The organism is Propionicimonas paludicola, assembly GCF_002563675.1.
GTDB classification, from domain to species: domain Bacteria; phylum Actinomycetota; class Actinomycetes; order Propionibacteriales; family Propionibacteriaceae; genus Propionicimonas; species Propionicimonas paludicola.
In genome coordinates this window covers 803,743-861,413 of sequence record NZ_PDJC01000001.1, presented here as the reverse complement: position 1 = coordinate 861,413, position 57,671 = coordinate 803,743, and the positions used below count along the sequence as shown (strand labels likewise).

At 67.5% G+C, this 57,671-nt stretch carries 52 protein-coding genes (2 of these 52 only partly in view); 26 read left to right on the top strand and 26 right to left on the bottom strand.

The genetic code is table 11. The annotated features are described in order from the left end of the window. The 3 genes in view from ATK74_RS03815 to ATK74_RS03805 are tightly spaced (at most 35 nt apart) and all read left to right on the top strand, a layout consistent with a single transcriptional unit that may run on beyond the window. Positions 1-214 carry the final stretch of an ABC transporter ATP-binding protein gene (locus ATK74_RS03815; protein WP_245840675.1) on the top strand. It extends 473 nt beyond the left edge of the window, so 214 of the gene's 687 nt are visible here — the last part of the coding sequence; its start codon lies beyond the left edge, outside the window; it ends in the stop codon at positions 212-214. A 19-nt stretch (positions 215-233) separates the two neighbouring features. After that, on the top strand, positions 234-1,004 hold the full coding sequence (locus ATK74_RS03810) for an ABC transporter permease subunit (RefSeq protein WP_143483553.1): 771 nt from the start codon (positions 234-236) through the stop codon (positions 1,002-1,004). 35 nt (positions 1,005-1,039) lie between these two features. After that, complete coding sequence (locus tag ATK74_RS03805; protein ID WP_098459796.1) at positions 1,040-2,278, top strand: erythromycin esterase family protein; 1,239 nt, start codon at positions 1,040-1,042, stop codon at positions 2,276-2,278. On the opposite strand, the gene ATK74_RS15670 is transcribed toward ATK74_RS03805, so the two are convergent. After that, complete coding sequence (locus tag ATK74_RS15670; protein WP_281255357.1) at positions 2,262-2,396, bottom strand: hypothetical protein; 135 nt, start codon at positions 2,394-2,396, stop codon at positions 2,262-2,264. The genes ATK74_RS03805 and ATK74_RS15670 overlap by 17 nt on opposite strands. 128 nt (positions 2,397-2,524) lie before the next feature. Between ATK74_RS15670 and ATK74_RS03800 the strand changes: the two genes are divergently transcribed. The 7 genes from ATK74_RS03800 (at position 2,525) to ATK74_RS15280 (ending at position 11,483) form a co-directional block, all read left to right on the top strand. Continuing rightward, positions 2,525-4,075 carry a restriction endonuclease gene (locus tag ATK74_RS03800; protein ID WP_098459795.1) on the top strand — a complete coding sequence of 517 codons (1,551 nt, stop codon included), beginning with the start codon at positions 2,525-2,527 and terminating at the stop codon, positions 4,073-4,075. A gap of 715 nt (positions 4,076-4,790) precedes the next feature. After that, entirely contained in the window at positions 4,791-6,002 is a 1,212-nt protein-coding gene (locus ATK74_RS03795; protein WP_169923719.1) for a toll/interleukin-1 receptor domain-containing protein, read from the top strand. A gap of 1,724 nt (positions 6,003-7,726) precedes the next feature. Further along, the gene (locus tag ATK74_RS03785; RefSeq protein ID WP_211283276.1) at positions 7,727-7,885 is read left to right on the top strand and encodes a hypothetical protein; all 159 of its coding nucleotides are present in this window, start codon (positions 7,727-7,729) and stop codon (positions 7,883-7,885) included. Positions 7,886-8,265: 380 nt separating this feature from the next. Next, positions 8,266-9,612, top strand: coding sequence for an HNH endonuclease signature motif containing protein (locus ATK74_RS03780; RefSeq protein ID WP_098459792.1), 1,347 nt, complete (start codon positions 8,266-8,268; stop codon positions 9,610-9,612). A gap of 323 nt (positions 9,613-9,935) precedes the next feature. After that, the gene (locus ATK74_RS03775; RefSeq protein WP_098459791.1) at positions 9,936-10,802 is read left to right on the top strand and encodes an HhH-GPD family protein; all 867 of its coding nucleotides are present in this window, start codon (positions 9,936-9,938) and stop codon (positions 10,800-10,802) included. Between the two features lie 42 nt (positions 10,803-10,844). Then, positions 10,845-11,093, top strand: a complete 249-nt coding sequence (locus ATK74_RS03770) for a hypothetical protein (protein WP_098459790.1) — start codon at positions 10,845-10,847, stop codon at positions 11,091-11,093. 228 nt (positions 11,094-11,321) lie between these two features. Further along, entirely contained in the window at positions 11,322-11,483 is a 162-nt protein-coding gene (locus tag ATK74_RS15280; RefSeq protein WP_169923718.1) for a hypothetical protein, read from the top strand. A gap of 72 nt (positions 11,484-11,555) precedes the next feature. Here ATK74_RS15280 and ATK74_RS03765 read toward each other — a convergent pair whose 3' ends face one another. The 7 genes from ATK74_RS03765 to ATK74_RS03735 form a co-directional block, all read right to left on the bottom strand. Beyond that, positions 11,556-12,089: a YcxB family protein gene (locus tag ATK74_RS03765; protein WP_143483552.1), complete on the bottom strand. Its 534-nt coding sequence runs from the start codon at positions 12,087-12,089 to the stop codon at positions 11,556-11,558. A 48-nt stretch (positions 12,090-12,137) separates the two neighbouring features. Continuing rightward, entirely contained in the window at positions 12,138-13,004 is an 867-nt protein-coding gene (locus tag ATK74_RS03760) for a serine protein kinase RIO (protein WP_098459788.1), read from the bottom strand. Positions 13,005-13,276: 272 nt separating this feature from the next. Beyond that, positions 13,277-14,938 carry an alpha-glucosidase gene (locus ATK74_RS03755; RefSeq protein ID WP_098459787.1) on the bottom strand — a complete coding sequence of 554 codons (1,662 nt, stop codon included), beginning with the start codon at positions 14,936-14,938 and terminating at the stop codon, positions 13,277-13,279. Further along, positions 14,928-16,526 carry a glycoside hydrolase family 66 protein gene (locus tag ATK74_RS03750; RefSeq protein WP_211283274.1) on the bottom strand — a complete coding sequence of 533 codons (1,599 nt, stop codon included), beginning with the start codon at positions 16,524-16,526 and terminating at the stop codon, positions 14,928-14,930. The genes ATK74_RS03755 and ATK74_RS03750 overlap by 11 nt, the downstream gene beginning before the upstream one ends. After that, on the bottom strand, positions 16,523-17,368 hold the full coding sequence (locus tag ATK74_RS03745; protein WP_098459785.1) for a carbohydrate ABC transporter permease: 846 nt from the start codon (positions 17,366-17,368) through the stop codon (positions 16,523-16,525). Before ATK74_RS03745 ends, ATK74_RS03750 begins: the two co-directional genes overlap by 4 nt. Then, positions 17,365-18,273: a carbohydrate ABC transporter permease gene (locus tag ATK74_RS03740; RefSeq protein WP_098459784.1), complete on the bottom strand. Its 909-nt coding sequence runs from the start codon at positions 18,271-18,273 to the stop codon at positions 17,365-17,367. The genes ATK74_RS03745 and ATK74_RS03740 overlap by 4 nt, the downstream gene beginning before the upstream one ends. A 28-nt stretch (positions 18,274-18,301) precedes the next feature. Further along, on the bottom strand, positions 18,302-19,594 hold the full coding sequence (locus ATK74_RS03735) for an extracellular solute-binding protein (RefSeq protein ID WP_098459783.1): 1,293 nt from the start codon (positions 19,592-19,594) through the stop codon (positions 18,302-18,304). Positions 19,595-19,745: 151 nt separating this feature from the next. On the opposite strand from ATK74_RS03735, the gene ATK74_RS03730 reads away from it, so the two are divergent. Further along, complete coding sequence (locus ATK74_RS03730; RefSeq protein ID WP_169923717.1) at positions 19,746-20,894, top strand: ROK family transcriptional regulator; 1,149 nt, start codon at positions 19,746-19,748, stop codon at positions 20,892-20,894. Between the two features lie 2 nt (positions 20,895-20,896). Here ATK74_RS03730 and ATK74_RS03725 read toward each other — a convergent pair whose 3' ends face one another. The 4 genes from ATK74_RS03725 to ATK74_RS03710 all read right to left on the bottom strand — a co-directional run bounded on the left by ATK74_RS03725 (position 20,897) and on the right by ATK74_RS03710 (position 25,504). Next, positions 20,897-22,573 (bottom strand): ABC1 kinase family protein, encoded by a 1,677-nt coding sequence (locus ATK74_RS03725; protein WP_098459781.1) that lies wholly within the window; start codon positions 22,571-22,573, stop codon positions 20,897-20,899. Between the two features lie 7 nt (positions 22,574-22,580). After that, entirely contained in the window at positions 22,581-23,138 is a 558-nt protein-coding gene (locus tag ATK74_RS03720; RefSeq protein ID WP_098459780.1) for a PadR family transcriptional regulator, read from the bottom strand. A 92-nt stretch (positions 23,139-23,230) separates the two neighbouring features. Further along, a complete protein-coding gene (poxB, locus tag ATK74_RS03715; protein ID WP_098459779.1) occupies positions 23,231-24,952 on the bottom strand; it encodes a ubiquinone-dependent pyruvate dehydrogenase in 1,722 nt (573 codons plus the stop codon). A gap of 63 nt (positions 24,953-25,015) precedes the next feature. Further along, entirely contained in the window at positions 25,016-25,504 is a 489-nt protein-coding gene (locus ATK74_RS03710) for a MarR family winged helix-turn-helix transcriptional regulator (RefSeq protein WP_281255355.1), read from the bottom strand. A gap of 21 nt (positions 25,505-25,525) precedes the next feature. Here ATK74_RS03710 and ATK74_RS03705 point away from each other — a divergent pair, with 21 nt between their 5' ends. The 5 genes from ATK74_RS03705 (at position 25,526) to ATK74_RS03685 (ending at position 30,030) form a co-directional block, all read left to right on the top strand. Continuing rightward, positions 25,526-25,951: an organic hydroperoxide resistance protein gene (locus ATK74_RS03705; protein ID WP_211283273.1), complete on the top strand. Its 426-nt coding sequence runs from the start codon at positions 25,526-25,528 to the stop codon at positions 25,949-25,951. A 364-nt stretch (positions 25,952-26,315) separates the two neighbouring features. After that, the gene (locus ATK74_RS03700; RefSeq protein WP_211283272.1) at positions 26,316-27,422 is read left to right on the top strand and encodes a FecCD family ABC transporter permease; all 1,107 of its coding nucleotides are present in this window, start codon (positions 26,316-26,318) and stop codon (positions 27,420-27,422) included. A gap of 54 nt (positions 27,423-27,476) precedes the next feature. Next, positions 27,477-28,484 (top strand): ABC transporter substrate-binding protein, encoded by a 1,008-nt coding sequence (locus tag ATK74_RS03695; protein ID WP_169923716.1) that lies wholly within the window; start codon positions 27,477-27,479, stop codon positions 28,482-28,484. Continuing rightward, positions 28,481-29,278 (top strand): ABC transporter ATP-binding protein, encoded by a 798-nt coding sequence (locus ATK74_RS03690; protein WP_098459775.1) that lies wholly within the window; start codon positions 28,481-28,483, stop codon positions 29,276-29,278. Before ATK74_RS03695 ends, ATK74_RS03690 begins: the two co-directional genes overlap by 4 nt. Beyond that, positions 29,275-30,030, top strand: coding sequence for a class I SAM-dependent methyltransferase (locus ATK74_RS03685; protein WP_098459774.1), 756 nt, complete (start codon positions 29,275-29,277; stop codon positions 30,028-30,030). The genes ATK74_RS03690 and ATK74_RS03685 overlap by 4 nt, the downstream gene beginning before the upstream one ends. A gap of 93 nt (positions 30,031-30,123) precedes the next feature. Here the strand turns inward: ATK74_RS03685 and helR are convergent, their stop codons facing one another. The 5 genes from helR to ATK74_RS03660 form a co-directional block, all read right to left on the bottom strand. After that, positions 30,124-32,280: an RNA polymerase recycling motor ATPase HelR gene (gene helR / locus ATK74_RS03680; protein WP_098459773.1), complete on the bottom strand. Its 2,157-nt coding sequence runs from the start codon at positions 32,278-32,280 to the stop codon at positions 30,124-30,126. Positions 32,281-32,464: 184 nt separating this feature from the next. Then, entirely contained in the window at positions 32,465-32,815 is a 351-nt protein-coding gene (locus tag ATK74_RS03675) for a hypothetical protein (RefSeq protein WP_098459772.1), read from the bottom strand. After that, positions 32,815-33,873, bottom strand: a complete 1,059-nt coding sequence (locus ATK74_RS03670) for a serine hydrolase domain-containing protein (RefSeq protein ID WP_143483551.1) — start codon at positions 33,871-33,873, stop codon at positions 32,815-32,817. Before ATK74_RS03670 ends, ATK74_RS03675 begins: the two co-directional genes overlap by 1 nt. After that, on the bottom strand, positions 33,870-34,376 hold the full coding sequence (locus ATK74_RS03665; protein WP_098461959.1) for an ArsR/SmtB family transcription factor: 507 nt from the start codon (positions 34,374-34,376) through the stop codon (positions 33,870-33,872). Before ATK74_RS03665 ends, ATK74_RS03670 begins: the two co-directional genes overlap by 4 nt. A gap of 51 nt (positions 34,377-34,427) precedes the next feature. Further along, positions 34,428-35,405, bottom strand: coding sequence for a nucleoside hydrolase (locus tag ATK74_RS03660; RefSeq protein ID WP_098459770.1), 978 nt, complete (start codon positions 35,403-35,405; stop codon positions 34,428-34,430). A 196-nt stretch (positions 35,406-35,601) separates the two neighbouring features. On the opposite strand from ATK74_RS03660, the gene ATK74_RS03655 reads away from it, so the two are divergent. Continuing rightward, entirely contained in the window at positions 35,602-35,829 is a 228-nt protein-coding gene (locus ATK74_RS03655; protein WP_098459769.1) for a hypothetical protein, read from the top strand. 110 nt (positions 35,830-35,939) lie between these two features. On the opposite strand, the gene ATK74_RS03650 is transcribed toward ATK74_RS03655, so the two are convergent. Next, positions 35,940-36,884: an ice-binding family protein gene (locus ATK74_RS03650; protein WP_211283271.1), complete on the bottom strand. Its 945-nt coding sequence runs from the start codon at positions 36,882-36,884 to the stop codon at positions 35,940-35,942. Positions 36,885-37,716: 832 nt separating this feature from the next. Here ATK74_RS03650 and ATK74_RS03645 point away from each other — a divergent pair. Further along, positions 37,717-39,189: a sulfatase-like hydrolase/transferase gene (locus ATK74_RS03645; RefSeq protein ID WP_169923715.1), complete on the top strand. Its 1,473-nt coding sequence runs from the start codon at positions 37,717-37,719 to the stop codon at positions 39,187-39,189. A 13-nt stretch (positions 39,190-39,202) separates the two neighbouring features. Here ATK74_RS03645 and ATK74_RS03640 read toward each other — a convergent pair whose 3' ends face one another. After that, positions 39,203-39,940, bottom strand: coding sequence for a hypothetical protein (locus ATK74_RS03640; RefSeq protein ID WP_143483550.1), 738 nt, complete (start codon positions 39,938-39,940; stop codon positions 39,203-39,205). Between the two features lie 417 nt (positions 39,941-40,357). On the opposite strand from ATK74_RS03640, the gene ATK74_RS03635 reads away from it, so the two are divergent. The 3 genes from ATK74_RS03635 to ATK74_RS03625 are packed head-to-tail and all read left to right on the top strand — an operon-like array spanning position 40,358 to position 43,979. Then, a complete protein-coding gene (locus ATK74_RS03635) occupies positions 40,358-41,494 on the top strand; it encodes a glycosyltransferase (protein WP_211283270.1) in 1,137 nt (378 codons plus the stop codon). Next, on the top strand, positions 41,491-42,522 hold the full coding sequence (locus tag ATK74_RS03630) for a glycosyltransferase (RefSeq protein WP_098459764.1): 1,032 nt from the start codon (positions 41,491-41,493) through the stop codon (positions 42,520-42,522). Before ATK74_RS03635 ends, ATK74_RS03630 begins: the two co-directional genes overlap by 4 nt. Next, positions 42,519-43,979 carry a glycoside hydrolase family 130 protein gene (locus tag ATK74_RS03625; protein ID WP_098461956.1) on the top strand — a complete coding sequence of 487 codons (1,461 nt, stop codon included), beginning with the start codon at positions 42,519-42,521 and terminating at the stop codon, positions 43,977-43,979. The genes ATK74_RS03630 and ATK74_RS03625 overlap by 4 nt, the downstream gene beginning before the upstream one ends. Before the next feature lie 4 nt (positions 43,980-43,983). Here ATK74_RS03625 and ATK74_RS03620 read toward each other — a convergent pair whose 3' ends face one another. The 6 genes from ATK74_RS03620 to ATK74_RS03595 all read right to left on the bottom strand — a co-directional run bounded on the left by ATK74_RS03620 (position 43,984) and on the right by ATK74_RS03595 (position 50,637). Continuing rightward, positions 43,984-45,087, bottom strand: coding sequence for a fatty acid desaturase family protein (locus tag ATK74_RS03620; protein WP_245840673.1), 1,104 nt, complete (start codon positions 45,085-45,087; stop codon positions 43,984-43,986). Positions 45,088-45,214: 127 nt separating this feature from the next. Beyond that, positions 45,215-46,594 carry a M20/M25/M40 family metallo-hydrolase gene (locus tag ATK74_RS03615; protein WP_098459762.1) on the bottom strand — a complete coding sequence of 460 codons (1,380 nt, stop codon included), beginning with the start codon at positions 46,592-46,594 and terminating at the stop codon, positions 45,215-45,217. Positions 46,595-46,651: 57 nt separating this feature from the next. After that, entirely contained in the window at positions 46,652-47,053 is a 402-nt protein-coding gene (locus ATK74_RS03610; RefSeq protein WP_098459761.1) for an amino acid-binding protein, read from the bottom strand. Between the two features lie 12 nt (positions 47,054-47,065). Next, a complete protein-coding gene (locus ATK74_RS03605; protein ID WP_098459760.1) occupies positions 47,066-48,373 on the bottom strand; it encodes a phenylacetate--CoA ligase family protein in 1,308 nt (435 codons plus the stop codon). Beyond that, complete coding sequence (locus ATK74_RS03600) at positions 48,363-48,959, bottom strand: indolepyruvate oxidoreductase subunit beta (RefSeq protein WP_098459759.1); 597 nt, start codon at positions 48,957-48,959, stop codon at positions 48,363-48,365. Before ATK74_RS03600 ends, ATK74_RS03605 begins: the two co-directional genes overlap by 11 nt. Next, positions 48,952-50,637 (bottom strand): thiamine pyrophosphate-dependent enzyme, encoded by a 1,686-nt coding sequence (locus tag ATK74_RS03595; RefSeq protein ID WP_169923714.1) that lies wholly within the window; start codon positions 50,635-50,637, stop codon positions 48,952-48,954. Before ATK74_RS03595 ends, ATK74_RS03600 begins: the two co-directional genes overlap by 8 nt. A 465-nt stretch (positions 50,638-51,102) precedes the next feature. Between ATK74_RS03595 and ATK74_RS03590 the strand changes: the two genes are divergently transcribed. The 3 genes from ATK74_RS03590 to ATK74_RS03580 all read left to right on the top strand — a co-directional run bounded on the left by ATK74_RS03590 (position 51,103) and on the right by ATK74_RS03580 (position 55,099). After that, positions 51,103-52,044 carry a hypothetical protein gene (locus ATK74_RS03590; RefSeq protein ID WP_098459757.1) on the top strand — a complete coding sequence of 314 codons (942 nt, stop codon included), beginning with the start codon at positions 51,103-51,105 and terminating at the stop codon, positions 52,042-52,044. A gap of 123 nt (positions 52,045-52,167) precedes the next feature. Further along, positions 52,168-54,225, top strand: coding sequence for a S8 family serine peptidase (locus ATK74_RS03585; protein WP_143483549.1), 2,058 nt, complete (start codon positions 52,168-52,170; stop codon positions 54,223-54,225). 64 nt (positions 54,226-54,289) lie between these two features. Beyond that, positions 54,290-55,099 carry a sulfite exporter TauE/SafE family protein gene (locus ATK74_RS03580; RefSeq protein WP_098459755.1) on the top strand — a complete coding sequence of 270 codons (810 nt, stop codon included), beginning with the start codon at positions 54,290-54,292 and terminating at the stop codon, positions 55,097-55,099. A 1-nt stretch (position 55,100) separates the two neighbouring features. Here the strand turns inward: ATK74_RS03580 and ATK74_RS03575 are convergent, their stop codons facing one another. Continuing rightward, the gene (locus ATK74_RS03575; RefSeq protein WP_143483548.1) at positions 55,101-55,499 is read right to left on the bottom strand and encodes a hypothetical protein; all 399 of its coding nucleotides are present in this window, start codon (positions 55,497-55,499) and stop codon (positions 55,101-55,103) included. Positions 55,500-55,652: 153 nt separating this feature from the next. On the opposite strand from ATK74_RS03575, the gene ATK74_RS03570 reads away from it, so the two are divergent. Together ATK74_RS03570 and ATK74_RS03565 are read left to right on the top strand one after the other, a co-directional pair. After that, on the top strand, positions 55,653-56,417 hold the full coding sequence (locus ATK74_RS03570) for an ABC transporter ATP-binding protein (protein ID WP_098461953.1): 765 nt from the start codon (positions 55,653-55,655) through the stop codon (positions 56,415-56,417). Next, on the top strand, positions 56,393-57,671 hold the 5' portion of the coding sequence (locus ATK74_RS03565) for a hypothetical protein (protein WP_098459753.1). Its footprint extends 281 nt past the window's final position; 1,279 of the gene's 1,560 nt are visible here — the first part of the coding sequence; its start codon is at positions 56,393-56,395; the stop codon falls past the right edge of the window. Before ATK74_RS03570 ends, ATK74_RS03565 begins: the two co-directional genes overlap by 25 nt.

The following is a 57,671-nucleotide window of genomic DNA, read 5'->3' as shown; positions in this document are numbered from 1 at the left end:
ACGCTGGCTCGCGGAGTTGCTCCGCTCCCGCGCTGCCCGCGGTGGCACCGTCCTGCTCAGCAGCCATCTGCTCTCCGAGGTCAGCCGGCTGGCCGAGCGAGTTGTCGTGATCAGCGCCGGCCGCATCGCCGGGACCTTGGACAGCTGGTCCTCCGAGCGCGACCTCGAGGCGGCCTACTTCCACCTCACCTCCGACTCCGACCGCGCTGCCTGATCGTCCGAAAGAAGCCGACATGACCACACCCGCACTCGCCACCACTACGTCCAGAAGCGCCCAACTGCCGAGGATGCTGCGCACCTTCGCTGTGGAGTTCCGCAAGCTTGTGAACACCCGCGCGGCATTGGCGCTCCTCGCGTCCGCCGCCGTCCTGGCCGGAGTCTTCGGCGGCGGGGCCGCCCTGACCGCAGGCCCGCACACCGACTTCGGCCAGATCGCCCGGCTGGCCGGAACCCCCGGCGGAATCGTCTTGATGGTGATGGCCGTTTTGCTCATCACCTCGGAGTTCACCACCCGGACGGCCGCGGTCACCTTCACTCTGAACCCGAGGCGCGGCGAGGTGCTGGCTGCCAAGGTCGCTGTGATCCTGGTGATGACGCTGGCGCTGACCGTCCTGTCGGTGATCGCGGCCGCCCTGGTCATGCAGGTGGCGCCGCTGATGACCGGCCGCCACCTGCCTTGGACCATGGATCTGCCTCGGCTAGCGGTGTTCACGGCCACGAGCGCACTGATGGCCTGCGCGGGCCTCGCCTTCGGGTTGGCCGTCCGCAACGCGCCCGCTCCCCTGGTGATTCTGCTGGTCTGGCCGATGGTCTCGTCCATGGTGTCGACGGCCAGCCCGGCGTCCACCGCAGTACTCGACTACCTCGACCAGGGTGCCGCCGCCGCACTGCTGGTCGAACCGATGGGTCCGGCGATCGCCAAACTGGCTACCTCCGTGCTCGTCTGGGTGGTGGTGCCCGGCGTGATCGGGACGGTTCGGCTGCTCCGCGGTGACCTCAGTTGAACCCGTCCACCACACCGCCACAAGGGAGAACCGTCATGCGCAAGCCGCTCACTCATCGCCGCTGGTTCATTGCACTAGCCGCAGTCCTCTGTCTGGCTACCGCAGTCGTTGGCTGGTCTGCCTGGACGAGCCGTCCGGTCGGCGTGCCTCAGGCCGTCGAGTTCGCTCAGGCCACGCTGTCTGAGCGGATGACCTCGGCCACCGTCCTCGCCCTCGGGGAGGCAACGCACGGGACGCATGAGTTCCAGACCCTGCGCCTCGACCTCCTCCAGCGCACGGTCGGTGCCGGCTTCACCACCGTGGCCTTGGAAGAGGACTTCGGCTGCGTCGCGGCCGTCGATGCGTGGGTGCAAGGCGGCTCGGGCACCGTCGAGGAGGCCCTGCACCGCTTCGGCTACGCGATCAGCCGCACCCGCGAGATGGCCGAGCTGCTGAGCTGGGCTCGCAATTACAACGTCGGCCGCAACGAGGAGCAGCGGGTGCGTTTCGTCGGGGTGGACGTCCAGCGTCCCGATGCGGACAAGGCGCTGGCTCTCAACTGGCTGGCCACCCGCGAGCCCGAGAAGGCTCGCACCTTGGCCAAGCGCCTCAGCAGCTTGACCGACCAGACCAGGCTCGGCAACGAGGTCGCCGCCGAGGTACCTGCAGCCATCAACGAGCTGGCAGCGGCGATCACGGCCGCCGACGACGGCACCGAGGCGGCCAGCGACGCTCTGCATGCGACCCAGGTGCTGCTGCAGGATCGGACGCTGGCCGCAAACTGGAGCGGCCCGGCCCGAGACCGCCTCATGTTCGACAACCTGCGCTGGCTGGTCGACCGCGGAGCCCGAACCGGACGGTCCCACACTCTCCTGTTCGCCCACGACGGCCACGTAGACCGGGCCGGCCAGGCAACGGCTGCCGGTTCCCCGACGCTGGGCTTGTTGGCCGCAGCGGCCTATGGCGACAGCTACCGGGTGATCGGCACCGACGCCCACCACGTCCGCTTCCTCTCCGGTGACCGCGACCGCCGCGAGGAGTTCTCGTTCACCGTCGACTCCGCCTACCGCGGCATGTTCGCTGGCACGTCAGTCGGCTACCTGGAGTTGGCGGACGCTCGGGGTCCGAACGCCGACGTCGTCCAGAGCCCCACCCTGATGGCGAGCGCAGGCGAGCAGTTCGTCGGCTGGTACGCGTTCCTGCCGCCCCTGCACAGCGTCCAGGTTGTTCCCGCCCAGGCGTGGGACGCCGTCATCTACGTCGAAGACTCCACCCCGGTCACGATGGCCGGCTGAACCTGCGGGCACTGTTGTCGTGCGCTTCGACAAGTCCGATCTCGGGCTCAGCTTCGCCGAACACGAACGCTGCCAACAGCAGGGCTTCAACTCCAAGCTCGGCGGCGAAGTCGTACAAAACGCTCCCCTACGGGCGACTGCACAACCACTGCCCAAGCGGCAAGATGGAAGGGCCGACCCCAAGGAGATCATGAGTATCACCCGCCCCCGCGCTGGCTGTCGCACGGGTTCGATGGGCGGTGCCCCGTGACCGACCAAGAAGCTGGCGGCACCCGCAGTGCGCCCGTCTCGGGCGTGGGTGCCCCGACCACCGCCGGTCTGGACTTGCTGCGCCAGCTCGACTGGCGCCAGTTCGAAGAGCTCGTCGGTGCCGCGTACCGCGCCCAAGGCTTCACAGTTCTGCCGACATCACCTGGCGCGGACGGCGGCATTGATCTGATTCTCAGTCGTGGAGATGAACGCATCTTCGTGCAGTGCAAGCACTGGAAGGCGTGGCAGGTCGGCGCACCGATCGTTCGGGAGCTGTTCGGGCTCGTCGTCGCCAACCGTGCGACCCGGGGCATCGTCGTCACCTCAGGCACCTTCAGCCGAGAGGCTGTCGAGTTCGCCCGCCAAAGCGGCACCGAGCTGCTCGACGGCCCCGCAGTTCTGTCGCTCTTGGCAACCGGCAACGCCTGCCTCCAGACAGGGGCCACAGAGCCCGCGCCGTCCACACCGCCTCCAGCCGCGTCGTCCGGCGCACCAGCCTGCCCTGTGTGTCTGTCGCCGATGCTGTTGCGCCGGGCCCGGCGCGGCCCTCAGACCGGGGCACTCTTCTGGGGCTGCGTCCGCTTCCCAGGGTGCCGCGGCACCCGCGAAGCAGCGCTAGGGACGCAGCTGCCCCCTACCCATCGCCAGCGTGCTCGCCGGCGTCGCGGTCAACGCCAGGCCGCACTCGGCCTCGTCGCGGCAATGCTCGGCGTCCTCATGTTGTTGCCGATCGGTGTCATCGTGCTAGGCAGCATGGTCGGCGCCGCTACGACCTCACCCACGCGATCTGTGCTGCCCATCCTGGGGGCATCCCCGTCGACGAAGGCTGCGTTCGGCATCGCAGGCCTCGGCGAGCAGCCGCTAGATGTCGCTCTCGACTCCAGCAGCAAACGGCTCTACACAGCCAACTACGTCAGTGGCGATGTGTCAGTGATCGACATTGCGACGAGGTCTGTCGTGGACACGATCGACACCCCCGGAAAGCCGGTCAGCGTCGCCATCGGAGGGTCCACACTGTACGTCGCGGACCGGGATGGCAAGAAGGTCTACGCGATCAGCCTCAAGACCAAGGCAACGATCGCGACCTTCGCGGCCGGACACGAGGTGCTAGACATCGCCGTAGACAAATCGGCTGGACGGCTCTTCATCAGCCACGAAGACGGAACCATTCGCACCTACGCCATCGCTTCGGGTCGCCGGCTGTCCGACCTGAAGGCTTACGCGGGTGCGTTGATCACGGTCGACACGGACGAACATAAGATCTACGCCAACAACTCTGCGGGAGTCCTCTACAGCTTCGACTCGAGGTCTCTCAGGCAATCCGCCACCAAGTACGCCGGGCCAGGAGGCATCGCCGTGGACTCCAAGCGGCAGCGCCTCTATGTCGTCCAGGGCTCGCAGCTGCGCGAGCAGAACCTCATGACCGCGAAGTCACGCTCGATCGACCTCGCCATCGATGCGCAATCCGTGGCGGTCGATCCCGCGACCCGCACCGCCTTCGTTGTCGACGCCAACACCAACGCGGTACAGACAGTCAGCCTCGAATGACCCTGTGCCGGTCTTGGCCAGCCAGAAACTGGCCTCCCCACTGCCGCTGAGCTCGGCACACACGCCAGACACGGGCCCGTCGTGACCACTTCCCTCTCGGACTACAACGCCTCAAGGAGAGCCGTCCACATGGTGCACCCACGCAAGCGCCCGCCGACTTCTTGGTGCCGCGAAAGGCCTGGAGCGAGACCGCAGCGAGCAGCACACCCCCCATCTCCGCCGACAGATCCGGTCTCTGGCGGGTGACGAGCTGTGATGGCAGACCCAGCGCCGCCGAGCGCTTGCGCAAGCCCCCTGACTGCGCCTGCCGACGCCACCTGCCCACAGTGATCCTCGAAAACGCCACTTCCGCGGCTCGCGATACATGAGAGCCCCTGCGTCCTGCGCTCCCGACTCGAGGGACCCATCTCGAGATACCTCAACTCGACCGCGGCCTCCGTGGCGCGCGATCCCGTGCCACCTGGACCCGATCAACGCGGAACACTTCATCGCTCATGGCCAGGATGCCACGCTTCCTCGTCTCCAGCGTCGGCTGGGACGCCCCGCTGCCAGCAGCTGCACGCTCTGCCAGCCCACGTCGATAGGGCGGGATCAGATGACCACCGAGAGCTCCTCTCGCCAACCCCGGCCGAAGGATGGGAAACCGCCCAGCCCTCGAGATTGTCCGCCTTCATTGCGTAAGATTCCATCAACAGCGAGCGAGAGCAGGCGCGCATTGTCCAGCAGCCACAAGAAGGGGCGCGGAAACACCCGCCAATTGCCGGTGAGCCAGCAGACACGAAACGTGACCCCCCAACCCCTGCAGCCCGATCGAGTTGCAGCGCCCATCGCGATTGATGAGGGAATCAAGGTGTTCCTGAGTTACGCTCGTGCCGACGATGCCGCGTTCAACATGGTTCGACCATTCAAGGAACTTCTTTCCCACCTGGTTTACGCTAAGGTGGGGCGGCAAGTACGCGCATTCGTTGACCAGGACGACATACAGTGGGGCGATATCTGGAAAGAGCGCCTCACAAGCGAAATTCTGGGTGCAACAGTATTCATCCCCCTCCTCAGCGCCGCCTACCTCGACAGCCCCAATTGCCGAATGGAGTTTAACCGATTTTACTCGAACGCCCGGACGCTGGGGGTCACCGAACTCCTCCTACCCGTGTTGGTCTTGAAGGCGCCCGTCGTTTTTCACGATGACTCGCCGGATCAGATTGTGAGAGTCTCAGCCGAGCGCCAGTGGGAGAACATCGAGGAGGCGGTGCTCTCTGACCGAGGTTCGTCCGAGTGGAAGCGCACGATGGCTCGGTTGGCAGACCGCTTCGTTCAGTCCTACCAAGCTGCCGAAAGCCGGCTCGCCACACTGTCCCCGGATCAACTTGGCGGCGCAATGACCGACAGCGAGACGGCGGACGAGGATGAAGAGGACGACGAGTCGCTCGGGCTCTTCGAGATAATGGAACTCATGAACGCCGGCTTCGCCACTATGACCACGGCGGCGGAAGCGATGGCACCTGCCATAGAAGCACTGGGCAACGGTGCGAGAAGCGTCGGAGCGTTGCCCCCCACCGCTTCTGCGAAGGAGATTCAGCTGTGGTCCATGCGGGCGGCCCACGCGTTTGGAGGACCAGCCAAGGAAGTTGAAAGCGCGGGCCAGCAAATGTTCACAGCGACAGCAGAACTCGACTCTGCGATGCAAAGACTCCGTTACATTGTTGGATCAGCACCGGAGTCCACGGGGCTATCTAAGGCATACACTGACATGGTTGCGCCACTGTCAGACCTGACCGAGGTACGTGATCAGTTGATAGGGCTTTTGGATTCAATGAGACCCGCAGAGTTGTTCTCCGTTCCACTCCGCAAGTCACTCGTCCCCGCGCGACGAGGGTTGACGCGCGTAACTGATAGCATTCAGCTCATTCAGGCATGGGCGGCCTGACGAGACGACGTCCCCGGCGCAACCTTGCCTCCACGACGCGCAGCCCACCAAACACCCAAGTAGACACCCGGCACACTGGTTGATGCATCTTTGCGTTTACGCACCGCAACGGAATGGCCATCCGGCCTTTTGAGCCAGGCTAGCTGACAAGCGTCGCGTAACAGATGTGCTGGCGCAGTCGGAAGACACCTCACCTATGTGGGCGTCGCCTCACCGATGAGTTCATAGGTGTTACGCACCAAATCTTGACCAAACGGGTTGGAGGTGCCCGGCGATGGGGGAAGACTCATTCTTCGCACAGTCAGGAGCTGCCGCGCCACCAGTTCCTTCGTTCCACGCGCGCGGACATCCTTGCTCACTCCAAACCTTCGGGTGAATGTATCTACGCTCCACCACTGAGCCGTGCCGGCCTCACGCGACTCCTCCAGAAGTATCAGGAGCATAACGACGCCCGCAGCACTAAGGCCTTGCATATGGCCGCTCACCCATAGCGGCTGGGGCACCTTGAAGTACTGATGGCGCTCGCGCGTCCTCTGCGACCTGGCCTGCCGGTATGCATCGGAGGGCACCGTGTACGCACGGCCTCGCCCGTCCTCGCTCAGCAACGCCACGATGGTAGGCAGCCCCCGAACAGGCGTCAGCCCCACGAGCCCCAACTCATGGAGAGTGGCGAGAGCGTCCTTGACTCTGCGAGCCCCTCGACGGCTCGGGTCGGGGAGGTCAAGAAGCTGTGCCCAGGTTCGGTTTGGCGCCTGAGTGACGAATGGCTCCCGCGAGCACCTCCATATGAGCGCCAAATAGAGCTTCATTGCCACCGCAGACCCACCCTTACCCCCGCGAGAGGCAAGAGCTGCCAAGGGCGGCAGCTGGCCATCGACCGAACGAACGAACGAGTTACGAACCGGTGTATCGACTCGCTTTCCACTGCTCTCGGACAACGCCCGAACGACCTCCGCCGACCCTTCGGTTAGCGTCGGCTCGATGATCTTCAGCTCTCGGTACTGGACCGGCGCTTGAGGTCTCGAGGCGGGTCGCGCCCAACCCGCAAGCACGTCTTCAACCCTTGTCACGATGCCACCTCCTGCGTCCGCTTTGCCAGGTAATTGATGAGTCCTTCTTAGTTAGCGCATCTAGGGGCCGAGCAACATTGCAACAACCTCTCAGCTACATCGACTTAAGCATACTACTATGTTCGAGATAACCTCTCATTTCGACTCAACGCGAAGCAGATACCGTAGCCAGGCCTGGATACTGCTCTGGGTAAGGAGTAGCCTGTGCGGCAGAGAGGTCGCGGCCTCGTCTTCGAGTTAGGGGTAGGTGTCCTAGCTCGTCCGAAGCCTACAGCCTCATGCAGGCGGCACTGAGTCCGAGCCTGCCAGGTCGAGGACAGTCGCTCTGCACTGGCATCCGGGAAGAGTGTCCGGGTGGAGGTGAGTCCAGAGTGCGATGTCGCCGCGAGGGGGTCGGGGTGGAACCCGGCCCCCTCCCCACTTGCCCTGTCACCGCCTGCAATCAGCCCGGTCCTCAAGCTGGCGCGCATGGCAGCCAGACCACCAACATGCTCCGGACCTGGCGAACCGAGAGCGGCGGACTCCTGGCGATGAGTGTCTGCCCGCTGAAGGCGGCGCGTGACATCACTGACGCCGCCAACGCCGAACTCGCCGCGCTGGCATCGGGGTTGAGTAACAGGAGGCCGGGCCTCCCTCGCACCCTACACTCCACGAGTGATCCGTCTCACCCCGGCGCTCATCGAGTGTTACGCCGCCAATGCACGCATTCTCCCGTGGCGGCAGCACGGGTTCAGCGCGTGGGGCGTCCTGGTCAGCGAGTTCATGCTGCAGCAGACGCCGGTGAGCCGGGTGGTCACGCGATCTCGCGCGTGACTGGAGCGGTGGCCAACTCCGTCCGCGCCGGTTGATGAGCCTGAAGCCCGACTCGTTGGCTAAGCCTGTCGAAGCCGATCACATCGGCACGCAGCAGATCAGGCCAAGGGGTCCACCGCGCTCACGCCGGCGACCGCCTCGGAGCCGCGGACGTTGCGGGTGTCCAACCTGCGACCGCCGACGAGGCAGATCCCAGCAATCTGCGCATCGGTCGGTCCGTCTGCCCTGCTGCGAAAAGTACGCGTGCGGTCATCTCCGGAGCACGTATCTCCTTAATTCGGAATCGTCTCCCCAGTAACCATCTGTACGACTTTTCTGGAACTCCACTAACGGGCGGAGAGGCCGACAAAACTGTCAGTGGTGCGGTTTAGTGTGGGGTTATGGATGAGAGCTTCACTGAGCTGACTGATGGCCAGTTGTTTGCCGTTATTGGTGCTGCTCTCGATGCTCTCACCGATGATCGGCTGCGGCTGCCGTCCGATGCCGAACAGCTCGCCCAGCTGTTGGACGCGCTGCGGCTGGATGCCCGGCTCCAGGCTTGGCAGCAGCAACTCGCCGCCCGGATCGAAGCGACGGAGGCGGCCTGTCGGGAGTACTGCACCTCGACCACAACCTGGCTCACTGACGCGGCCCAACTCACCCCGCGCGAGGCCAGACGACTCGTCAAAGCCGGACAAGGACTCGCCCAGTTCCAGATTGTTGGAGCCGCGGCTGCCGCAGGGGCGGTGTTGCCTTCGCAGGCTGAGGCGATCACGTCGGTGCTCGCCGACCTGCCCCGAGAGTTCGACCAGGCCACCCTCGTCCAAGGCCAAGAAATGATGGTTGGCTTCGCGGCCAGCCACGACGCTGCCGCCCTGCGCCGGCTCACCACACACCTAGTCGAAGTACTCGCCCCCGACACCGCCGACACTCTCGAAGCTGCCAGGCTTGAGCGGCAGGAGCGGGCAGCTCGTGCCCGCCGCTATCTGGAGTTCTTCGGCGACGGACACGGCAACGTCCACATCCGTGGCAGCCTGCCAGTAGCCGATGCTGAACCGTTCATTCGGATCATCGACGCCTACGCCGCAGCCGACAAACGCGCCTCCCTCGAAGCCCGAGATCCACTCGCAGAGCTTGTCACCCCCACCATGCGCCGAGCCGACGCGCTGGTCACGATGGTCAACCGGCACTGCCAGGAGGCACTCGCTCCGACCAACGGCGGCGACCGGCCCCGCATCGTGATCGCCCTGTCCTACGACAAACTCGCCAAAACCGCCGCGGACAACGGGCTGCTCACCGGACACCTGATCGGCAGCAACGAGCCGGTGCCGGCCAGCGTCCTGCGGCGACTGCTATGCGACGCGGATGTGTTACCCGCAGTACTTGGCAGCCCATCCGAAATCCTCGACGTCGGACGCACCCAACGCCTCGTCACCACCCCGATCAGAGCAGCCCTCGAACTCCGCGACGGCGGATGCGTGTTCCCCGGCTGCGACAAGCCGCCTCAGGACTGCCACGCCCACCACATCACCCCCTGGTGGGCAGGCGGAAGTACGTCACTCGAAAACCTCGTCCTGGTCTGTGCGCACCACCACGGCATCATCGAACCGGGCCACGACCCGACCGCCGATCGCTGGCAGGTACGACTGCGAGCCGACGGCCGAGCGGAGATCATCCCGCCCCGGCGCGCCGACCCCACCCAGCGGCCACGCACCCACACCCGCTTCCTCACCCCGATGCGCGCATGAGTTGGCCAACGACAGGCAATTCGTGGACGTCCGGAGCGCATTTACGGATGAATGCGCGCGTCTTGCAACAGGTCGTGGACGGCCATAAAGGACGCCGCTCACATGAAAGGCCTTCCTGACGCAACTCCTTTCCGAAAATGCGAAACAGGCTGCGCCCCGAGAGCAGCCGACGGTTCGGGATTATGCGCTGCCGACAATTGAACCTCCAATCCACCAGGAACCTCCAGGGTCACCAGCATGGCGGTGTGCGCTCAGCCCCACGCCCCCAACCTGCGGCACCACCACCGACGCCGCCCCGCCGTACCGTTGCCTACACTTCCCCCGTGCCCAACCTCGCCCCGGCGCTCATCGAGTGGTACGCCGCCAATGCGCGCGAACTGCCGTGGCGGCAGGACGGGTTCAGCGCGTGGGGCGTGCTGGTCAGCGAGTTCATGCTGCAGCAGACCCCGGTGAACCGGGTGATCCCGCACCTTCAGGCGTGGCTGGAGCGGTGGCCAACCCCGTCCGCGCTGGCCGACGAGCCTGCGGCTGAGGCGCTCACTCAGTGGGCGAACCTGGGCTATCCGCGCCGGGCGCTGTGGCTGCACCGGGCCGCGGTCGAGATCCGGGATCGCTTCGGCGGACAGGTGCCGTCCGACGTGGACGAGCTGCTCAGCCTCACCGGCATCGGCGACTACACCGCGCGGGCCGTGGCGGTCTTCGCCTACGGGCAGCGGGAGCCGGTGGTCGACATCAACACGCGTCGGGTGATCGCCCGCGCCCAACACGGACGCAGCCAGCCCGGGCCAGCCTCGCCCCGCGACCTGGTCGAGATGGATGCCCTGCTGCCCGACGAACCGGACGATGCCGCCGCCTTCAACGCCGCCACCATGGAGCTCGGCGCGCTGATCTGCACCGCCCGCAACCCGCGCTGCGAGGCCTGTCCGATCGCAGACCAGTGCCAGTGGCTGGCCGCCGGAAGGCCCGACACCGGCGACACCCGCCGACGCCAAGCCACCTACGAAGGCAGCGACCGCCAGGCTCGTGGTGCCGTGATGCGGGCCCTGCGCCAGGCCGCCGACAACGCGCTGCCGCAGGCAAGCATCGTCCCCGATTGGCCGGACGCCGATCAACGCGAGCGAGCCATCGCCACCCTGCTGGCCGACGGCCTGGTCCGCGCACGCGGGGACGTCCTTGAGCTCCCCCGCTGAGCCAGCACACCGGCTGTCAGAGCCGACTCCTACCGTGAGGACATGGTCGGTCCTCAAACATGCGAACTGCTCGCGCAGATCGTCCCTGTCTTCCTGCTGGTCTTCGCCGTCCGAGGAAGTCTCACATCCCAGATGGTTGCGCGAATGGCCTCCACCCAACCGCGCCGTCCAGCGGGTCTGAACTGGCGCGACAATTGGAAGCTCGATTGGGCGGTGCTCGTGGTGATCTTCCTGCTCTTCGAGTTCGCCCTTGTGCTCGGAGCGGCGAGCATTCTGCCATGCCTCACGTGATCGTCTGGCCCTGGTTCTTCTTTGTCTTGGTGTACACGGCGATCGAAATGTGGGCGTCCGGACTGCCGGCAAAGCCTTCCGATCCGACGGACGCCCCACCAAGTTGATCGAACCCGCGCGATGGCGCAGACCTGGCGGGCAGGTCGAGCCGTGCCCGATACGGACGCCAAGGGCAAGCCTTAGCTCAGCCTCAGCCCGGTCACAGATGGCAGCCCGAGACTCGGGCTTATGAGGCAGAACGCGAACCCCGAGGTCCCGTGGGCCACACCAGCCCGACTACCGCGATTGCTCCGATCGGCGCGCCGCAGCCTGAACTACCAGCTGCTCGTCCTGATGATCCGTCTCGGCGTGATCCAGCCCGCACAGGTGCGGGTCCGCGCGCACCGCTGATCGCGGCCGTCCGTCCGCACCGTCGAGCGAGGCGCGCTGCTTCGACGCCCCGAGGAGCACCAGCGCGGCCCGTCACGCCGTGGCCAGGCCGGCCCTCACCGCGGCCAGGAAGTCGGCCACAGCCGAGCCCCCGATCCGCTTGGGAATGACGTAGGCCTGGATCGGCCCGACGAAGATGAAGGCGTGCGACGGAGTCTCCTCCACGCGGTCGATACCCCGCCACGAGACCGTCGAGGTGCCGTCCGGGGTAGCGTCGTGCACGCCGTACTGGTCGATCCAGATCCGACAGGGTCCGGGCTTCCCGAGACCGCCAGACTCAGCCAGGCGCATCACGTTTCGCTTGGTCGACCACGCCCACAACGGGGGCCAGATCAGCCAGAACACCGCGGCAGCGATCAGGCCGGCCACCAGCCCGTAGAGCCAGCCGTCCTGGAGACCAGCGGCCAGGCCGAGACCGACGAACATCGCCGCACTCGCTCCTATCCGAAGCCGCGCACTCCGCTTCTGCACCGCGGGCGCGCTGAGGGCGCCATAGATGCTGAAGGCCACGAAGTCTTCGGTCGTCAGCTCGAACTCCAGCACTGCGCTCCAATGATCAGCGGACAAGGTGGCCCGAGCCTAACAGCGACTCGGAACCACCTTTCGAGTCGATCCTCACCAGGCGTAACCCAGCAGGTCGGCGAGCAGCTCGTCGGCGTCCACCGGATAGCCCTTGGCACTGAACCAGGTCGCCATGTTCGTGCAGTCGCGCAGCAGGAACTCGACTGCGTGCGGGTTCGCGGCCAAATCGACCAGCTGCGGCACGTCGATGATCACCAACCGCGGCTCGGCGCTGTCGGCGTCGGCCACCAAGGTGTTGTACGGGCTCAGGTCACCGTGCACCAGACCGAGGCTGGCCATCGTCCGCAGCGCGTCGCGCAGTTGCTCGAACAGTCGGGCGAGGGCGGCCAAGCCGGGACGCACCTGGTGCAGCCGGGGAGCGGCAACCGTCGGCCCGGACGCCGAGTCGGCGATGAACTCCATCAGGATCTCGCGGCCGTCGACCTGCACCGGATACGGCACCGGCACTCCGGCCTCGTAGAGGCGGACGAGCCCCGACCACTCCGACCTCGCCCACAGATCGGCCTCGACGGACCGTCCGAAGTTGGTCTTGGTGGCCATGGCCCGCGCATCGCGGCTGTTTCGGACCCGGCGACCCTGGGTGTAGGCGTCGTCGCGGCGGAACAGCCGGTGCTCGGCCGACCGATAGCGCTTGGCGGCCAGCAGGCAGCGGGCGTCCGGATCACCAGGAACTGCCCGCTCCAGCAGGAACACGTCGGCCTCCTTGCCCGTCTTCAGGACGCCGAGATCGGTGTCGATCGCTGCCGAACTGGTGACGACCCACTGCGGCCATGGCTGCGGTCCCCGGCACAACCGTTCGACGGTGTCCCAGGTGGACCAACGTTGATGCTCGGCGAGGTCTTCACCGAGCGCGCGATAGGAAAGCTCATCCCACGAGATGGCTGGACTGATGTCTGACAAGGGGTTCTCCTGGAAGGAGGAGGCACCCGTAACAGGTAGAGGTCAGAGCGCGGGAGCCTCGAATGAATGGACGGACGCGAAGGGCCCATCGACAGTGGGTGACATTTCACGGCCTCCTTTCATGAGGCAGGTGCGGCTGACTACGTGATCGACGCTAGCAGCGGTACGGACGGACGGTCAATTCTTCACCTGGCGAGTGCGGCGGCCGTCGAAGGACAGCCACCGCTCGCCGGACGCCAACTGAACCGCCGGCCCGAGGCGTCGAACTGGGCTCAGCCGCCCAGGCGGCGCAGCACAACGGCCTGCCAGGGCGCCAGGCTGAGCCAGTCGGCGGAAACCGGCAGGTTCGAGAGCACGACCGTCCCGCCATCGGCGGCGACTTGCTGAGGGGTGCTCGACAGGTTGATCAGGGCCTCGATCGTCGAACCCTCCCCCACCCGCACCAGCCGGACGACGCTGTCGCCGACCAGTTCCAGGGTGTCCAGCCGGCCCAGCGAGATCGCCGGTTCAGCGTGCCGCAGAGCGATGAGCCGGCGGTAGTAGGCCAGCACCGAGTTCGGGTCGTCCGCCTCCGCGGCAGCGTTGAACAGCCCACGCTCGGGGTGCAGCGGCAGCCAGGCCGTCCCCGTGGTGAAGCCGCCGGACGGGCTGGCGTCCCAGGCGATCGGGATCCGGGCGTTGTCCCGGCTCACCGGAGCCACTCGGGCGATCGCCTCGGCCGGGGTCAGGCCCCGCGAAAGCAGCGCTGAGTAGGCGTTCAGCGCCTCGATGTCCTGGCACTGATCCGGGCTGGTGAAGCCGAAGTTGGTGGTGCCGAGCTCCTCGCCCTGGTAGACGAACGGGGTGCCGCGCAGCAGGTGCAGCAGGGTGGCCAGCGCGGTGGCCGACTCCCGCCAGTACGCCGGGTCGCCGAACCGCGAGACCACCCGCGGCTGGTCGTGGTTCGACCAGTACAGCGCGTTCCAGCCGTCCCCGATCTCGAGCTGCCAGCGGCGCAGATTCTCGACCAGCTCGGCCAGCTGCAGCGGACGCGGATCCCACTTGGTCTCGCCACTGTCCAGGCCCACGTGCTCGAACTGGAACAGCATGTCCACCTCGCCGCGGGCCGGATCGGTGTACAGCTCGCCGTCGCGGACGGTCACGCCGGGCGCCTCCGCGATCAGCAGGACGTCCGGGCCGACCGCGCCGCGCATCTCGGCCAGGAACTCGTGGATCCGCGGCCCGTTGGAGAAGTAGGGGTACCCGTCGCCCAGCCCGGACGAGCCGACCCGTCCGTCGGGGTAGCGCGGATCCTTGGAGACGAAGTTGATCACGTCCATCCGGAAACCATCGACGCCACGGCCCAGCCAGAACCGCAGCACCTCGGCCAACTCGGCCCTGACCAGGGGGTTCTCCCAGTTCAGGTCGGGCTGCTCGGGGGTGAACAGGTTCAGGTAGTACTGGCCGGTGGCCTCATGGAAGGTCCAAGCCGGGCCTCCGAAGATCGACTCCCAGTTGTTCGGCTCGGCCCCCGGCTGCCCGGCCACACAGCCCGGACGGGCGTCACGCCACAGATACCAATCCCGCTTGGCCGCGTCCCGGGAGGCACTCGCCTCGACGAACCACGGGTGCTCGATGGACGTGTGGTTGAACACCACGTCCATCACCAGCCGGATGCCGCGGGCATGCAGGCCGGCGATCAGTTCGTCGAAGTCGGACTCGGTCCCGAACAGCGGGTCGATGCCCCGGTAGTCGGCCACGTCGTAGCCGGCGTCCGCACCGGGCGAGGGGTACACCGGGGACAGCCAGACCGCGTCAATGCCCAAGTCAGCCAGGTAATCGAGCTTCCCGATGATGCCGCGCAGGTCACCGATGCCGTCGCCGTCGGAGTCGGCGAACGAGCGGGGGTAGATCTGGTAGATGACGGCCGAGCGCCACCATTGGTCAGTTCGCATTGTTCTCTTTCACCACAATCAGCTGCCAGCTGTGCAGGCTCGGCAGGTCCGCCTCGAGCAGGCCGTCCACGGCCCGCAGCGGCAGTTCGATCAGTCGTCCGGCGCCGTCCGGATCAGCGACCAGCACCCGGCAGCCCGCCGCCGAGATCGGACGCACCCGCAGCACTCCCTCGGCCACCTCCGTGGCCGGACGCTTGGGCGCATCCCATTCGGTGTCGTCCTGGCCGATCAGGTTGATCAGATGGACGATCAGGTCGTCGCCGCGCCGGGTGATCCGGCGCCAGATCTTCCCCGGCTCCGGGTTCCAGCCAATCTCGACACCGTCGAAGGCCACCTCGAGATCGCCGTTGTACGCATCGGCATAGGCCCCGGTCACCTCGACCAGCCCCGGGTCGGTCAGGTAGTCGCCGTGCTCGACCAGGAAGTCGTACCAGCGACGCAGCATGGCGCCGGTTTCGGGCCGCATCGGATGGTTGCGGACGTAGTACGGGTCGGTCAGGATCCGATCGGCCTCCCCGACCAGCAGATGGCTGCCGCCGTGGGAGAAGACCGTGGCCATGGTCAGCCGGGCCGCGGCATCGGCGGCGTCCTGATCGGGGAGCTCGTAGGGCTTGAGGTAGGCGCTGATCACCACCGGCTTGCCGTGGCGGCGGCTCGCCGTGGTCAACCGGGAAAGGTCGGCCAAGGTGGTGTGCGGCGGCCACACCTCGACGTAGACCGCATCTTGCGGGCTGCCGCCGGTCCGCCAGGTCGGGAAGTCGTTCACCTGGTTGAACACCAGCCGCGCCTCGGGCAGCGCCTGGCGCACGGCCGCGATCATGGTGGCGAAGGCCTCGGCCAGATCGACCAGGGCCCCGTCGCTGCGCCGGGCGCGCTTGGGGTAGCCGTACTGGTCCAGGTGGTAGCCGGTGAAGCCCAGCCGTGCGGTGGCCTCCTGCAGCTCGCTCGCGAAGTGCTCCAGCCAGGTCACATCGGACGGGTCGACGATGGTCAGGAAGTCGCCCAGGCCCCACGGCTGCCCGTCCGCCTGGCGCAACACCTGGTCGGCCCACACGTCGAGTTCGGCATCGCCGACTCCATAGACCGCCGCGTAGCCCAGGCTGCGGGCACCAGCGGCAGCCAGGCCGTCCACCAGAGCGCGGACGGTATCCAGGCTCACCGGCTGGCCCAGCGCGTCCGCGTAGAGCTCACCGCCGCCGTTGAGGTCGGCATGCCGATAGGCCCAGTCGTAGAACTGGACGTCGGTCAGGTGCAGCCGGCGCGCAAAGTCGACCACCTCGGCCACATCGCGTCCGGGCCGGTAGTCGACCACGAAGCCGTAGCGCATGTCCTGGGCCCCGACCGCGAACGCGGTCCGGGCCAGCACTCCGGAGGCGTCCCACACCTCGGCGCCGTAGCGTCCGCCCGGCAACCCGGCGAACCGCACCCAGCCGTCCGCGGCGATCGCCCGGGCGACCTGCTCACCACCGCTCCACACGGCAACAGACGCAGCCTCGGGCAGCCCGCGCAGTTCGAGCAGCACGTCCTCACCGGCGGCGAAGGCAGCCTTGGCCGGCAGGAGTTCGGGACCCCACATTGACGTACTCATCCCTTGATTGCTCCTGCCGTGAGGCCCTGCACAAAGTACCGCTGGAAGATCAGGAAGACCGCGATCACCGGAATGATGGCGATCAGCGAGGCCGCGAACACCAGCCCCCACTGGGTGGCATTGGCACCCTGGAACAGCCGGATCGCGATCGGCAGCGTGCGCAGCTCGGTGTCGCGGATGATCGTGGCCGCCCAAGCGAACTCGTCCCAGGTGGCCAGGAAGGTGAAGATCGTGGTGGTGGCCAGCGCCGGGGTCGACAGCGGCAGGATCAGCCGGACGAACCGGGTCCATGGGCCGGCACCGTCCACCTGCATGGCTTGGTCGAGCTCATTCGGGATCGAGACGAAGAAGCTGCGCAGCAGATAGGTGTTCAGCGACAGGTTGCCGGCCACGTAGAACACGATCAGGCCCAGGTAGGAGTCGAGCATCCCGAAGCCCTTGGCCAGGATGAACTGCGGAATGATCAGCATCATGGTCGGCACCATCAGGCCGAGCAGGACCACCCGGAACAGCAGCTTCTTGCCGCGGAACTCGAAGCGGGCGAAGGCGTAGGCCATCATGGCGCTGAGCAGCACCGACAAGAACGTGGACGTGACCGCCACCAGCAGCGAGTTGGCGAAGTAGCGTCCGAAGTTCTGGGTGTTCCAGACCTGGACGTAGTTGTCGAGGGTGGCCGGGTTCGGGATGAACTGCGGCGGCACGGTCAGCACATAGGCCTGCGACTTGAAGCTGGTCGAGATCATGTAGAGGAACGGCGTCACCATCACCGCGGCCGCCACGATCAGGAAGGCGTGACGGACGACGGCTGCCGCACCCTTGCGGACGGTCCGAGAGCTGCTCATTCGGACACCTCCTCGTCGGTGCGGTAGACCCGCAACTGGATCATGGCCAGCACGAACACCACCAAAGTCAGCAGCACGGCGATGGCCGAGCCGTAGCCGAAGTCGAGGTCACCGAAGGCGACCGAGTACAAATAGGTGAGCACCACCTCGGTGGCTTGAGCCGGCCCACCGCCGGTCATCAGCAGCACCGAGATGAAGACGTTGAAGCCGCCGATCACCAGCATCACCAGGACGAAGGCCATGGCCGGCCAGATCGCCGGGAGGCTGACCACCCGGAACCGCTGCCAGCGGTTGGCGCCGTCCATGGTGGCAGCCTCTTCGAGCGCGGCCGGAATACCTTGCAGGGCGGCCAGGAAGATCATCATCGACCAGCCGATGCCCTTCCAGATGCCCAGGGCGGCGATCGCGATCATGGCGGCCCAGCGGCTGGACAGCCACGAGATCGGCGAGGCCATCGACGGGTCCATCAGCCAGTTGATCAGGCCCTGATCGGCGAACAGGTACTTGAACAGCAGCGAGACCACCACCCAACTGGTCACCACCGGCAGGTAGAACAGCACCCGGTAGACCGGCTGAGCAGGGGACTTCGCCTTCAGCAGCAGGGCCAGCCCCAGCCCCAGAATGATCTGGGGCGGGACGGTGAGGACCATGTAGGCCCCCGAGTTGGCCAGCGCCGTCCAGAAGATCGGGTCGTGGAAGGCGCGGACGTAGTTGTCGAACCCGATGAACTTCGACGAGGCCGCCGACAGGACATTCCAGTCGTACAGCGACATCTGAGCCGCATTCAGGATCGGGTAGATGATCGCCACCAGGAACAACACCAGTCCCGGTGCCAGGAACAACCATGGGGTCAGGGCCTGGCGTGAGGCGCCCCCGGCGGCCGGGGCCGCCTCACGTCTGGTCATGTACTTTCCTCTCCGAATCGCTGTGGCCCTACTTGGCCAGCAGCGGGTCGATCTCCGCAGCGGCAGCCGTCAGTGCTGCCTGGACCGTCGCCGTCCCCTTGAACGCCTCGGTGAGGTGATTGTTCAAGATGGTGTCAACCTTGGCGGCCTCCGGGATATTCAGCCGGGACTTCGCGGTCTTCAGCTGCTCGGCGAACGGCGCCAGGTACGGGAACTGGGTGGCGGCCTTGGTGCCCGTGGCCTCGACCACCGGCATCTGTCCGGTGGCGGCCATGGCGAGCTGGAACTCCTCGCTCTGGGTGAACCGGATGAACTTCAGGGCAGCCTCGGCGTGCTTGGTCGAGGTGCTCATCACGATGCTCTCGCCGCCGATCACCGACACCGAGCCGCCGTCACCGGCCGGGACCGGGGAGTAGTTCGGCGCGAACTTCGGGTACTGCTGCTTCCAGATGTCGACCATCCACGGCCCGTCCAGGATGGACGCGTAGTTGCCGCCCGGCAGGCCGTCCGAGGTGCCGGTGGCGCCCTGGTTACCGGTGATCAGGTTGGGGATCTGTCCGGCCTTGTACAGGTCGACCAGCATCTGCACGGCCGCTACCGACTTCGGCGAGTCCAGGTAGCCGCTGGCCTTGGTGACCGCGTCGTCGGTGAGCGCACCGCCGCCGGACCAGATCCACGGCATGATGTTCCACTGCCCCAGACCACCGTCGGCGAAGGCCTTGATCTTGGTGCCCTTGAGCTTGTCGGCCATGGCCGTGAACTCGGCGAAGGTGGCCGGCGGCTTGCTCAGCCCGGCAGCCTTCAGCGCCTCGGGCGAGGTGACCAGGACGCGGGTGTTGGTGTCCAGCGGCAGGCCGTAGTAGTGGCCGTTCCAGGCATTGGCGGCCAGGGTGCCGGGGTACACGGCGTCGGCGAAGGTCTTGAAGTCCGGCATTGTCTGGTCCAGAGGCGCGAACGCGCCGAGCTTGCCGTACTGGGCGATCCAGCCGATGTCCGAGCGGAGCAGATCGGGCAGCTCGCCGCCGGCTGCGGCCGTGGTCAGGGTCTGCTTGAGCTGGTCATAAGGCATATCGACGTAGTTGATGGTGATGTCGGGGTTGGCCTTCTCGAACGAGTCGATCAGCGGCGCCAACGCCTTGGTCTGAGAGCTGTTGCCGCCGTTGCCGTAGGTGCCCCAGAAGGTCAAGCTGACCTTCTCCGCGGGAGCAGAGGCATTGGGAGCAGAGCCGGACGCGGACGGGGCAGCAGTGCCCGTCCCGCAGCCGGCCAAAGTCAGGGCCATCACAGCAGCAACCGCACCGAGTAGTCGAGCGTGCTTCATTGCGGTCTCCAATCGGTCAGGGCGCAACGCTCGGTCGCGCCGGTTTGATTCTGCGATGGAATCAACTATCCGTCAAGTGGGGCAAAGATCACAGCTTGGCAACGTTGTTGCTTCGACTATAGAATCATTCGCACCTCAGAAGGAGCAGGACATGCGCGTCGCACCCTCACCCTGGCCATTGGCCGGTGCGCCCCAGGCCGTCGCCCTGGAGATCCTGCGTTACGGTCCCCTGCCTCGCACCGACGTGGCCCGGCGGCTCGGATTGTCGGCAGGCACCTTGACCCGGCTGGCCTCCGAGCTGATCAGCGACGGCCTGATCGCCGACGGAGCCGAACAGCCCACCGGCAACCCCGGACGCGGCACCCGTCCGCTGCGGATCGTGGCGGAGTCGCATCACTTCATCGGCCTGAAGCTGACCGGCAGCGAGCTGTTCGGGGTGCGCACCAACCTGCGCTCGGACGCCGCCGCCTTCGCCTCCGAGCCGCTGCGCTCGACCCAAGCCGAAGAAGTCGCCGATCAGATCGGTGAGTTCGCCGAGCGGCTGGCCGGCGACGTCCCCATCTCCGGGATCGGGATCGGGCTGGGCGGACGGGTGGACGCCCAAGGCATCGTCGTCTCGGCCCCGTTCCTGCGCTGGCACGACGTCCCACTGGCCGACCTGGTGACCCGCCGACTGAACGTCCCCGTAGCGATCGACAACGACCTGACCTCCCTGACCGAGTTCGAGAACTGGTTCGGCGACGGCGCCGGGCTGGACCGGTTCGCCGTGGTCACCATCGGTGCCGGCGTCGGCTACGGCGCCGTGGCCAACCGTGAGGTGATCAACTCCGTCGACGCCGGGCTCGGCCTGATCGGCCACTGGCCGCTGGACCCGCTGGGCCCGCTGTGCCCCGAGGGTCACCGCGGCTGCGCCCACGCCATGCTGGCCATGCCGAGCATCGCCACGGCCGCCTCGCAGACCATGAACTCCGAGATCGACTACGCCAAGGCGCTCGAACTCGCCGCCACCGGCACCCCCGGACCTCGCCGCGTGGTGGACGCCGCAGGCCGCTCACTAGGGCTGTTGATCGCCGACATCGCGAACCTGATCCTCCCCCAGCTGGTCATCATCGGCGGCGAGGGCGCCCTGCTGGCCGAGGTGGCCGCCGAGGCGCTGCAGGCCGGGATCACCGAACGTCGCCACCCCAAAGCGACCCCGCTGAACATCGTGATCAGCAAGGCCGATGACGAACTGTGGTGCCGCGGCGCGGCCGTCCGAGCCATCGAACGGTTCGTGTTGGGACTGGCCCCCACCGCCTGAACTCAGGCCGGCGGGTGCCGGCGTCCGCCGAGCAACACCGCTAGCAGCGGCAGGATCGAACCCCACATCAGCACCTGGGCCAGCACCGGCGCGGGCGTCCACAACAGGGCACCGGCCAGCAGCAGCGCGGCAAACACGACCGCGTAGGTCATCTTGTTCATGGTCCGATCGAGCCGGCGGATGCGCAGGTCGAGGATCGGCGTGCGAACCGCCAGCTCACCGCGCTCGACAGTGGTCAGCACGCGATCGGCCCGAGCCGGCAGCGCCACCAAGGTCTGCAGGATCTTGCCGCCCTCGCTGGTGATGGTCTGCCAGGAGAAGCCACCACCCTCGTCGCCGACCAGCTTGGCGGTGTAGGGCGCCAACGTGGCCCACAGGTTGAAGGACGGGTCCAGGCCGGTGCACATTCCCGAAAGGATGGCCAGGCTGCGGCCCAGCATCAACAGGTTCTCCGGCAGCTGGAACGGCATGCTGACCATCAGTTCGCGGAACTGCAGGCCGAAGCTCATCATCTCTTCATGGCTGATCTCCCGCAGGTCACCCATGCTCATTCCGCCGAAGCGGTCGAAGACCTGCGCGGCGGCCAGCTCGAGCAGCTTGGTGTCGGCGGTCGGCAGCAGAACGTCCAGCGAGCTGAAGGCGGCGACCAGGCGCGGGGCATCCTGAGTGGCCACGGCGATCAGCGCCTCGCGCAGCGCGTCCCGCAGACCCTCGGGCACCCGTCCGACCATGCCGAAGTCGATGAAGGTGAGCTGGAACTCCCCCGGCTCGGGCAGCGGCGTGACGAACAAGTTCCCCGGGTGCGGGTCGGCGTGGAACACGCCGTCGTCGAAGATCTGCTGCAGATAGCTGGCCACCAGCTTCTCGGCCACCTTGCCCCGGTCGATGCCGGCCGCGGTGATGGCGTCGTAGTCGCCGATCCGGATGGCCGAGACGTCCTCCAAGGTGAGCACCCGCTTGGTGGTCCGCTCCCAGGCGACCTCGGGAACCAGAATCAGCTCGTCCTCGGCAAATGCCTCACGGAAGTGTTCGGCATTGCGGGCCTCACCCAGGTAGTCGATCTCCTCCAGCGACGTGGTGGCGAACTCCTCCACCAGCGCCGGAACGTCCACCCGACTGCTGACCGGCTTGTACCGGGTGAGCCACTGCCCCACCCGGCGCAGTGCGGCCAGGTCGGTCTCGACGATCTTGTCGATCGAGGGACGCTGCACCTTCACCACCACGTCGGCGAAGCCGGTCTCGGCCGCGTCGTCGGCCTTGAGCACGGCCCGGTGAGCCTGGCCCAGGGACGCGGCCGCCAACGGCTCGGCCTCGAAGCTGGCGAACACCTCACTGAGTGGACGCCCGAACTCGGCCTCGGCCAGAGCCTTGATCTGGTCGTAGGGCGCCGGCGGCACTTCATCCTGAAGCCCGGAAAGCTCGCTGGTGATCTCGGCGGGCAGGACGTCCAGCCGCGCCGAGAGGAACTGCCCGCTCTTGATCAGCAGGCCGCCCATGCCGATGGCCAGGGTCCGAAAGCGCGCTGCGGCCCGCCGGTTCCGCTCGGCCCGGGTGCGGTTCGACAAGGAGCCCAGCCCGAGCTTGGGCAGGATCAACTCCCAGTAGATGAACCCGGCCGTGAGGACGCCGAAGAAGGTGACGATTCGGCGGTAGCGGGCTCGCAGCTGCGCGGTGGTCATCGGACGATCAGTCCTCGGCCAACAAGGCGTAGACCTGCTTGCGGGCAGCGTTCAGGATCTCGGCGGCTTCGTCGATCTTGGTCCGATCACCGGAGCGTCCGACCTGCATCACCGCGGACGCCAACCGTCCGCCGGCCTCCCGTAGGCCGAGCAGACCGTTGCAGTCACCGACGGCAGCGGCCACGTCCCACGGAGCCGGCTCTTCGGCCAGCTCGTCCACCGCGGCCCGACCGGCGTCGGTGAGCGAGAAGACCTTCTTGCCGCCGGACTCCTCGGCGCTGACCAGGCCCTCGTCGGAGAGCAGCTGCAGGGTCGGGTAGATCGAGCCGGCACTGGGCGTCCAGACGCCACCGCTGCGCTGCTTGAGCTCCTGGATGATCTGGTAGCCGTGCATCGGGCTCTCGGCGAGCACCTTCAGGATCGCGGCCCGGGTGTCGCCGCGGCGAGCCCGGCCGTGCGGGCCGAAGTGGGCGCCCATCGAGCCGGCATGACGGCCCCAATCGGCCAGCCCACGCAGGAACGCGGACGGGTCCGCGCCGAACGGATTGCTGTGCGGATGCGACATAGCAGACCTCCTTGAGTCATATTGCGATATGTCGTTAACTATCGTAGCGCCGGCACTCAAGGGGAGTCTCGCCGAGATCGTCCGGCCATCGCCTAGAACACCTGACGCAGATTCACCTTCGTCAGATCGAGCAACTCGTCTCCCCGGCCGGACAGCAGAGTGCGCATCGCGTACAGCGCGAAGCCCTTGGCCTGATCGAGCTTGATCGACGGCGGAATGGTGAGCTCCTGACGTTCGGTGACCACATCGATCAGGGCCGGCCCGTCATAGGCGAAGGCCTGAGCCAGTGCGCCCGGCAGATCCTTCGAGCGGGTGACCGTGATCCCCAGCATCCCGACGGCGGTAGCGATCGCCGCAAGATCGGGGTTGCTCAGTTCAGTGGTGTCGCTGACGAAGCCCGAGGCCTTCATCTCCAACTCCACGAAGTTGAGCGAGGAGTTGTTGAAGACCACCAGCTTCACCGGCAGCTTGTTCTGGGTGAGGGTGAGCAACTCCCCCAGCAGCATCTCCACACCACCATCCCCGGACAGTGCCACCACCTGACGTCCCGGGAAGGCTGAGGCCACCCCGACCGCTTGCGGCAGGGCATTGGCCATCGAGCCATGCAGGAAGGAGCCGATCAGCCGCCGCTTGCCGTTCATCTTCAGATAGCGGGCCGCCCAGATCACCGGCGAGCCGACATCGGGGATGAACACGGCATCGTCGCTGGCCAGGTCGTCGATCACCTTCGCGATGTACTGCGGGTGCAGCGCTGCCGCAGCCTTCCGCGGCGTGGCGAGGTCGTCCAGCTTGGTCCGGGTCTTGCGGTAGTGGGCCAGCGAGTCGTCCAGGTGGGCGCGGTCGGCCTTGCGCTCCAGGAGCGGCAGCAGCGCGGTCAGCGTCTCACCGACGTCGCCGACCATGCCGAGCCTCAGCGGCACGCGCCGCCCGAGGCGCTCACCACGCAGGTCGACCTGGATCACCGTGGCCTGCTCGGGCAGGAATGGACGGTAGGGAAAGTCGGTGCCGAGCATCAGCAGGGTGTCGCAGTTGGCCAGCGCCCGGTAGCCGGACGCGAAGCCCAGCAACCCGGTCATTCCCACGTCGAAGGGGTTGTCGTACTCGACGAACTGCTTGCTGCGCAGCGTGTGGACGATCGGCGCCCCGAGCCTGTCGGCCAGTTCGATCAGCTGGGAGTGGGCACCCTCGACGCCGGCCCCGGCCAAGATGGTCACCTTCTTGGCCGCGCCCAGCAGGTCCGCAGCCTCCTTCAGCTCGGACTCAGCCGGCACGACCCGCGGACGGCTGGCCCGCACGGTGGTGACGGTGGTGTCCACCGCGTCGGCCAGGGCTACGTCACCGGGAATCACCAGCACGCCGACTCCGCGCTGCTCGACGGCGGCCTGCATGGCCGTCCGCAGCATTCGGGGCATCTGGATCGGCGAGGCCGCATACTCGCAGTAGACCGAGCACTCCCGGAACAGTTCCTGGGGATGGGTCTCCTGGAAGTAGTCGCTGCCGATCTCCGAAGTGGGGATGTGCGCAGCGATGGCCAGCACCGGCACTCGGGAGCGCTGCGCATCGAACAAGCCATTGATCAGATGCAGGTTACCCGGCCCGCAACTGCCGACACAGACCGCCAGCTCGCCGGTCAGGGCCGCTTCAGCACTGGCCGCGAAGGCCGCTGCCTCTTCGTGCCGAACGTGAACCCATTCGATTCCCGAACCGCGCAGCGCGTCGGTGAAGCCGTTGAGCGAGTCTCCGGGGATTCCGTAGACGCGCTTCACGCCGCTGGCGACGAGGGTGTCGACGATGTTCTTGGCAACTGTGGTCATGATCCTTCTCTCGGACTGTGCGTACCTCAGTCCTAGCCCCCACAGCCGCGGGTTTATGCCCATCTACGAAATAGGGGCACCCTGCGACTCATTGGCCGGGGCAAGGCGACACAGCAACTCGGATAGCTGCGCCTGCAGCTGGACGTAACTGTCCTCGTCCAGGCCGAGTGCCGCAGCGATCGCCGCCGGAACGTGGCGAGCCCGTTCTCGGAGGCTCACACCGGCCGGGGTGAGCGCGACCAGCACGCGCCGCTCGTCCTCGACATCACGGCGCCGATCCACCAGACCGGCCGCCTGCAGCCGCTTCAGCAGCGGACTGAGCGTCCCGGAGTCCAGCCGAAGGCGCTCGCCCAGCTCACCGACGCTCACCGGCGACTGCTCCCACAGCACCAGCATCACCAGGTACTGCGGGTAGGTCAGGCCAAGCTCGGACAGCAGCGGCCCGTATCGGGCAGTGACCGCGCGGCTGGCCGCATACAGCGGAAAGCACAGCTGCCGGTCAAGCAGAAGCCGATCAGAGTCGGCCGACTCCTTCGAGTTTATCTTTTGCACAACTTGATTGTGCCACATACAGTGGCAGACATGAAGCCTCTGTACACCGCATCAGCCCTCGCCACCGGCGACGGGCGCAATGGCCACGTCTCCACCCAGGACGGACTCGTCGACTTCGACGTCCGGATGCCGCCCGAACTCGGCGGCCCCGGTGGCGCGCCGAACCCCGAACTGCTCTTCGCCGCCGGCTATGCGGCCTGCTTCCACTCCGCACTGCGCAGCGTCGCTCGCGGCACCAACGCCGATGTGACCGACTCCGAGGTGGTCGCGGACGTATCGATCGGCTCCCTGGACAACGGCGGCTTCGGCCTTGCCGTCGCCCTCGAGGTGAACCTGCCGAACGTCGAGCCGACCCTGGCCCAGGAACTGCTCGAGAAGGCCCACCAGGTCTGCCCGTACTCCAATGCCACTCGCGGCAACATCGAGGTCACCCTCTCCCTGGCCTGAACACGTCCCACCGGACGATGCCGTGCCGAACCTTGGTGAAATGAGAATCATTTTCATGTAGTGTCCGGGTGTGCCCCGCTCCCTGAGACCCCGGCCGTCGGTCACCGACCGGCGGCCGGGCCCTTCACTCTCAGCTCTTGATCAGCCGAAGGACCACCCGGCTGATCGCGCTACATTCGCCTGGTTAGGCAATTCGCACTGGAAGCAAGAAGCCGGTCAGAACCCGGCACTGTCGCGCAACCGTAGATCGACAATCGTCGATGAGTCGGACCGAACTTCTAGTGATTCGCACGTCACTACACGCTGTCGCGAACACAGGGTGGTGGGTTCCCCCTCCCCTGGTTGCAGCGGGGAGGGTCCGCTCGTGGTCACCGCTGAGCACGTCCGCTCTGATCGTCATCACCTGAGCACCGGAGACCACCTCCGGCACCGCCATCGGCGGGCGGCACTGCCGCTGATCGCCCTGGCCGGACTCACCCTCGCCCTCACTGTGGTCAGCGTGGGCACCGGCCCCGCCATGATCGACTTCGCCACAGTGGCGCAGATCCTCGGCCAACACCTGATCGGCGTCCCCGCGGACGCCACCTGGAGCCACACCAGCGACACCATTGTCTGGATCACTCGGCTGCCCAGAGTCGTGATGGCTGTCGGCGCCGGCGCCACCTTGGCGATGGCCGGCGCCGCCCTGCAGGCCCTGGTCCGCAACCCGCTGGCCGACCCCTACCTGCTCGGCATCAACTCCGGTGCCTCCACCGGTGCCGCGACCGCGATCGTCCTGTTCGCCGGCTCCGGGGCCGGCATTGGCCTGCTGTCCGGCTCGGCCTTCGCCGGTGCGGCCCTCGCCACCCTCATGGTGCTGGCGATCGGCGGCGGGTCGGGAGCGTCCGGGCCATTACGCCTGGTGATGGCCGGCATGGCCGTCGGCTATGCATTCTCCGCGGCAACCAGCTTCCTGACCTTCGCCGCCGACTCCGCCGAAGCCAGCCGCTCGATCATGTTCTGGATGCTCGGCTCGCTGGCCACCATTCATTGGCCGGTAGCCCTGCTCGGCCTGTTCACCGCCGTCCTGGCCGGCGCCGCCCTGACCGCGCTCGGTCCGCAGCTGGACGCCATCTCGGCCGGCGATGACGTCGCTCTCGCCGTCGGCGTACGACCCGACCGGGCTCGGCTGGCGATCATGCTGGTGGTCTCGCTGGCCGTGGGCATCATCGTGGCCAATGCGGGCAGCATCGGCTTCGTAGGCCTCGTGGTGCCGCACTTCGCCCGCTATCTGGTGGGTGCCCGGCACCGCCTGTTGATCCCGGCCAGCGGACTGCTCGGCGCCGGCTTCCTGATCGCCACCGATATCGCCGCACGGATGCTGTTCGTCCCCCAAGAGCTCCCGATCGGCGTCGTCACCGGCGTGATCGGAGCTCCCTTCCTGCTCGTCCTGGCCCGCCAGCGAGAGAACCGCCCACACACCGTCCGCTGAGCCACCCGGCCCCCATCGACATTGCCAACCGAACAAGAAAGAAGGAAACCACCCGTGAAGAACCCGACTCTCCGGCTCCTGGCGAGCCTCGCGGCAGGAGGCCTGTTGCTGGCCGGCTGCGCCAGCCAGCCGGTCAGCCCCGCCACCAGCGCCGCACCGGCGGCCAGCACCGCGGCCGCCGCATTCCCGGTCACCGTCAAGAACTGCGGGCGCGACGTCGTCCTGAAGGCCGCCCCGAAGCGGATCTTCCTGGTGAACAACGACGATGTGGCCCTGCTCGACTCCCTGGACGCCGTCGACCTGGTCGTGGCCCGAACCGCCGACCTCACCGCCGGGGTCTACTCCGACAAGGTCACCACCGCCCTGGCCAAGATCCCGCTCACCAAGACCGAGACCAATGCGACCGGCGGATCGGTGATCTCCACCGAGGCGATCCAGGCCGCTGCTCCCGACCTCGTCCTGGCCCCGCAGGGTGCCGTGGACGCGGAGGCGCTGGCCGCCTCCGGGATCGCCGCCTACTCCCCGCCGGCTTACTGCGCGGACTCGGCCAACTCTCCGCAGGGGACGGCCTCCTTCGACTGGGTCTACGACCAGCTGACCGCCTTCGGCGCCCTGCTCGGCAAGTCCGAGCTGGCCGGCCAGCGGATCAGCGAGTTGAAGGCCCAGGTCGCCACTCCGTCCGCCAGCCAGGGCAGCGCGGTCGCCCTGTACGTCCCGACCGGCGGCGGAGCCCTGTACCCCTACGGCGCCCCGAGCATGGTGACCCCGATCTTCGCCGCTGCCGGCCTGGAGAACGTGTACGCCGGCTCCAAGGAGCGGGTGTTCGAGGTGAACCTGGAGGATCTGCTGCAGAAGGACCCGAAGACGGTCGTCCTGCTCTACTCCGACGGCAGCCCTGAGACGGCTGTGAAGAACTTCGAGGGCGTCAACGGGGTGAAGGCGCTCAGCGCGGTGAAGAACCACCGGGTGATCGCCCTGCAGTTCCCGTTCACCGATCCGCCGACCCCGCTGTCGATCCAGGGCGTGAGCAAGCTGGCTGAGTTGCTCGCCACCCTGCAGTGATCCAGGTCGAGGGGCTGGCCTTCTCCAGGCAAGGCAGGCGGATCATCGAACCGCTCTCCTTCACCGTGCCCGACGGCTCAGTGTGGGGCGTCGTCGGGCCGAACGGGAGCGGCAAGACCACTCTGCTCCGGCTGCTCTACGGAGCCCTCAGCCCTCAGGCCGGCGTGGTGCGGATCAATGGCCAGCCCCTCGACTCCTTGGCCCGACGAGTGATCGCCCGTCAGGTTGCGGTGGTCACCCAGGGCGAGAACTCGGAGTCCGGGCTCAGCATCGCCGACAGCGTGATGCTGGGCCGGATTCCACACCGGCGGATGCTCCAGTGCCCGTCGGCGCGGGACTACCAGGCCTGCGCGGACGCACTGGGGCGCGTCGGCGTCGCCGAGCTGGCCGAACGTCCGGCCAGCCAGGTCTCCGGCGGCGAGGCACAGCGGGCCCTGATCGCCCGGGCCGTGGCCCAGGAGGCCGAGCACATCCTGCTCGATGAGCCGACCAACCACCTGGACATCCGCCATCAACACGAGGTGCTGACCACCGTCCGCGAACTCGGCTCAACCGTCGTGATCGTGCTGCACGACCTGAACCTGGCCGCCACCTACTGCGACACCGTCCTGCTGCTGGACGGCGGACGGTCGGTGGCCTGCGGGACGCCGTCCGAGGTGCTCACGGCCGCCCATCTGGAGCCGGTGTACCGGGTGTCGGTCGACGTCCTGATCCGGGCCAACGGGCGTCCCCACCTCGTCCTCAGCGAAAGACCACTACCCCATCTATCCGACTCCGAAAGGAAGACCGCATGACCACCGATATCCGCCCAGAGGAACTGCTGGAGCGTTGGGACCGGCAACAGTCGGCCTACATCCGCCATCGCAACCAGCGTTTCGATGCCATCGCAAACGTGGTGGAGGAACTCGTCGGGCCGAACCCGCGGGTACTCGACCTGGCCTGTGGGCCGGGGTCGCTGACCGCGCGGATCCGGCTCCGGCTGCCCGGCTCGACCGTGGTCTCGGTGGACAAGGATCCGTTGCTGATCGCGATCGGGACCGACGTCTTCGCCTCCGACCCGCAGGCGCAGTTCCAGCTCGCCGACCTGGACGATCCGGCGTGGCTGGACCACCTGGGAACCTTCGACGCCGTCGTCTCGAGCACCGCGCTGCACTGGCTGGCCCCGGGCGTGCTGGCTCGGGTCTACTTCGAGCTGGCCGGACTGATCCGCCCGGGCGGAGTGTTCCTGAACGGCGATCACCTGCAGTACGACGCCGCCACCCTGCCGCTGCTCAGCCAGCTGGCCGAACGCGACGACCAGCAGCAACAGGAGCAGGCCTTCGCCACCGGTGCCGACAGTTGGGACGCCTGGTGGGCGCTGGCGGCCGGGCGTCCCGGCTACGTCGAGGCCGCCGCCCAGCGCGAGCTGTGCTGGCAGGGGCACGACGCCCCGCCCCCGAAGGTCACCCTGGGCTACCACCTGGAGGCACTGCGCAGCGCCGGCTTCGGTGAGGTCGGCACCGTGTGGCAGTACCTCGACGACTACGTGGTGGCCGCGATCCGCTAGGCGGAACCCTCGCTGCGCTCAGTCGGCCATGGTTCGGCCGACTGAGCGTGACAGAGGGACCGGGCTCGCGGTCACCGGCCGGGTTACCGAGCCCTACCGTGACGGTTCAGGGAGATCCAGGATCACCAGTTCGCTGGTGGCCCTCGTCATGGAGACGTAGCGGTCGACAGCCTCGGTCACGGACGCGGCCGGGTCGTGAGCCCCGATCAGAACCACCAGATCGAACTCCAGGCCCTTCGCCGTGGCCGGGGTGAGCACCCGGACGCGTTCGGACTCGACAACGTCGGTTTGGCCGATGACGCAGACGATGCCCTCGTCATGGGTCTCGAGCCATTCCGTCACGATCCCGGCCGCCTCACTCGGGCGTCCGCGGCGGACTGCGGCCCCGGTGCGCCGAATCGAGATCGGCACGTTGGCATCGGGCAGCACGGCACGGATCACCGGCTCGGCCAGCCCCATCACCTCGGCCGGCGTCCGGTAGTTGATGTGCAACTCCGCGTGGTGCAGCTCGGTGAAGCCCAGCCCGGTGAGCCGGTCGGTCCAGGTCCCGGAGAAGCCACGCCGCGCCTGGGCTCGGTCCCCGACGATCGTGAAGCTGCGGGACGGGCAGCGGTCGATCAGCATCAGCCATTCGGCATCAGTCAGTTCCTGCGCCTCATCGACGATGATGTGGGCGAACGGCCCGGCAAGCTGGTCGGAGCCCGCCGACGGCGCGGCGTCCTCATCGATCAGGGCATCCCGCAGGCTGTCTCGCCGCAGCAGCTGCAGCGGACTCTCCGGGTCGTCGTCGTTGGCCAGCAGATACTCCACCAGGTCGTCGCGGTACTGGCTCTGCTCAGCCAGGATCCGCTCCCGGCGCCGGGCCCGGGCCGATTCCTGCGGATCTCCGACCCGCCGCCGGGCCAGATCCAGCAGCGGCAGGTCGGAGCTCGTCCACTGATCGGGCTGCCGGCGCTGAAGCAGCTGGACCTCAGCCTCCGACAGCCAGGGCGCGCAGCGACGCAGGTAGGCCTTCACCGACCACAGATCGCCGACCAGCTCGGCGCCATCCAGGATCGGCCAGGCCCGCCCGAACGCCTCGCGAAGCTCGGCATCCCCGCGCAGAATGCGCTGCACGGCCTCGGGCTCCAGATCGTCCACCTCGACCTTGTCGGCCAGGACCTCGATCAGCGCGGCCCACACCTCATCGCGGGCCTGGTTGTGGGACGTCCCCGGCTCGGCGCTCTCGAACGCCTCGGCCCAGTCGTCCGCCGACACCCGGACGTCGAACCAGTCGGTCTCGACCAGCATGGCGCCGGTCGGCGGCTCCTCGTAGAGCCGGACGGCCGGCTCGATAGCGGCCAGCATCCGCGGATCGCCCTTCAGCTCCGCAACGCGCGCGTCGGCCTCATCGGCGGCCGTCGCACCTTCGGCCACCAGGTCGCTGATGGTGCAGGTCCGGACGCCATCCTCACCGAGGCTGGGCAGGACGTCGGCGACGTAGCCCAGATACGGCTGGTGCGGGCCGACCACCAGAACGCCGCCGCGGTGACCCTGCAGCCGGGGGTCGGCGTAGAGCAGGTAGGCCGCCCGGTGCAGGGCAACCACGGTCTTGCCGGTGCCCGGGCCACCCTCGACCACCAACGCACCCGAAGATCCGGCCCGGATGATCGCATCCTGGTCGGCCTGGATCGTGCTGAGGACGTCGCGCATCCGCGCAGAGCGGCCGGCGGCCAGACTGGCGATGAAGGCAGAGTCCTGGTCCAGCGCCAGTTGCCCGTGCCCACCCGCGCCGAGCAACTCGTCCCAGTAGTCGCGGATGCGTCCATTCGTCCAGCGGTAGCGGCGACGGCTGACCAAGCCCATCGGCTGGGCTGCAGTGGCAGCGAAGAACGGCTCGGCGGCCGGTACCCGCCAGTCGACCAGGAGAACCTGGTCGTCGGCATCGAGAAGCCCCAGCCGTCCGATGTAGGTGACGGTGCCGTCGCTGTCGACCATCCGGCCCAGACAGATGTCCAGGCCGTAGCGACGCATGGTGCGCAGCTGAGCGCTCAGCCGATGGATCTCCAGATCGCGATCCATCGCGCCTCGCCCGCGCCTGCTGGCTTCGGCCAGCAGTTCGGCCAGTCGAGCCGACGTCTGGGCGATCCGCCGATCGATGCAGGCCGCCACGGCGGCGAAGTGCCTCCGATCGTCCCCGATCAGCCGCTCGTCGGCCTTCTCGGCTCGTCGCGGCGGGAGATCGAACACATCTGCGGTTGCCTCAACCATCGCCACCCCACCTTCACGGCAGCGGCCACCTAGTCGGGGTTGACTAGGAACAACGCTGCCTCAGGCGGACCATTGTGCGGCCAATGGGGGGCCTTGCGGCAAGACCGGGGGTGAGCTATAGATTGGAAGTGCCAGGACGGCGCGTGCCGCCGGGCGATCCCCCGCCGGAAGAGCCACTGGCCGCTCAGCCGAAGGCCAGCAGGGCCACACCGGCGGCCACGGACACGGAGATCACCGTTCCGCCGACACCACGCCAACGCGGGCGATCCGGACGCAGCCAGGGCACTCTCGTCCACCGCAAGACTGCGGCGGCCACGCCAACGGCAAGCCCCCCGACCAGCACCAGCCACCACAGCGGACCGATCGAGGCCCACGGCGTGAGCAACCAGGCCACGGTCATCACCACGATGCTGTTCAGCCCATCGTTGATCAGTTCGAGCCGACTGGCGCCCGCCCAGCGCGGGCTGCGCGAGCCAGCCCGAACGATGAAGAGGGCCACCACTCCGACAGCCACCAGCCCGGTGAAGTACTCCATCACTTCACCTCCATCAAGGCCCAGCCGAGCTCATCGACCGATGCCGCCGTGTTGCTCAGCACGACCACGGCTCGTCCGGTGGTGCGGTTGAAGCCCAGCCAGCTGGAGAAGCCTCCGGTGCCTCCGTTGTGCCAGCAGACCTCGCCGGTGGTGATCCAGGCGAAGCCGATCTGCTGCCCTTCGGCGATCGGCGTTCGTGGGTCGGCGGCTGAGGTGAACGGCAGCGTTCGGTCACGATGAGCCACTGCGTAGCGGACCAGGTCGTCCAGGGTGGAACGGATGCTGCCGGCCGGCGCCGAGGCGCCCAGCGTCCACGGGCTGGCCGGACGACCGGAGGCGGTGTACCCGGTGAGCGCACCCTCTTTCAGCTCGGTCGGCGAGGTCGGAGTGGAGCTGTCCCGCATCCCCAGCGGCGTGAACACCCGCTCGGTGACCAGCGAGGGGTAGTCGGTCTTGGCCGCCACTGCCAGCGCCTGCCCGAGCAGCGCGAAGCCGAAGTTGGAGTACTCGAACTCCCGAGCGCCGACTTCGGCATGCCGCGCCTCGTCCCGGAGTTCGTCGACGCTCCCGCCGTACGGATCTGTGGCACGGATGCTCGCGATGATGGCCTTCCACCACTGCCGCGCCGAGGGTGCCAGCCGGGGCAACCCGCTGGAGTGAGTGGCCAGCTCCACCAGCGGCACCGAGGCGGCCGGCGAGTCACCCAGGTCGAGCAGTTCCCCCAGCTGTGTGGCCTCGGTGACCTCGCCACGCTCGATGGCCTGCGCCAGGAGCGCGCCAGTCACGGTCTTGGTGATCGATCCGATCTCGTAGGCCGTGGTCGCGGACGAGCCGAAGCTCACCTTCTTCACCTCGGCGCCGTCGATCACAGCCACACTGAGCTGATCCCTGGCCCCGGGAAGCCGCGCCAGCTGCGCCCGCACCGCCTCGGCCAACTCCGGGTCACCGGTCACCGAGGTCGACAGCTGCGGCGGCCGTGGAATCGTCAGTACCCCCGCCAGCGCCGTCGCCGCCGCAGCGACCGCGGCGACCAGCTCCACGCGTCCGAACCGGCTCACGACGCACCCCTGGTGGCGGCAAGGATCACCAGCAGCGGCACCACCCGCTCGGCCGGGATGCCGTAGTGGCCCCGCCCCGAGGCCTGTAGCCAGCCGTGGGCCACGAGTTGGTTGAGGTGGTGATAGAGCTGGCCGGTCGTGCCCATCCCTTCCGCACTGGAGAGATCGGCGACCGCATTGGCGCCGGCCAGCACTGCTTGCAGGATCCGCAGCCGGGAGCGGTTGCCCAGCGCGGATAGGGAGGCGGCGGCCTGCCCCCAGTCGCGATCCATCAGCTGCTCGAAACCCAGCCCGATCTGCCACTCCACTGGCCCGGCCGCGGTCTCAACCGCGCCGGCGTAGACGACGCCGGACTCAGTGCGCTGCTTGAGCCCTTCGAGGACCCAGAACCTTCCGGCGTCGCCGGCACCCGGAGAGTCCGGCGAGGTGCGCCCTGCCTCGAGAGCCTCGATTCGCCGGGTCAGTTCCGCCAGCTGGAGAGCAACAGACCTGTCTTCATCCATTGCTCCATTATTACGTATTTTTGGAGGCAATCCAGAGATCGGGCCTGGAAGTCAGCTCGACAAGCCCGAGACCGGCAGGTTCGGCGTTGTCGGCGTCGCCAGGATCCCACCCAGATACTCATAGAACGCCGCACCGTCGACGGCCTCGATCACCTGCGCGTTCACCGGCAGGTCGAACTTCTCCCAGGCCATCACCGACATCCCTCGGTTCAGTTCGGAGGCGGTCTCGACGTCCACCCGATAGCCGGACTCGGCAGTGACCAGTTCGGGGTGCAACAGGACGGCGACCGAGAGCGAGTCTGGGTGGGTGGAGCCGTCGATCCCGACCGACTCGTCGTAGTCAATGGTGGCCGCGCACATCCGGTGATAGAAGCCGGCCAGCGGCGTCCCCAGCGCTCCGAGCCGGTCGTAATCGGCGCGCGGGAAGGTGGCGTCGCTCAACGTCAACGGCGCCCAGGGGACGATCCGCAGGTCGCCGAAGCCTGCCTGCAGGACGACCTGCGCAGCCTCGGGATCGACGTAGAAGTTGAACTCTGCACTCGCGGTGATGTTGCCGCGGGCGTTGTTCGAGCCACCCATGATCACCAGCGTCTTCACCCGTGAGGCGAAGCCCCGGTCGAGCACGATGGCCGCGGCCAGATTGGTGAGCGGGCCGATCGCCACGATGCTGAGCTCACCGGGCGCCTCGGCGGTCAGCCGCAGCAGGGCCTGCACGGCGTGCTCGTCGGCCTCCACCAGCGAGTCGGACGGGATCGAGAGCCCGCCGGAGCCGTCACCGTGGACGTCCTCGGCCGACTCCCAGTGCCGCAGCAGCGGCTGGGTGCAGCCGCGATGGATGGGCACCGTGCCCAGGCGTCCAGCAACGTTCAAGGTGAGGTGCGCATTGGCCACCTGCTGCTCGAAGCCAACGTTGCCGGCCACCATGGTGATGGCTCGCAGGTCGGCCACCGGGTCCAGCAAGCCGGCCAAGATGGCAATGCAGTCATCCTGCGCAGTGTCGGTATCGATGATCAGCGGGATCGTGGGCATGCATTCTCCTGACTCGGCGGCCACCGCAAGGTAACCGCGTGCCGCACCCCGCTGGCGAGCCGCCTAGGCAGAACTCGGCAAGCACCGTACTGCCGCTCCGGTGGCCAATTTGCGGCCAGTTCCCCGTCTCGACAAGGGCACGGACGCCGCCCGACCCGACAATGGTCTGACCACCCATTGATGAGGAGTTGCTTCGATGAAGAAGCTGATCGCGTCCGTTATCACCGGCGCTGTGCTGTCCCTCGGCCTGGTCGGAGCCGCCCCGGCTCCGGTGGCTCAGGCTGCCCAGGTGAGCAAGCCCTCCGCCAAGCCCGGTCAGTTCTGCGCGAAGAAGCACCACGGTGACTGGACCAAGACCAAGAAGTTCGGGAAGCTCAAGTGCGTGCGCTACCCCAGCGGCAAGTGGCACTGGAAGCGCGCCTGACCAGCAGCCACCACTGGTGAAGTGAGTTCTGGCCACCGGGGGCGTACCCCGATGGCCAGATCTCTGCGTAGTCGGTCTTCAGGCAGGCGCACCCACTGACCGACTCACGATCAGCTGACTCGACGCCTACGTGCGGCGACCACGAGGGCCACACCCAACAGGCTGGCGGCCAACCCAACCACGATCAGTGGTCCGGAGGGGCCACCACCGGTGAAGGCCAGGTCACCCACTGCTGCAGCCTCTGATGTCTCGACTGGGACGACCGCCGTCGGCGAACTGGCGGACGACGTCGGGCTGGCCGAGTCGGAGGTCGTGGGTGAGGCGGTCGAGGTGTCGCTCTGCGTCGGTGACGCCGTCGGGGATCCGGTGGACGTCGGTGATGAGGTCGGCGATGAGGTCGCGGTGTCCGTCGGGGTCGGGCTGGAGGTTGATGTCGTCGCGCAGGTCACGTTGGTGAACCGGTTGTTGTCCAAGGTGACGGCTCCATTGCGAGCAAGCGCACGACCCTGGACGTCAGCACCGCTGTCTACGGTGATCGAGGTGAGCGCCATGATCGTCCCGACGAAGTCGGCAGAGGTTCCGATGGTGGCCGAGCGGCTGACCTGCCAGAACACATGACAGCTCTGCGCGTCATTGAGCAGGAGAACCTGGCTGTTGGAGGCGGCAGTGAGGTCCGAGCCGACCTGGAAGATGAACACCGCACCGGGATCGCCTTGGGCGTCCAGGGTCAGGGTGCCGGTGATCTGGGTGGCGCTGGACGCGGTGTAGACCCCCGGAGTCAACGTGCGCCCGCCGAGCTCGGCACCAACAGACTCGTCGGATGCCTGCCCAGCGGCGTTGTTGTACGCCGTAGTGAGGTCGGACTTCGCCTGACCCGCCTCGGCATCGCCGGCATGGGTCGCCCCGCCCACGTCGCCCGGCGGGAACCCGACGATCTCGGTGCCGGGAGCCACACCCAGGTCCCCACTCAACTCGGTGGGACCGGTGTTGGTCACTGTCTCACCACCCAGCACCGAGTAGGACCCTGCGGTCCCCAGACCGACGGTGGTACCCACCGCAGACGCCGGTGGAAGTGCCCCGAAGTCCGTCAGCGCAGCAAGCAGGAGGCCGGACAGTAGCAGTCGGCGCCGAACCCAGAGCCGTGGACGTGGTGGTGAGTTGCGGTCGGTATAGCGGCGCATGGGTGCTCCCGTGAATTTCCTCTGAATTCCGCGGGGGGTGCGGCCTCAGAGGGATCTCTCGATCATTTTCAGAGTAGCCCATCTGTTCGAATCTACCTATTCTCGGACTCCGCCACTATTTTCGCGCCTCAAAATCACGCCAGCAACGCCCTTATCGGGCCGCCAAAAGCCGCGCAAGATCCCGATTCGGCGCCACGTCAGCCCACCCCGCATCCAGTGCGTCGCCATCTCCCCTTGTCATAGCCGCAAGGGAGCGGGCACTCGCTCCCTCACTCCGGGAGCAGCTGACCCGGCGAAGACCCAATGCTGAGAGTCTGCGAACACTAAGCGTTTTTGCTCGGAAATGAGCGTGAGATCATCAACCGCATGCGATAATTTCGACGCGAGTGTCGATTTTCGCCTGAACTGGGTGTATGGTGGATTTTGAGGTCGGCGGTGCAACGTCGATAATCTGGGCCGGTATCCGGTCAGTGATCGCACCCCCCGAGGCGAGCCTGACAACCCACCCAGCTGGCGCACGAGTTTTCCTACCCACCGACCCCGCGGTTAGCTGCACCCCCTTGGCTGATCGCCGCGCCTGTCCCGGTCGATTCCCTCGGTCGGGGCAGGAAGCCAGTCCGTCCCTACGCGCCGCGCAACGGCCGGCCGCGCTCCGGCGGGCGCAGGCAAGATGCCTGGTCAGAGCTTGATAGCCTAGATGGCCGAAATGGGAACCAGCGAACACAAGCGAGGATCCCAGTGGGTGCGAGCCACCCGCTGGGCACTGTTTGGTGCCGCCTCGGTACTGCTCGCACTGGCCGGCTGGATCCGCTACCGCTTCGGCGAAATCACTTTCGATCAGACCCTGCTGAACCTTCGTGGCGAGCGGGCCGGCAACTCCACCCTGTTCAGCGAAGCCGTCCTGGTCTGTGTGGTGGCTCCACTGTCGGTGCTGGCGGTAATGGCTGCGCTCGTCAGCTGGAGAAGGCCCGCCGCGCAGTCTCAACCGTCCCGCCGATTCCGACGGCATCCGGTTCTGCCCGGCGCGCTGAGCCTCGGCGTGGCCCTGGCCATCCTGTTCACCGTGACTGGCCTGCCGCAGTATGCGTCCGCCCTGCTCGGTGACGCCAGCTTCTCCTCCTACTACGTGGTCCCGCAGGCCCAGCGGACGCAACCGCACCCGCGCAACCTGGTGACGATCTACCTGGAGTCCGGCGAGAACACCTACGCCGACGCCCACCTGTTCGGCAAGAACCTGCTCGCCGATCTCGACCAGGCCACAGTTGGCTGGTCGGCGTACCAGGGACTGCAGCAGTTCCCCGGCGGCGGCTGGACGATGGCTGGCCTGATCGGCACCCAGTGCGGCGTCCCGGTGAAGAGCGAGCTGCTCACCCCGGAGGTGAACCACAACGTCTTCGGCGAGGAGGTCGAGCACTACCTTCCGGGCGCCCGCTGCCTGGGAGACGTCCTGCACGACTCCGGCTACACCAGCGTCTTCGTGGGCGGCGCGAACACCGCCTTCGCCGGCAAGGGCACCTTCCTGCACGACCACGGCTACGACTTCGTCTATGGCTTGGAGCACTGGGAGGCGGCCGACGAGCCTCGCGAGAACATCTCGGTGTGGGGGCTGTCGGATCACCAGCTCGCCGGCTACACCATCGACCAGCTGCGCCGGTTGCGCGAGGCCGGACGCCCGTTCAACCTGACAATGCTCACCCTCGACACCCACGAGCCGGGCGGTGTCTATCCGACCTGCACCACCGGTGATGAGCTTGCCATGGCTACCGCGATCCAGTGCTCGATGCGGGCCGTCGGCCGGGTCATCGACTACCTGCGGGACAACCACTTCCTCGACGACACCGTGGTCGTGGTGACCGGTGATCATCTCAAGGCCACCGCTGAGGGCGGCTTCTTCAAGGCCGAACTCGACGCCCAGCAGGACCGCACGGTGATCCTCCGGGTGTGGAGCCCGGACGGGACGGTCAGCTTCAACCGGGAACGAGCCGACCAGCTCAGCCTGCTGCCCACGACCCTCGATCTCCTCGGGCTGGGCAGCCCGGACGGGCGCGCCGGCCTGGGCGTCTCGCTGATCGGCGATCGCCCGCTGGACGACACCATGCTGCAGCTGTCGGCGTCCGACTACGCCAACCTGCTCAATGCCCCGTCCAAGGATCTGTACCAGCAGCTCTGGAAGAAGTAGCCGAGCCTGTCGATCAGTACGGGATCGAGGTCGTGGAGGCCGTCCGGGTCAGCGTCGGGCTGTTCGGGGCGCTGGCACTGAACGAGACCTGAACCGACTGGCGAGTAGCCGGCTTGACCAAGAGGATCTCCGGCTCCGGCTGGAAGCCGCTGGTATCGAAGCTGCCGGTGCGGGTCAGCCGCATCTTGCCGGGCTCGATCAGGGTGTAGGTCCAGGTGCCGTCCGAGCCGGCGATCACCTTGTCCACGGCCAAGGCCGGGCTCCAGGTCACGTCCATGGTCATGGTGGTCGGATAGCTGACCTGGTTCCAGTCACTCGGGAACCAACCCAGGTTGAACCGGACCGAGAGGTCGGACAGGATCGCGTCCTGGTCGATGACTGCGGTGTTGTAGGTCATCGATCCGGGCGAGTTCGTCGGGGTCGGGGTCGGTGTAGCCGCCGCTCCACCGGTACCGCCACCGGCACCGCCGCCGGTGCCGCTGCTTGAGGTGGACGTTGCGGTGGGCTCACTCGAGCCGCCGGACCCCGAGCCACCCGTCCCCGAGCCGCCGGTCCCGCCGCCGATGTCGACCGGGGTCGAGGTCGGGGACGCCGAAGGTACCGCCGCCGGCTTCACGCACTGCGCGGACGAACCGAGCGACTTGCCGGCCTCACACAGGTTGGACGACACCCCAAGCCCGACCCGCCCCGCCCCCAGCACGGCGATCATCGAAATTCCGGCCACGATGACCAGATACTCCACTGTTGTCACGCCGCGTTGCGAGCGCACCCCAAAGCCGAACATACGTTGTTGTCCTCCCCCTGGACCGTTGAACAGCCGGTCCGGAGACGGTCACTGGCGTGGCCATCAACATCGGATCGGCTTTCCTGCTAGCCACGATATCCAGTGACAACGAGGAATTCTGTCCCCCATCCGGATACTGTCGTGACGGTCATGCCCAGGGGTGACGCCCGGACGAGTGACCCCGGCGCCACCGGTCCGGCCGGCCGGGTGGACCCCGCCAGCTAGACTGGGCACAAGGACGCCGACCGAGCCCTGCCCCTGCAGGAGCGCAGCAGCGTCCACCGGATCGCCGATTGCGGTCTCCCGGGAGGTGCCAGCCGGCAGACGTCCCGACTCTGACCGATGCGCTGCAGAGTCATCGATCCGGATGGACGGACCAGGCCCGTGACAACCTATGGATTTCTGAGCACCTACCCTCCGACCAGATGTGGCCTGGCCACCTTCACCGCTGCCCTCGTCAACGCGATCTCCGCCAACGGCTCCGACACCTGCGTGGTGGTCCGAGTCGATGATCTGGTCCCGGCTGGGCCTTCGCTGCCCGGACCGCGGATTCGGCTGGCCGGCACCCTGCATCCGGACAACCCACAGAGCACGGCACAGGCCGCAGCCCAGCTCAACCGGTGCGATGTCGCCATCGTCCAGCATGAGTACGGCATCTATGGCGGACCCGACGGTGATCAGGTGCTCGACCTGCTGGCCAGACTGCGCACACCGAGCATCATCGTGCTGCACACCGTGTTGGCCGAGCCGACCCAGCATCAGCGCGAGGTGCTGATGCTGGCCTGCAACTTCGTGGACACCGTGGTGGTGATGACCCACCGAGCCCAGGCCCTCCTCGTTTCCGACTACGCGATCCCGGCTGAACGGATCCAGCTGATCCCACACGGCGTCGACCCCTGGCTGGCCGGCCCGGAGGCAGTGGACTGCGATCGTCCGACCGTCCTGACCTGGGGCCTCCTCGGCCCGGGCAAGGGCATCGAGTGGGGCATCCGGGCGCTGGCCGAGCTGCGCGACCTGAGCCCCCACGTCCGCTACCGGGTGCTCGGCCAAACCCACCCCAAGGTGCTGCGCGAACAGGGCGACCGCTATCGGTCGGGTCTGCTCGACCTGGCCGCAATGCTGGGAGTGAGCGACGATGTCGAAATCGACGGACGCTACCAGGCCAGCGAGGAGCTGGCGGACGCCGTCGCAAGCGCCGACCTGGTCCTGCTGCCGTACGACTCGATCGACCAGTCGACCTCAGGAGTGCTGACCGAAGCCGTCGCCGCCGGCAAGGTGGTGATTGCCACCCGGTTCCCGCACGCGGTCGAGTTGTTGTCCGATGGACGTGGGCTCCTCGTCGAGCACCAGAACCCCAGCGAGATCGCCGCCACCATCCGAGAGGTGCTGAGCAACCCGAGCTACGCCGCAGCGGCGCAGACCCGGGCCAGCACCGAGGCCGAGCGAAACAGCTGGGCCAACGTCGCCGATCGGTACCGGGCACTGGTGGCCGGTCCGGCCCGAACCAGCATCTCCGCATGAGCGGCCCGGCCCATCGGCTTCCGGTCCCCTGCTTCGACCATGTGCTGGCACTGTCGGATCGGCACGGCATCTTCGAACACGCCCGCGGCAAGGTCCCGCGGGTCGAGCTCGGCTACTGCACCGACGACGTCAGTCGGGCGCTCTCGGTGGTGATCCCACATGCCTCCGGCAACCCGCAGCTCGACCGGCTGAGCGGGACCTACCTGGCTTTCCTCGACCACGCCGTGGTCAGCGACGGACTGGTCCACAATCGGATGTCCAGCGAGGGGAAATGGACCGACGAACCCGGCCTGGGCGACTGGTGGGGACGCGCCCTGGGCGGCCTGGGATCGGCAGCTCGCTTCGCCCGAACGGCCGGCTCCCAGACCCGGGCCATCCGCGCTTTCACCCGGGCGGCCAAGACTCGCTCGCCGCACGTCCGCTCGGCCGCCTTCGCCGCCATCGGCGCCTGTGACCTCCTGCGGGTCAACCCGGAGAACGACTCGGTGCGAGTGCTCCTCGCCGACTGCCTGGACCTGATCCCCCGCCGGCCCGGCACCGAATGGGACTGGCCCGAACCTCGGCTGCGCTACGCCAATGGCGCACTGTGCGATGCCCTGATCCTCGGCGGGATCCGGCTACGGCAGCCGGTCACCGTGCGCCACGGCCTGACCATGCTGCGAACCCTGCTCCGGCTCGAGACCGGGGTCGGTGGCCGACTCTCGCTGGCCGGCACCGGCGGTCGCGGCCCCGAGGACCGTCGCCCCTTGTGGGACCAGCAGCCGATCGAGGCCGCGGCCATCGCCAATGCCTGCCTGCATGCCTTCGAAGTGACCGGTGATCTGTCCTGGGTACACGGCGTGCGACTGGCCTGGGGATGGTTCATCGGCGAGAACGACTCACACTCGGTGATGTACGAGCCCGGGGACGGCGCCGGCCACGACGGCCTGGAGCAGTTCGGCCACAACAGCAACTGTGGCGCCGAGTCCACGCTGGCCGCCTTGAGCACCCTGCAGTGCGCGATCGCCATCACCGCGGTCCGCCGATGAGGACGCTGGCTCACGACTCCGGCGCCCAGTTGGATCCCGATCCGTCCCGCGTGGTGGCTCGGCTGTTCCTTCCCGGCGGCAGCACTCCTGGGGGCAGCTCGCGCACCGAAGCGGTTCTCGAACGGGTACTGGCTACCCCAGAGACCGAGGTGGCCGCTGCGGCCGCCGCGGTGATCGAGCGCTTCGGCAACCGCCACGACGACCTCCCGGCAATCCTGGGACGCAACGCCGCCATGGTCCGCTCACTCACCGCGATCGAGCTGAGCCCCGAGTTGGCCATCCTGGTGGGCTCGGTGTTCACCGCAGAGTTCGGGGTCGAGGGAACCGCCTTGTGCAACCCCAGCGCGGTGCCGCATCCCGACCAGAGCGGCCTGGAACCCGGCCAGCTGCGGGTGCTCCTTTCCCTGCGCTCGATCGGAGAGTTCCACCTGTCGTCCATCCAGTTCGCCGAAGCCGTGATCGGCCCCGGGCACAGCTGGGAGTTCGCCCCGCGGATCCGTCCGCTGGAGTTGGCGACCATCGGCGATGGCCAGTGGACAAAGGACCACTTCCTGCGGGCCGTCGAGCACTCGGGTCACACCGACGAACTTGCCCGAGCGATCGCCCAGTCGTTGCCGGACACCTTCGGCAGCTCGGCCATCGAGGAGGCCGTCCAGCAGCTGCGCGAGCCGCTACTGCGCCAGCCGGACGCCCGCGCCCAGCTGGAACTGATCCGGCTCATTGCCGGCTCCAGCTACCAGGCCGTCTTCGACGAGGACAGCCGGCTCAGCCAGCGAGTGCTGCTGCCGGTCGCCGACGAGGAGAGCCGCGGCGTCGAGGACGCCCGCTTCGTCCGGTTCACCGACGCGGACGGACGATCCCAGTACCTCGGCACCTACACCGCCTACAACGGCCACGCCATCGCCAACCGGTTGCTCGTCACCGAGGACTTCCGGACCTTCGGAGTCCACCGGCTGACCGGACCGGCCAGCCAGGCCAAGGGGATGGCGATGTTCCCGCGTCCGGTCGGCGGGCGACTGCTCGCCCTGGGTCGCGGCGACGGGGAGTCGATCGGCCTGACCAGCTCTCCCGATGGGCTGGACTGGTCGGCCGAGGAGCCGGTGTACCGGCCGGAGTATCTCTGGGACGCCGTGCAGAGCGGCAACTGCGGCCCCCCGATCGAAGTCGAGGCCGGTTGGCTGGTCCTGACCCACGGTGTGGGGCCGATGCGCAACTACTGCATCGGAGCCATCCTGCTCGACCTGGACGACCCCAGCCGGGTGCTGGCGACCCTGCCCCAGCCACTGCTGGAGACCGAAGGCGAGCGGCGCAACGGCTACGTGCCGAATGTGGCCTACAGCTGCGGCGGCATCGTTCACGAGGGCACCCTGTGGCTGCCGTACGGGATCGCCGACGACCGGATCCGAGTCGCCCGGGTCGAACTGGACGCCCTGCTCGGCGCCATGCGCGGGCGCTGAGCCGTTACCGGCGCAGTGCGTGCATCGGGCACTCGAACGGGTCTCGGGCAGCCAGCCCGACCCGGTTCAAGTAGCCGATCACGATCGCATACGAGCGCCACAAGCTGGTCTCGGTGTAGGGGACGTCGAGGCGCTCGCACTGGGCCTTGACGATCACCCGGGCCCGGGCCAAATGCGGCCGGGGCATGTTCGGGAACAGGTGATGTTCGATCTGGTAGTTCAACCCACCCATCAGCCAGGTGGCCCACCAGCCGCCGGCGATGTTGCGTGAGGTGCGCACCTGCTTGGTGAAGAAGTCGAGCTTCGCCGCCCGGTCGATCACCGGCATCCCCTTGTGGTTGGGCGCGAAGGACGCCCCCATGTAGACGCCGAAGACGGCCAGCTGGACGGCCAGGAAGCTGAAGGCGATCCCGATCGGCAGTAGCCAGAAGACCAGCCCCAGCAGGATCACGAAGCGCCCGGCGATCAGGCCCAGCTCCAGCCACCGTCCGCGCACCTCGCCGCGCTGCATGAGGTGCTTGAGGCCCTGGAAGTGCAGGTTGAGCCCCTCCAGGGTGAGCAGCGGGAAGAACAGCCAGCCCTGTCGGCGCACCAGCAACCGCCGGAAGCCGGTGGCGGTGGCCGCCTCTTCGTCGAGGAAGGAGATGGTGTCGGCCTCGATGTCGGGATCGCGGCCGACCCGGTTCGGGTTGGCGTGGTGCCGGGAGTGCTTGGAGTCCCACCAGGAGTAGCTGATTCCGACCACACCGGCCGCGAGCAGCCGGGCCAGCCGGTCGTTGCCCGGCCCGGTCATCAGGATCTGGCGATGCGCGGCTTCATGGGCCAGGAAGGCCACTTGGGTGAGGACGACGCCGAGCGCGGCCGCGATCAGCAGCTGCCACCAGGTGTCGCCCAGCAGCACCAGTCCGGTCAGTGCGCCGAGCAGTCCGGCACCCACCGCGCCACCCACGACGAGATAGAACCAGCGGGTCCGCCCCAGCAGGCCCTCGGTCCGGGCCTGATCGGAGACTTCAATGAAAGCCCTAGCCAGAACCGGGAAAGAGGTCTGATCCTGATAGCCGGGCCCCGGTCGTCCGGGACTGATGGCGGTAGAGGGAAGCGCGGTCACTGGGCACCCACTCGCTGCACGGCCGATCCTCGGCCTGGAAGCCAAGGGCGGATGCCGATCGCTATTTGGAGTGTACCCGGCAGCCCGTCCACGCCAGCCGGTGGGCCCGACGCCCGGGTCGATGTACTTAGGCCGAGGTGGCCAACGACGCCAACAGGATCGCCTCGGCCAGCACCGCATGCTCGAAGGTGGCCAGGTGCAGCGACTCGTTGGGGCTGTGCGGCGATCCCTGCGGGTCGAGGACGGCGGTGACCAGGATCCCCGCGTCCGGGAACTCGGCGGCCAACTCAGAGATGAACGGGATCGAACCACCGACGCCCAGCTCCACCGGAGCGACGCCATAGCCCTTCTCCAGCGCCTCCAGGCCGAGCTCGGTGGCCCAGCCCGGCTGGGCTTCGAAGCCCTGGCCGCAGTCGACTTCGCTGAACTCCAGCTGCGCCCCGAACGGTGCGTGGGCCTCCAGGTGAGCCTTGATGGCCTGGTAGGCCTCGACGGCGTCCTGGCCCGGAGCCACCCGGGCGCTGATCACCACGGTGACCTCCGGGCTGAGCGTGTTGGACGCCGCCGCGGTGGTGGCGTGGTCGATCCCGGTCACCGTGATCGACGGACGGTTCCAGATCCGATCCAGGATCGGCCCGGTACCGATGGGGGTGCTGGTCGTCGGCAGATCGGTCTCCTCGCGCAGCCGCTGCTCGTCGTACTCGGGCACCACACCGTCCCGGGAGCGCAGGCCCGGCACGGCGACCGCACCGGTCTCGTCCCACAGGCTGTTGAGCAGCTTGATGGTGGCCAGCATGGCGTCCGGCACGGCGCCGCCGAACATGCCCGAGTGCAGGGCGTGGGTCAGCGTCCGCACCCGCAGGGTGAACCGGGCGTTGCCGCGCAGCGCAACGGTGAGGCCCGGGGTGTCGGAGTCCCAGTTGCCGGAGTCGGCCACCACGATCAGGTCGGCGGCCAGCGCGTCGCGATTGTCGATCAGGAACTGCCCGAAGGAGCGCGAGCCGTACTCCTCCTCGCCTTCGACGAACAGGCTTACACCCAATCCGAAGTCATCGCCGAGCACCTCGCGGACCACCTTCAGGGCGGTCAGATGGGTGAGCACTCCGGCCTTGTCGTCGGCGGTGCCGCGACCGTAGAGGCGTCCGTCGCGCTCGGTGGCCACGAACGGTGAGGTGAGCCAGATGGCTTCGTCGCCGACCGGCTGGACGTCGTGGTGGGCGTAGAGCAGGACCCGCCGACCGGCCGCATCCCGAACGCCCAGGACGGCCGGCTGCCCATCCTCATCGGTGCCCGGGATCCGGGCGGTACGGATGGCCACGTCATCGAAGACCCCAGTCTGGTCGGCCAGCGCACGGATCGCCTCGGCGCTGGCCCGCATCGGCGCCTGGTCGAAGGCCGGCCAGGAGATCGACGGAATGGCCACCAACTCGGTGAGTTCGGCGATGGCCTGCGGCATGGCTGCGGCGACGGCGGCGCGCAGCCGGGCTTCGAGTTCGTCAGCGATCATGTCCTCATCCTGGCAGCCGGACCCGGCCGGAGCGAGTCGGGCCGCAGGCCGAGCGGCTCAGCCCAGGCCGGCCTCGGCGAGCACCTGCTGAGCCACCTCGGGTGGGGTCAGCTTGAGCACCAGAAGTGCCCGTCCGTCGATCTCGGCCAGCTCGGCGTAGAGGTACTCCACGCTGACCCGTGCCCGATCGAGCAGGGTGAGCAGGTCGGCCAGGCCGCCGGGACGGTCCGAGACCTCGACCCCGAAGACCTCCGAGATCCGGGCGGTGACGCCGAGTTCCTGGACCGCGGCCAGGGCGGCGTCCGCATCGTCGGCGATGAAGCGGACGATGCCGAACCGGTCGGTCTCGGCCAGCATCAATGCCCGCAGGTTCACCCCACGATCGGCCAGGTGGCGGACCACCGGCGCCAACCGTCCCTGTTCGCTCTCCAGAAACACCGAAACCTGGCGAAGAATCATGTCTGTTCCTGCCTAGATGCTCGTGGTGACGGCTCGCCGGTCGACGATCCGTTTGGCCTTGCCTTCGCTGCGCTCGATGGTCTTCGGGTTCACCAACTTGACCACGGCCTGAATGCCGAGCGCCAGCCGCAGCTCGTGCTCGATCCGGCGCTCCAGGGCCAGCACCGTGCGGACCTCGTCGGAGAACAGCCCTTCGGTCATCTCGACCTCCACCTCGAGGGTGTCCATCGAGCCGTCCCGGTCGACCACGATCCGGTAGTAGGGCTCGACCCCCTCGATCCGCAGCAACACCTCTTCGACTTGCTGGGGGAAGACGTTGACCCCGCGGATGATCAGCATGTCGTCATTGCGGCCCATCAGCCGATGGATCCGCCGCGACGTGCGTCCGCACGGGCAGGGCTCGTCGATCAGGTAGGTGATGTCGCGGGTGCGGTAGCGCAGCACCGGCGTCCCGGTGCGGGTGAGCGTGGTCAGCACCAGCTCGCCCTTCTCGCCGGCCGGCAGCACCGCCCCGGTCTCGGAGTCCACGATCTCGGGGTAGAAGTGGTCCTCGAAGATGTGCAGCCCATTCTGCTCGGTGCACTCCGCAGCCACCCCGGGACCGATCAGCTCGGTCAGGCCGTAGATGTCGTAGGCCTTGATGCCGAGCTTGGTCTCGATGTCGGACCGCATTTCCGCCGACCACGGTTCAGCCCCGAAGAACCCGGCCCGCAACGGCCCGGACGCCAGGTCGACCCCTTGCTCACGGGCCTGCTCGGCGATGAACAGCGCATAGGACGGGGTGCACAGCAGCGCTGTGGTGCCGAAGTCGGCCATGGTGTTGAGCTGCCGGAAAGTGTTGCCCGACGACATCGGCAGGGTCATGGCACCGAGCCGGGTGCCGCCGTAGTGGCCGCCCAGTCCCCCGGTGAACAGCCCGTAGCCGTAGGCCACCTGGATCACGTCCCCGGCGTGCAGGCCGCCGGCGTCCAGGGTGCGGGCCATCACCTCTTGCCACAGGTCGAGATCGGCTCGGGTGTAGCCGCCGACCACCGGCTTGCCGGTAGTCCCCGAGGACATGTGCACTTCGACGATCTCTTCGGCCGGCACCGCGAACAGCCCGAACGGGAACACCTCGCGCATGTCGTACTTGGAGGTGAACGGGACCTGGGCCAGGTCGTCCAGGCTGGTCACCTCGGAGGGGACCACTCCCGCGTCGTCCAGCCGATGCCGGTAGAAGTCGACCCGGTCGTGCACCAGCGCCAACAAGGACTTCAGCCGGCTGAGCTGCAGGGCTCGCAACTGGTCGACCGGCATGGTCTGCGCAGCCTCATTCCACATCCGCCGGCTCCTTCAACTGGGCTTCGGCAAGAGCGCGGCCGGTGTCGAAGGCGGCCTGATTGGCCTCCGCGCTGCCTCGCGGGGCGAGAACGGTGATGGCCGCAGCGAAGCTGTCCAGCTCCAGCGGAAGGAACACCGAGGCCGCACCCAGCAGAGCGGTGTTGCGCACCTTCAGCGGCACGCTGCGGCGAATCGAGGCCAACTCGATCCGAACCAGCCGCGGGAACAGCCGCGCCAGTTCGTCCGCCAGCCCTTCGGGGTACTCCTCCACCCCCACCGGAAGGATGGGTGCCGCCAGGTAGCAGGCCGCCGCGCCCGGACCCGCCCAGGGTGCCCAACGGAGCAGTTCCATCGGCTCCATCGCCAAGATCAGGTCGGCCGCCCCGGTCGGGATCACCGGCGAATGCACCACCGCACCGAAGCGGACGTGGCTGAACACCGGTCCACCGCGCCGCGACATGCCGTGGATCTCGGACTTCTTCACATCCAGCCCACTGAGTGCAGCCGCCTCGGCCAGGATGTCGCTGGACAGCACGATCCCCTGGCCGCCGACGCCGACCAGCAGCGCGTTGAAGACCTCACTCATGCTGGCCTCCCAGCGGATGGGTACGGACGAGTTCGCGGCGGACCGTCTTCTTCAGGTCGAGCTTCTCGATCCGCTTCAGCTTTTGGCCCTCGATCAGGCACAGCCCCAGCACCACGAGCAGCCGGACGCCGGACTGGCCGGCCAGGTGCTCCAGCGCCGCCGAGATGGTCGCGGTGTCGTAGGCGTCCACCATGGCCAGCCGATCGTCGGGGATGTGCATGGCCTTGGCCAGCAAGGCGTAGTCGAGGGATGGTGCGTCGGATCGTCCCATTCGTTCGCCGCTGAGCGGGTTGGGCTGCATTCCGGTCATGGCCGTGGTGCCGTTGTCGAGCACGACGTAGAGACCGTCGCGGCCGTTCCAGACCGCATTCAGCAGTCCGGTGATCCCGGAGTGAGCGAAGGTGGAGTCGCCGATGACGGCAGCGATCCGTCCCTTCTGTTCGGGCGGCACGACCAGATCCATGCCTTGGGCCATGGTCAGTGAGGCGCCCATATCGAGCAGGGTGTCCATGGCGTTGTAGGGAGGCAGTACGCCGAGGGAGTAGCAGCCGATGTCGCCGGAGACGATGAACCCCAGGCGACGCAACTCGGTGAACACGTGATCATGGGGGCAGCCCGGGCACAAGCCCGGACGTCGCACCGTCACCTCCAGTTGCGGGCTCAGCGTCGGTGCCGGCAGCGGACGGCCCAGGCCGCGGGCCACGATGGTCGGGCTGAACTCACCGATCCCGGAGAACGCCTCGCGCCCCACACAGTCGATCCCCCACGCCTTGAGCTGGGTCTCGATCACCGGGTCGAGCTCTTCGACCACGTAGAGCCATCGCACCCGCGCCGCGAACTCGGCCAGCAACCGCCGCGGCAACGGATGGACCAGGCCGAGCTTCAGCACCGGAGCCTGCGGCGCGACTTCCTTCACGTAGCTGTACGGGATGCCGGAGGTGATCACTCCGAACTCGGCGATGGCGTCGGCCGGCAACCCGTCCGGCCACTCGATCCGGTTGGCCGGATGATCCTCTGCCGCCTCGATGAGCCGCTGCATGCGGTCCTCGACGGCAACCCGACGGGCCCGGGCGTGCCCGGGGATCATCACGTACTTGCGCGGGTCTGGCTCGAAGCCAGGCGCCAGCGGCGCCTCGGTACGTTGCGGAGCATCCCCGGCGAACGGCTCGATCAGGCTCTTGGAGTGGGAGAGCCGGGTAGTCATCCGCAGAAAGACCGGAGTGTCGAAGGTCTCGGACAGCTCGAACGCGAGTCTGGTGAACTCCCGAGCTTCCTGCGAGTCGGACGGCTCGAGCATCGGCACCTTGGCCGCGATCGCGTAGTTGCGATTGTCCTGTTCGTTCTGGGACGAGTGCAGCTCCGGATCGTCGGCCGTCACGATCACCAGACCGGCTCGGACCCCGGTGTAGCTCGCGGTGAACAGCGGATCGGCGGCCACATTCACCCCGACATGCTTCATGGTGACCAGCGTCCGGCCACCGGCCAGTGCGGCACCGACCCCGACCTCGAGGGCCACCTTCTCGTTCACCGACCATTCGGTGTAGACCCCGGGTTTGCCGGCCAAGGCCTCAAGAATCTCGGTGGATGGAGTCCCCGGATACCCACAGCCGACGGCAACCCCGGCCTCCCAGGCGCCCAGAGCCACGGCCTCATTGCCGGAAAGCAGTCGCGTATGCACCGTCGCGTCCTCTCTACTACTACGTTGCGTAGTTTCGCAGAGTGGGACCGACGTCTCAGCATGGGTTCTGCTCGTGGACTCCGAGCCGGCTGTGGGGCCGACGGACAGTCCGCCCCACAGCCGCAGTGCTCCGCCCCCGAACTGACCGCTTCGGCCTGCGGTCAACCCCCCTGTGGGGACAGCCTCCCTGGGAGTGGGAAGTCAGTTGGCGAGTCCAGCGAAGTGAATTGTGATGATGATCATGTGTTCACCCCACTTCCTCGACCACCGAAAAAAGGATCAGATGCTCGTGCGCAGCACCAACGCGGAGCCCCTTTCTCCTAGCGTGATGATGCCCACAGTTGCGTGCTCGGCCTAGCTGGGCGGCCAAACTGACAATGAAGTGACCGGCCCCGGCCCCGCTAGTTGCGCTCGGCTGGCGTGCTCGGTCGCGCTAGAGGGCCTTTTCAGGGCACAATTCGAGCCATGGACGAGGTTGCGATCAGCGCTGAGCTGCGCGAGTTGCATCGTGGCCGTGGAATCCGGCGTCCAGACATCCAGCATTGGCTGGGTGCTGAACTGCAACGCATCTTGGGAATCGATCCCTCGACAAATGACGATGAGGCCCGCGCGGCCTTGATCAAGTTGCTCGACGAAAACACCCAGGCGTTCCCCAGGGATCTTCGCTATCTGATCCTGATGGCCTCAGGAGTGAGTTCTGACGAGCCATTCCTCGAGCAGCGCCTGGCGGTCGCCGAGCGTGTGCTCGATCGCAGCCCGCGAGTGCTCCGCCGACGACTGCGGACGGCCGAGCAACTCCTCGGCGAGGCGCTCGCCGTCGCTCACGCCGACACTCGGGGGCCGTTCAACGATCACGGGTGGTGCTGGGAGGACCACGAGTTGGACCTGGCGCTCGCCGAGGACGCCACCTTGACGTTGACCAGAACCGTCCGCTCCTTGACCGATCGACCCAAGCAGATCCACGAGGCATTCGGCATTCCGGGCCAGTTGGAGCCGGACACCGATCTGACCTTCACGGCCATCGAAGGGCTTCGGGTGGTCGAGGTGCTGCGGCCGTCGAAGACCCTGTGGCGGGTGACCCTGGAACTGCCCGGCGATCTGGCGCGCGGCGAGATCCGGCAGACCAAACTCCAGGTGCACGTCCCCAAGGCTCGCGCGCTGAACCCGTTCATGGCGCTGGCGCCGCTGCGTCCGGCCCACTCGCTGAAGGTGAACGTCGACTTCGGGACGCCCTCGGTGGCCAGCCGGGCCTGGGTGATGGACGGCGTGATCTCCTCCGACATGGCCGGCATCGGCGACGAAGTGCGCGAGCTCGACCTGTCCACCTCGAGCCAGGTCAAGACCAGCTTCACTCGGCCCTACCCCGGCCTGGCTTATGGCATCGGCTGGGAGTGGGCGCCGGCCTGATCCCGCCCTGGCTTCGGTAAATCTCACTCCGACCTAGAGCATTACTGCGGACAACCCCACTGCTTGCAGGGTCTTCATAGGTGCGCGTGCGACGATCGCCGTGGACCTAGAAGGGAGCCCGTGTTGTCCTGGCGCGTTGGCACGGCCGCGATTGCGGCGCTGAGCTTGGTGATTCTCCCGCTCAGCATCAGCTCGGCCACCGCCGACGACACTGTTCCCGACACCCCTTCGGCCTCACCCAGCGCCTCCGAGTCGGGCTCTCCGGTCGCCACCGCGACCCCTGAGCCCACCGATCTGCCGGCCCTCGACCCGAGCCCGTCCGCGGCCGCACCGACCGCGACCGACCCGTCCGAGCCGGCGACCAAGACCATCATCGTCACCTTCGACAAGGCGCAGTCCGATCCGGCCGAGGCGGCCCAGGCCGCGGTCGCGAAAGTGGCCGACCAGGTCGCCGATGCGCGGGTGACTAAGGTCGCGCCGATCACCGACTCGATGGTTGCAGTAACGCTGGACACGACGCTCACAGCCGCAGAATCGGCCCAGGTTGAGAGCCAAGTCAGCGACGCAAAGGGCGTCCGCGCCGCCGACACCGCCCGCTGGTTCCGTCCGACCATGACCAACGACATCTACTACAACTATCTCTGGAACGTGACGAATGCCGGCATCTACGGCACTCATGCTGAGAGCGCGTGGCCCATATCGACCGGGGCCAACACAGTTGTCGGCGTGATCGACACCGGGATCACTGCTCACCCAGATCTCACCGGATCTGACACGAGCGTCATCGGCGGCAATGTGATCGCGGGCTACGACTTCATCAGCGACCCGGCATTCGCCGGGGACGGCAACGGGCGCGACAGTGATCCGACCGACACCGGTGACTTCTACACCGACCGACTAGGCCAACACACATCTTCCTGGCATGGCACTCACGTGAGCGGCATCATCGCCGCACTGACGGGCAACGGCGCAGGGGTGGCTGGGGTGGCCCCCGATGCGAAGGTAGAGCCGTTGCGCGCCCTTGGCCGGGGCGGCGGCTCCGAGACCGACGTGATTGCCGCCATCCTGTGGGGAGCCGGACTGCCCGTAAAGGGACTGCCGACGAACAGCCGTCCAGCCCAGGTACTGAACCTCTCGCTCGGGAACACTGACCCCTCGCCCTGCGGAGGCCCTATGCAGTCGGCGATCGACGACGCAACAGCTAAGGGCGTGATCGTAGTTGTGGCGGCTGGCAACTCGAGCGCAGCCGCACGGAAGTACAGCCCCGCCAACTGCAGAAATGTCATCTCAGTGGGGTCGACCAACAGCGCAGGGCAACTCGCCAGCTACAGCAACTACGGCGGCCCGACCGAGCTGACCATCTCGGCACCCGGCGATGGCATCCTGTCGACCATCAACCGTGGCAGCACCACCGCCACCTACGCCGGCTACAGCTACATGAGCGGCACATCGATGGCCGCCCCTCACGTGGCCGCGATCGCCGCACTTCTCAAGTCCGTTGAACCAACTCTCCTCACATCACAAGTCACAGAGATCCTCAGAGCGACAGCCAAGGCGGGATGCTCGAAGTCGGCTTGCGGATCAGGCATCGCTCAGGCGAACACCGCCGTCGCGACTCTGAGTTCCAACATCCAGTCCGCCGAGACCGCCTCGACCGAGCCAACCGGCACCTTCACAATCACCGGGACCCCGCGAGTAGGTAGCACTCTCTCTGCCAGCGCGGCGAGGTCCATCGTCTCTGCGGCCTACGGCTACGAGTGGTCCCGAAACGGCGCACCGATCGCCTCAGGGCCAACACTTACCTTGACTGCCGCCGACGCAAATGCAGTCATCCAAGTGCGAGTGACCGGGAAGCTCGCCGGCTACTCCTGGTCAAGTGAGAGCAGTCCTACGTCCGCAGTAGGCCCTGGCATTCTGAGCAAGTCGAAGTCTCCTACCGCAACCGGAACCTTTCGGGCTGGCAAGACCGTGTCGGCCAGCAAGGGCACCTGGTCCCCCAGCCCGTCCAGCTACAGCTACCGGTGGCTGCGCAACGGCAAGTCGATCAGCGGTGCCACGAAGTCCAAGTACAAGCTGACCTCGAAGGATCGCGGCAAGAAGATCTCGGTGCGGGTCACCGTGAGCAAGCCCGGCTACACGACCACGTCGGCCACCTCAAGCAGCCATTCGGTCAAGCGCTGAGCCGGGCCCGCGGCGCGGTCGGCGCGGCCGCTAGGCTCGCCCCTGCAACCGAGCCAGGAGCCTGATGGATCCCTACAGCCTGTTCGGGATCGAGGGCATCACCTGGACGGTCCTGATCCTGATCGTCCTGGCCGCCTTCGCGGCCGGCTGGGTGGACGCCGTGATCGGCGGCGGCGGGCTGGTCCAGCTGCCGGTGCTGTTGCTGATTCCGGGGATCAGCCCGATCTCGGCACTGGCCACCAACAAGTTCGCCTCGATCTTCGGGACCACCACCAGTGCCATCACCTATCGGCGTCGCACCCGCACCGAGCTGCGCAGCATCCTGCCGATGGCCGCCGCAGCGCTGATCGGCAGCGCAGCGGGCGCCGCATTGGCCGCCTTGCTTCCGGTGGCCGTGATCAAGCCGATCGTGGTGGTTGCGCTGGTCGCCGTCGCGGCGTTCACGGCGGCCCGTCCCGATCTTGGACGAACCGCGGTCCACGTCCCCGTCCGCGCTCACCAGGTGCCTATTGGCCTGGCTATCGGCGTGGTGATCGGCGGCTATGACGGTCTGATCGGCCCGGGCACCGGGGCCTTCCTGGTGTTCGCCTTGGTCGGCCTGCTCGGCCTCGACTTCTTGCAGGCCAGCGCGAAGGCCAAGGTGGTCAATGTGGCCACCAACCTCGGCGCACTGGCCTACTTCGTCCCGCATGGCTGGGTGCTGTGGCGACTGGGCCTGCTGCTCGCCGCCGCGAACTTGGCCGGCGGCTATTTGGGTGCGCGGACCGCGATCTCACGAGGCTCGAGCTTCGTCCGGGCGGCCTTCCTGGTGGTCTCCGGTGCCCTGATCGCCAAGCTCTGCTGGGACACCTGGGGTGTGGCCCTCTTCGGCTGAGTCAGCGGACGTAGCTGAGCAAGGTGTCCAGAGCCGCCTGTGCCTTCGCCATCGAGTCACCGGCCTCGCAGCTGGTGGCTCGGATGCTCTGCTGGACCTTCTCGCCGGCATAGGCCTGGATCACGATCACCTGGCCGTCCTTGCAGTCCTTGGTGGCCGAAGCGCCAGCCAGTGCCCGCACGGCTGTGGTCAGCCCGGTCCAGGCCCCGTCGGGAAGGTCGCGGGCGTTGCTCACCTTGCCGGCCTTCACGCTGATCCGGGTGGGCGTCACGGTGACCTTGGACGACTGGCCGGAGCCGGAGTAGTCGGCCGTGATGGAGGTCCACTCCGAGGTCCCGGTCAGCTGGGCACAGCCGGTCAGGAGCGGGATGAGGCACAACAGCAGCACGCGACGAAGCATGTGGCCAGCTTAGGCGGCGGCCCCGGCAACGACCATGGAGATCACCAGCCCCGTGATCGAGCCGCTGATGCTCACTGGCCACCTCGGCCATGGTGGCGGCGGCTAGGCTGGATGAGCCAGACCACCGCACGCGGTGGCAACGAAGGAGGACCGTTGACTGCCGCGCTGCTCGCCCGTGGACTGATGAAGTCTTTCGGTCCGGTGCGGGCCGTCGACGGTATCGATCTGGAGATTCCTCAGGGCACCTTCTACGGGATCGCCGGCCCGAACGGCGCCGGGAAGTCCACCACTTTGCGGCTGCTCACCGGACTGTTGCGGCCCGATGCCGGGACGGCTTCGGTGGCCGGCATCCCGGTGTGGCCCGATCCCCAGGCCGCCAAGCGTGAGATCGGCTTCGTCCCGGACAACCCGCTGCTGTTCGATCGGCTGACCGCGGCCGAGATGCTGGAGTATGCGGGCCTACTGCGTGGGATGAAGCCGGACGTGATCGCGGCCCGGGCCACCGAACTGCTCTCCGTGCTCGATCTGGTCGACAGCCCCGACCAGCTGATCGCTGACTTCTCGCTGGGCATGATCAAGCGGATCGGACTGGGCGTCGCCCTGCTGCACAGCCCCAAGGTGCTGGTCCTCGACGAGCCCTTCGGGGCGCTCGACCCGGTGAACACTCAGGTGATGGAAGACCTGCTCCAGCTCTATCGCGCCGGCGGCGGAACCGTGGTGTTCGCCAGTCACGTGATGGACGTGGTGCAGCGCCTCTGCGATCGGGTCGTGGTGATCGGCAATGGCCGAGTGTTGGCCGAGGGCACGGTGGCCGAGGTCTCGCACGGCCGTCCGCTGCAGGACGCCTTCGTCGAGCTGGTCGGTGGTCGCGACCTGAAGGAGGGTGGGCTGAAGTGGCTCTCGTCCTCGCCCGACTGAGACTCACCATCGCCTCCCGCGTTCGCGGTCGACGGATCGGCGCCCAGTGGTACTTCGCGGCCTCCTGGGCGGTCGCGGTGGTCGCCGGACTGATCACCGCGACCCTGTCGGCGGCTCTGGTGACCGGCCGCGGGATCGGCGACTCGCTGCTGATCGGGGCTTTCGTGGCGATCTCCCTGCCCTGGGCGGTCGGACCGCTGGTCGAGCCGTCGCTGGCCGACGGCGTGGTGGATCCCGCCCGACTCGAGCAGTTCCCGCTGACCGCGGGCCAACAGGTCATCGGCCTCCTGGCCGGAGCGCTGATCGCCCCGACAGTGCTGTTCACACTTCTGTTCTCCATCGGCGGCGCCTTGGCCATCGGGACGTCCGCCACCGCTCGGCTGGCCAGCGTCGGGGTCGCGCTGGCCTACACGCTGCTGTGCGTGGCCGCCTCCCGCACTGTTCAGGCCCTGCTGGCCGGAGCACTGCGCTCTCGCCGGGGACGGGACGCCACCGCGATCGGCGCTGCCCTGCTGGTGGTCGGCCTCTACGCGCTGGCCCAAAGCGCACAGAGCGCGGTCGAGACCCTCAGCGAGCAGCTGACCGGCCCGCTCGGAGCGGTGGCATCGTGGCTGCCCCCGGGCGCCGCGGCCAGCGCCATCCTGGACGCGCGCGACGGCAACTGGGCTGACTACTGGATCCGGCTGAGCTGGGTGATCCTCGCCATCGCGCTGAACCTGATCGGTTGGGCGCTGATTCTGCGCAACCGGGTCGCCGGCACCGACCGTGGCCGATGGACCTCGGCCAAGCCAGGGGTCGCCCCCACCGAGCTGCCGTTGATCCCGTGGCTCCTGCGCAGCCTGGCATCCAGCCCGGCTCAGGCAGCAGCCGCGCAGCAGTTGCGCTACTTCTTCTTCCGCTCGCCGCGCGCGCTCCAAACCTTGATCATTCCGCCGGTAATCGGCGTGTTCGTCGCTCACTCCAGCTTCGCCACTCGCGGCCTGATCTGGCAGTCGGCCGCCTTCGCTGCCATGTCGGTGATCTCGACCAGCTTCAACATCTTCGCCTACGACGGTCCTGGCTTCGGCTATCTGGTCGGCTCCGGGGCCAAGCTGAGCCGAGTGCTCATCGGCAAGGCGTTGGCCCCGCTGGCCTTCCTGGTTCCGTTGGTGTGCGGGTTCACCGTGCTGGCGTGGGGACTGGGCGGCTTCTCCGAGGATCCACTGCCCGGCGTGCTGGCCGGCCTGTCGGTCGTCGTCGGTGGGGTCGGGGTCG

Bases quoted from the DNA above. Each gene is read 5' to 3' on its own strand.
- ATK74_RS03810 (WP_143483553.1), top strand. From the start codon at position 234: ATGACCACACCCGCACTCGCCACCACTACGTCCAGAAGCGCCCAACTG.
- ATK74_RS03805 (WP_098459796.1), top strand. From the start codon at position 1,040: ATGCGCAAGCCGCTCACTCATCGCCGCTGGTTCATTGCACTAGCCGCA.
- ATK74_RS03780 (WP_098459792.1), top strand. From the start codon at position 8,266: ATGGATGAGAGCTTCACTGAGCTGACTGATGGCCAGTTGTTTGCCGTT.
- ATK74_RS03770 (WP_098459790.1), top strand. From the start codon at position 10,845: ATGGTCGGTCCTCAAACATGCGAACTGCTCGCGCAGATCGTCCCTGTC.
- ATK74_RS15280 (WP_169923718.1), top strand. From the start codon at position 11,322: ATGAGGCAGAACGCGAACCCCGAGGTCCCGTGGGCCACACCAGCCCGA.
- ATK74_RS03755 (WP_098459787.1), bottom strand. From the start codon at position 14,938: ATGCGAACTGACCAATGGTGGCGCTCGGCCGTCATCTACCAGATCTAC.
- ATK74_RS03750 (WP_211283274.1), bottom strand. From the start codon at position 16,526: ATGAGTACGTCAATGTGGGGTCCCGAACTCCTGCCGGCCAAGGCTGCC.
- ATK74_RS03745 (WP_098459785.1), bottom strand. From the start codon at position 17,368: ATGAGCAGCTCTCGGACCGTCCGCAAGGGTGCGGCAGCCGTCGTCCGT.
- ATK74_RS03740 (WP_098459784.1), bottom strand. From the start codon at position 18,273: ATGACCAGACGTGAGGCGGCCCCGGCCGCCGGGGGCGCCTCACGCCAG.
- ATK74_RS03735 (WP_098459783.1), bottom strand. From the start codon at position 19,594: ATGAAGCACGCTCGACTACTCGGTGCGGTTGCTGCTGTGATGGCCCTG.
- ATK74_RS03730 (WP_169923717.1), top strand. From the start codon at position 19,746: ATGCGCGTCGCACCCTCACCCTGGCCATTGGCCGGTGCGCCCCAGGCC.
- ATK74_RS03725 (WP_098459781.1), bottom strand. From the start codon at position 22,573: ATGACCACCGCGCAGCTGCGAGCCCGCTACCGCCGAATCGTCACCTTC.
- ATK74_RS03720 (WP_098459780.1), bottom strand. From the start codon at position 23,138: ATGTCGCATCCGCACAGCAATCCGTTCGGCGCGGACCCGTCCGCGTTC.
- poxB (WP_098459779.1), bottom strand. From the start codon at position 24,952: ATGACCACAGTTGCCAAGAACATCGTCGACACCCTCGTCGCCAGCGGC.
- ATK74_RS03685 (WP_098459774.1), top strand. From the start codon at position 29,275: ATGACCACCGATATCCGCCCAGAGGAACTGCTGGAGCGTTGGGACCGG.
- helR (WP_098459773.1), bottom strand. From the start codon at position 32,280: ATGGTTGAGGCAACCGCAGATGTGTTCGATCTCCCGCCGCGACGAGCC.
- ATK74_RS03675 (WP_098459772.1), bottom strand. From the start codon at position 32,815: ATGGAGTACTTCACCGGGCTGGTGGCTGTCGGAGTGGTGGCCCTCTTC.
- ATK74_RS03665 (WP_098461959.1), bottom strand. From the start codon at position 34,376: ATGGATGAAGACAGGTCTGTTGCTCTCCAGCTGGCGGAACTGACCCGG.
- ATK74_RS03660 (WP_098459770.1), bottom strand. From the start codon at position 35,405: ATGCCCACGATCCCGCTGATCATCGATACCGACACTGCGCAGGATGAC.
- ATK74_RS03655 (WP_098459769.1), top strand. From the start codon at position 35,602: ATGAAGAAGCTGATCGCGTCCGTTATCACCGGCGCTGTGCTGTCCCTC.
- ATK74_RS03645 (WP_169923715.1), top strand. From the start codon at position 37,717: ATGGGAACCAGCGAACACAAGCGAGGATCCCAGTGGGTGCGAGCCACC.
- ATK74_RS03630 (WP_098459764.1), top strand. From the start codon at position 41,491: ATGAGCGGCCCGGCCCATCGGCTTCCGGTCCCCTGCTTCGACCATGTG.
- ATK74_RS03625 (WP_098461956.1), top strand. From the start codon at position 42,519: ATGAGGACGCTGGCTCACGACTCCGGCGCCCAGTTGGATCCCGATCCG.
- ATK74_RS03615 (WP_098459762.1), bottom strand. From the start codon at position 46,594: ATGATCGCTGACGAACTCGAAGCCCGGCTGCGCGCCGCCGTCGCCGCA.
- ATK74_RS03610 (WP_098459761.1), bottom strand. From the start codon at position 47,053: ATGATTCTTCGCCAGGTTTCGGTGTTTCTGGAGAGCGAACAGGGACGG.
- ATK74_RS03605 (WP_098459760.1), bottom strand. From the start codon at position 48,373: ATGTGGAATGAGGCTGCGCAGACCATGCCGGTCGACCAGTTGCGAGCC.
- ATK74_RS03600 (WP_098459759.1), bottom strand. From the start codon at position 48,959: ATGAGTGAGGTCTTCAACGCGCTGCTGGTCGGCGTCGGCGGCCAGGGG.
- ATK74_RS03590 (WP_098459757.1), top strand. From the start codon at position 51,103: ATGGACGAGGTTGCGATCAGCGCTGAGCTGCGCGAGTTGCATCGTGGC.
- ATK74_RS03580 (WP_098459755.1), top strand. From the start codon at position 54,290: ATGGATCCCTACAGCCTGTTCGGGATCGAGGGCATCACCTGGACGGTC.
- ATK74_RS03575 (WP_143483548.1), bottom strand. From the start codon at position 55,499: ATGCTTCGTCGCGTGCTGCTGTTGTGCCTCATCCCGCTCCTGACCGGC.